This is a genomic window from Cellulosilyticum sp. I15G10I2 (assembly GCF_900095725.1).
GTDB lineage: Bacteria > Bacillota > Clostridia > Lachnospirales > Cellulosilyticaceae > FMMP01.
Genome location: NZ_FMMP01000019.1, coordinates 57,672 through 115,342, shown reverse-complemented (window position 1 = coordinate 115,342; position 57,671 = coordinate 57,672). Strand labels below are relative to the sequence as shown.

Below are 57,671 nucleotides of genomic sequence, written 5' to 3'. Positions count from 1 at the left end.
CAATTTGAATATAAATAGGTTCTTCATCATTTAATATATATTTCACTGTCTTCACCTCACTTTATCTGCCTCTAGACTTATCCCTATTATTAAACGCCGCACACCTATTCGGTTAGTTAGTTAACCAATTAACCACTTAAGTAAGTTATATACTTTTTTTTTAATATTGTCAATATATTCTAGATAATATACTAACAAAATTTGTAGCTCATTTATGCTAATGGCTTACGCTATCACATTCAACTATCTCCCCAATTAAAACTTCCGGCATAGCCTAGAGTCTTCCGAATACGTAGGAATTTCCTGTGTGGAAAGTAGAAGATGAATAAATGATTGTACAAATCATAGAACGGAAAATCCGTCAGGAACAGATATAATTAACCGATATTATAGCATGTCATGTTATAATAGAATCTGTAATGGTATTTACAAGTATACAGAAAGCACAGGTATTAATTATGAACTTTATCCTTGGAAGCACTACTCCCAGAAGTCAAAATAAACTATTTTATATTTTTCTCTTTCAACAAAATAATATCCTTGTAAAAAAACGCGATAAAGAATTTACTATTCCCACATCTGCAGATATTTTAAATTGGGAAATTAATATAAGTAATAAATTCTACATAGGCAGCCTAGATGATCTTCCCTGCTATGTGGCAAGATTTCCCGAAGATCATGTCATTCCTAATGACATGGAATTTATAGGACTTAGAGTATTAAATAGCCAAATAGATAACACCATGCTCCAAGCAGCTTTCCGCGCAGTCCAAATCATTTCATGGGATGAAACCCATAGATTCTGTGGTGTTTGTGGTAAAGCTACTCTTACAAAGGCTGATGAGCACGCTAAAGTATGTCCAGCATGTGGTCATACCTCCTACCCACGCTTGTCTCCAGCAGTTATAGTAGCCGTTACTAAAGGCGACAAACTTCTTCTTGCCAGCAACACAAACTTCACCACAACTATGTACAGCGTACTAGCAGGTTTCGTGGAAGCTGGTGAAACCCTAGAGGAATGTATAAAAAGGGAAGTACGCGAAGAAGTGGGTATAGAAATAAAAAACATAGAGTATTTTGGCAGTCAACCCTGGCCATTTCCCAATTCTCTTATGATTGCCTTTACAGCAGAACATGCAAGCGGAGAGATCAAAATAGACGAAAATGAGATCTCAGATGCCAGGTGGTTTGGTGCCCATGAGCTTCCTAATATCCCTGGTCCTCTCAGCATTTCACGAAGTCTTATTGAGTGGTTCATCGCGAAGTATAAGAATTAAAGATAATCAAGCACTTGGACCATCAGCCTTATGCGCTCTTTGAAATTAGTAAATATTTCATGTCTAATTTAGTAAGCTAAAATACAAAGAACCCACGAATTCTAACTAACTTGTTAGAAATTCGTGGGTTATAATCATGGTGGTGAGGCTGATTACTCTATAATCACACATTATGCCATCTCACTCTATTGCTTTACTATTTCATCCTTAATAAATTTAACAAATGACTCTGCAAACTTCATACCTTCTTTTACATCTTCCTCTTCTGCAATAAGAGGATCTTCTGCTGGATATCTTGTTTCTATATAATAGCCATTTAAGAACGCACAATCTTTAATAAACTTCCTAAATTCAGTATTATGTATACTTGCTTTTTTACAAAGCTTGATTAAGCTATGTCCTTCTTGCAGCATACCTGTTTTATAAATCAAATAACCTTTTAAATATTTCTCCTTTTACTCATATCTTCAAGCACTTCTCCTTAATGTTCGCGTTCTTGGCTATTTAGTAAGCATCTTATAGCATACAACAGACAGTGTCTGTCAAATTTGATTTTCCATTTTAATTAATATAATAATTTATTCTTCATTCTCAATCTGCTTAAAATCAGCCATTTCAGTTAACTCATGAAGTTTTTGTCTTAAAAGTTTCTTATCAATGAGTTTCAAAGTATACTCTGATATTAGTGTCGGCGACAAACTTCTTGATAAAGCAAATTCAACGACTTCATCTTCTTTACTTGCACAGAGGATAACGCCGACACTTGGATTCTCATTATTCTTTTTATGTTCTCGATCAAGTGCTTCAAGATAAAAATTCATTTTCCCAATGTGCTCTGGTTTAAATGCGCCAATTTTCAGTTCAAAGGCCACTAAACAAGCCAATCCGCGGTGATAGAACAACAAATCAATATAATAATCACTGTTTCCAACCATCACTCTATACTCTTCACCAACATAAGTAAAATCTTTGCCAATCTCAAGGATAAAATTCTTCAAGTTAGCTATGATTGCTTTTTTTAACTCGTTCTCAGAAAATTTTTCAGGCAAACTCAAAAATTCAAGGACATAAGTGTCTAAAAAGTTGCTTTTGATAGCATTTACAGCAGGCATGGGCTCTAATTTTTCAGTCGAGAGCATATATCTTTCAAAATATCCACTATCGAGCTGTCTTTGGAGCTCTCTTTTTGAATATTTTTCTTTCAGACATAATTTAATGTAAAACTCTTTTTCTTCATCTGTTTTCGTGCTAGACAAAATCAATAGATGGTTTGTCCAACTTATTTGTGTCACCAGTGGTGACACAAACTTATTATTTTTGTATGCTTCGTAAAACTGCTTCATTCTATAAAGGCCTCTTCGGTTGAATCCCTTTATTTCAGGATAATTCTAAGCAATATACGAAGCTAAATCATCTACATATGAGCTCCCCCACTTTTGACTTTCAAGTTGCTCTGAAATATATTTACCGATGTTCCAATAAAGTAGGATGAGTTCTTCATTCACCTTACGAATGGCATTTTCCCTTGCATTCTTTATTAGCTCAACAACACCTATAAAATCCTTTGTGATATCATTCATTTAGGACAGTACCTCTCTTTCAATTATTATCTTAATTCTACAATCACACAACCAGCTCAGCAGCTAATTCCTCATCCTAAATTCGGATCAATGAATTTTCATCATAGTCTCATAGATTAAAACTTCTTCTTTTCCCTGGAAGTTTCTGTGTAGTCTTCCTACATACTGAGTAATTGTGCCCTTCCATGCAATCGACATTGCCATAAATAATGTATCTAGTCTGTCTTCATCAAAAGCTTCACCACTCATCTTTCCTGTAGCAACGATTACAAATCACTCATCTTCTTTGAGTACTCTAATTTTTCTAATAGCTTCTTTTCTCTCACTTGTTTTTAGCTCCTCTAATAAAACAATAACCTCAAAATCTTTTTTAGACATTAAATTCACTAATTGATATACTTGGCATCTGTAGCGCTTAAAATCCTACTAAAATTCTCGACAGAAATATTTATATTTTTGCCATTCATTATGAACCATGATTGATTTCTTCTTTAACAATCTAATTTTATGTTTTTATTCTTGTATTATTGCTAGACTATCAAAATTTTAGCCCTATTTCCCCTTATTATAACAGGTTTTATTATTTTTATCATACTATTCAAACAAAAACTTAAATTGAGTACACTATTGTTTAGGGAATCTTCCTTTTCAAGACATATATCATATTAAGAAGATAAATATCCAGAAAGTTTAAAGGAGAGAACGATACTATGTCTATGAAACATCTCAAATATTGTCCAGAACTTAATCAAATAACAGGCAGCATCAATGCAACTATTCTTTTATTACAACTCGAATATTGGTTTGCAAAAATGACAGGAGGTAAGTTTTATAAATTTCTAGATAGTTGTGAGCATGAGCTCTACAAACAAGGGGATAGCTGGGTAGAAGAACTCGGCTTTAGCAAACAAGAATTCCGCACGGCTTTTTCAAAAATTGGTAAGGTTTATACATCTAAAAAAGCCTTTAAAGAAAGCAAAGATCTCTTTAACGGCAAGTACTACGCTTCCTACTACGACCGCATCAAAGGACTAACATACTATATTCGAAATGACGCTAAATTAAGTGAACTATTTGATGATGACTCAAACAAAATCTTATATTCTGAAGAGAAAAGCACCGAAAACACAGAAGATGTTCTACGCACACCACAAATCATAATCCCCGCAAATCCAAAAACTTCATCTCCATTATCAGTAGAATACAACAAATTATTAACATCAGTAAAAGACACACATCCTACAAAAGTGTGTGTGCCCTATGAAACAATTAAAGCGCTCTTTAATCAATACTGCCCTTCTTATCCACAGCTTACGCTGCTTACTGCCAAAAGAAAAACCCTGCTCAAAAAGCTATGGTACGATATGGGACAAACGCTTGAAAACTTTAAGCAAGCCTTTTTATCAGCTGAAAACAGTGACTTTCTAAGCGGTCGTCTAGGCTCATGGCGAGCTAGTTTTGATTGGCTTATTCAGGAGGACAAGTTCGTTGCCCTCTTAGAAGGCTGCTATACCAATAACCGCCGTCAAAGTCAGTTTTCACCATCAACCCCCTCTGCCCCTAAGCCTCATTCTAAGTTTACAACTATGTATTCTCACTATTGGGATTTTGAAGAGTTGGAAAAGCTTGAAGATCAGTATATCGACAGGCAGATTGCTAAATACTCAACCATGTCTGTTGCCTTAGATTAATGTCTATGAAAGAAATCTCGTGATAGGCCTTATCTTACACAAAAAAGCATTTCAAGCATCTTATAAATTCTAATAAAAACCGGGTAGTGCCCAGTACTATTGCGTTAAGTTTTTCTAAATACATATCTTATAGTTAAAAATGTTATACTAAACTTAATTTCAAAAAAATATTTTGAGGTGTTGCATGCAAAAAGCGAAAAGATTGAAATCATTAATACCAATTTTTATGTTAATTTTCATGTTTACTCATCTTTCACTAACTACTTTCACTTTACCCTTTGACCCAGTACTGCCTGTAGCTCCTGATACTGCCGAGCCAGTCTCTCCTATTGACCATCAACGCATTATGCAAGAATATATAAATCAAATAAGAACTATGCATAACAGGTCTTTTCAATTAGTTCAGCTTACACTTGATTCACCTATAAGAGATATTCCTTCCCTAAGGCATAGTATTAACTTAATTAATATAGAAATAGATTCTGTACGTCGACAACTACGTGACTATTTATCACATGTGCAAACTACCCGCATACAAAATAGAGATGTATTGCTTCTCTTTAACGCTCTAAATCATACTAGTAACCAACTGCTTTATTTAGAGCAATTATCGTATGCAATCAGCAATGTTGAAAAAGCTTTACTCTTAGGAGATTTTTATCGTTCTAGACAAGCAACTATTGATACACTTGATGCAGCTGAAGCATTTGTTTCATGACCTTAGGTCTTTAAATAAGGATTTAGTTGGGCTCCGTAGCGTAAACGTTCAACAGTATATTTTTATTCATATGATAAAGTTACCATTTTTAGAAATTTTCCCTTAATACTCCAAAATCCTAGAAATACTCCTTTTATTAGAGTATTTCTAGGATTTTGTTAACGGAGATGAATCATTATAATTCTATTCACCACTATTTATATATTTATTTTAAAAACTTTATTTGTAATGCCCTCTGCATTTTACAATGTATAGATTCGTATCATCAATACTATAAATAAGCCTATGTTCATCTGTAATACGCCTGCTCCAATAGCCTGTAAGCTCATATTTAAGAGGTTCCGGTTTACCTTTCCCTTCATTACCATTTCTTTCAATATCTTTGATTAGCTCATTAATTCTTTTAATAATCTTTTTATCTTCTCTCTGCCAATAAAGGTATTCATCCCATGCAATATCTGTAAAAACCTTATTCATCTAAAAGCTCCCTTTTTGTAAACCCCCCAGCTTTAAGTTGGTTAATAGACTCCATCAGTTTATCATAATACTCTGGATTACTTCTGACAAAAAGGTTTTCTAACATATTATTATATTCATTTTCTGAAATGAGTACTACATTGCCCCCATTTTTCCGAGTTACAATAATGGTTTCAAAATCATCATTCGCTTTATCACAATAAGTTTTTAAATCCTGACGTAAATTTGTATAATTAACCGCTAGCATATCACAACACCTCCTGTACATTATATTGTACATTATATGCTATTAAAATACAATGGATACAACATATTTTTCTCTACTCTAAAAACGTCATACTTAGCTATATAGTTCATCTCTCCTTCTTGGTGTACGTTTAAATAGGACTTTGCTCTTTTCATGGAGGGTATAGTTTGATATAATAATCATAGTTTTTTGTGGAAATGTCTTTAAAAGTGGTCTGTCGGCAAAACTTACACTTTCAAAGGCATTTTTCTTTTCTATCGGTATAGTCATGGTCATTATACCTAGCAATCTTGGGACAGGCAATGTCATCAACTTCCAGTCACTATAGGGTAGCGTATACACTATATGCATAGGTTTGAGAAAATGACGATAGATAAGATAATCACTATTAATAAGCAAACTGTTTACAGATTACTACAACAACAAATTTTATACAGTATCCGCCGTCAGTTTGTAAGAAATTCTTACAGCTTTTAAAAGGTGGGAGGAGGAGTGGTTTAATGAAATATCATGTGTCAATACAAGGGAATGATCAGGCAAAAGGAACATCTGATCAACCCTTTCGTACAATATCACGCGCTGCGGCTCTTGCCATGGCTGGTGATACGGTTACTGTTCATGCTGGAGTATATAGAGAATGGGTTAATCCGGCTAATGGAGGAACTAAAGAGCATAGAATAATATATAGATCTGCAGGAGACGGGGAAGTAGTCATTACAGGGGCTGAACGTATTTCCGACTGGAAGGCTGAAGGAGACAATGTTTGGAGCACAGAAATACCTCATTCCTTATTTTCTGTTCGTAATCCCTTCGAAGTGGAGCTCCGTGGAGATTGGCTATTTGACGGGGCTTTCCCAGTTCATCTGGGTGATGTCTATTTGGACTCTAAATCCTTGTATGAATGTGATAGTGTTGATAAGGTACGCAAGCCCGAAATTTGGTCCGAAGCCAAATATCCCAAGGACTCACTACTAAAATGGTATGCCGAAGTTGGTTCTACAACGACAAAAATTTGGGCCAATTTTGGTGGAAAAGATCCCCGCATCGAAAATGTAGAGATTAATGTCCGTCCTTATTGCTTCTGGCCTGAGAAACCAGGACTTAACTATATAACTGTAAGTGGATTCACACTTCGTCAAGCATCTCCTCAATGGGCACCGCCAACTGACTACCAGGAAGGTTTGATCGGACCTCACTGGAGTAAGGGTTGGATTATTGAAAACAATATTATCAGTGAATCCAAAAGCGTTGGTATCAGCCTAGGTACTAAAATCGGCACAGGTCACGCTAAGTGTTTGGATAAACACATTAAAGGCGGCACACAACGTGAGTATGAGGTTATCTTGCGCGCATTACGCTCTGGATGGCATAAGGATAGCGTAGGCAGCCACATCCTTCGAGGTAATGTGATCCATGATTGTGAACAGGCAGGCATTGTGGGACATATGGGTGGAGCCTTCAGCCACATTTATCAAAACCGTATTTACAATATTCACCACAAGCGTCTCAGACATGGTGCCGAAGTAGCAGGAATCAAGCTGCATGCTTCCCTGGATACTCAAATTAGTGAAAATATAATCTATAGCTGTTACCGTGGCGTTTGGCTTGACTGGCAGGCACAGGGCACCCGCATCAGCCGTAATGTATTTTTTGACAATATTTCTGAGGACTTCTTCGTTGAGGTTTGCCATGGTCCGTATATGGCTGATCATAATCTGTTCCTCTCTCCGATGAATTTCAGAAATATGTCGCAGGGTGGAGCATTTGTCCATAATTTGTTTGCAGGTAGATTTGTGGTTCGTTCCGAGATTACCCGCACTACGCCCTATCACTTCCCTCACGAAACAGCAATGGCAGGTTACTCCAATATTACTGGAGGCGATGACAGGTACTATAACAATATCTTTTTGGGGGATAATGATGCTCATAAAGAACCTGTCCCAATAACCTTTTTTGAACATCTTCCGCTTAAACATAGGGATGAAATTGGAGATGACGGGAAGACTGTCATGGATGGTGTTCCGGACAATTCTATTTGCTATCTGCACGCTGTGGGGCTGGGAGGCTACGACAAGCATCCTGATGTAAAAGATAAGAATTGGTGGGAATACACCAAAGAGGAGCTTGCTGAGCTTGGAGATGCCGCAAAGGATTTCTTTATAGGAAATGCAGTTCTTCCGGTGGCTATGAGTGGAAATTTATACCTTAACAATGCGGTTCCAGGTAGTCATGAGCCTAATGCGAAGATCTATGAGCACAAGGGCATTAAAGTGGAAATTAATCCCGCGCAAGGCAGGGTGCAAATTCAGGTCAATGAGCCCAAATTGATTCGCGGAGCCTCTGCATTGTTGATTACCACCGACCTGCTCGGCAAGACTTATCACGCCGATATGCAGTATGAGCAACCTGACAGCTCTCCGTATCGTTTTGACTCCGACTTTTTCGGAATAAAGAGACCTGATGCAGATGTCACACCCGGTCCGTTTGAGTTAACCGAAAATGGTATCATTAGTTTTGAATTTTAGTTTATTATTGAAGATCCAATCGTTTTAAGTGATTGGATCTTTATTGTCTTCTCAGGCTGGTGCGTCTGAGGAAACATAATTTCAAAAAGTCTCCTCTACTTTTGGTAAGGTTTGTTATACTTATTCTGAATTTATTCTCTTATAAATACCAATAACCCACGAACTCCAACTAAATTGTCAGAAATTCGAGGGTTATAATCATGGAGGTGAATCACGGAGATGCTATCCACCATTTATTAATTATAAATCTTTATAGATATCTCCTCTATTGCCTATATTAAAAATCATTATAGTTATAACCTCATAATAAATACTATATATTACTCTAAATTCTCCTACACGCAACCTATATAGGTCCTCTTGTTCAGCTAACCTTTTAATATCACCTTCTGGAATCTTATAAATTGCATAATATCTCTTCTCCATAAAATTTCTAAATGGAATAAAAAAGCTTATTCGCGAAGTTTAAAATAAAATAGGCATAAATATAACCTGCATAAAGACATGAGTTGCTACATGAGCATACATTGAATAAGCCAATCCCTTCTTCCAATATAAATAACCAAATCCAATTCCCCCAATACCATTTAAAACAAAACACCTTATCAATATAGGTATAGATAACCCCATCGACTGCACTGTAAACGGAATGTGTGCTGCTGCGAATAAAGCTGCTGCAAGAATAATAGCAGTTATATAAATCCAGTTAGGTATATTAAAATTATCTCTTGATTTCGCAAATAGTTTCCAAAGTATCAGAATAAAAAGAGACATTACAAACAACCTGAGTAATATTTCTTCTATTACTCCGCCGTATAATATACCTGTCATAAGGTATATTGGAGAAAATACATAGGTTGTTATTTCAGATGGAAGATACCCGGCAAAAATAAAACTATCAGATCCTGTAATTATTAAAGCCGTTGACAACCCAATTAATGTTGCTAGTACTAAAGCTTTTTTATCAAATTTAAAGTTTAGTTTTAGGTTGACCTTTTTCGCTAACTTCAATCCGCTAAAGGTTGATAAGAAAGTGATTAATGCGCCTTGCACGGCTGCAATAGGTATAAGCACTTCCCATGAGCCAAGCTGAGATACTATTTGTTGCTTTATATCCTCACTAAACATAGAAATTTGATATACTCCCGCACATATGCTTGCAATAAGCCCTATGAGCGTAAATATCAGGCTAATCATTAAATCTTTGTTTTTTAGAATTTTTTGCATATTAGTTGCCTCCTAAATTTGATTTCAAAGTTTTAATGATAATTTTATATTGCGGATGATTCATTAAATTTGCAAAAGCTGGATTATGAATAATGCCTTGAATCATGCTTTCTTTAATGACTTCTTCACTCCGCGGAGCTTCAGCTCCTAAATCAAATTCTTTAAACCAGCTATCGAGTTCATTAAAAAATGAATCGCCATGCAAGGAATAAGGGAAAAAGCTCATCATACAGAGTTCTGTATATTTCTGCAGCATATCAAGCGCCTTTTCAGCATCTCCTTGTATGCTATAGCCTTGAGCAGCATTAAGGTATGTCAATGCCATGCTGTTTGGATGAAGTCTTTCTAAATCGAATACTGCAGCAACTGAAAGAATACGATTCAGTATTTCTTCAAATTGCTCGTTCCCAAGCTGAAGTAATAAAATGGATGCTCCAACTAATGAAAGAAGGTGTTGATAAATGCTGATTTGCAAAACTTTATTGGCCTGTGTCAAATTCCCTGCCATAAGATATGCCTGGGCGATACCCTTGTCATCATTGGCAATCGGTCTAATAGTTTCACCCAATAATTCCAGTACATTTTGTGGCTGCCTCAGCATAAGATAACAGGTAGCTTCTAAGGAAACAGCATCTTTAGTAAGCCATACATCCTCACTTTCGTTTTTTATCCTAATACACAATCTAGCCGCTTCTTCAAGAATACCTTTTTGTTCCGGAGCACCTTCGGCAAGCATATGGTGGTTGCACATAAGCACAGCCATTTGCATAAGAAGTGGAAAACACGAGTAATATTTTTTTATGATTTCCCGGCATTCAGCCAAAACGTCGTTGAAGGGCTTTCTTGAAAAATCAGCTGACAACTGATGGTAAAGCTCTTTTATATTCTCTTTTGTCATTTGGGCAGTATATCCCATTAAATCATCAATACTGATATTGAAATATGCAGCAAGTTGAGGTAGAAAAGTAATATCAGGATAGCTTTGCCCAGTTTCCCATTTCGATACAGAGGCCTTGGAAACTCCTATATACACTGCTAGCTGCTCCTGTGTAACCCCTTTTTCTCGTCGTTTGTCTGCAATTACTTTTGAAATATTAATATCTTTCATATAATTATATCGTGTAATGGGCTTCTCGTTAAATTCATTTCACATCCTCCTTCTGCTTTAATTATACGTCTTTTTCTTCTATGAGCAATGGATTTAAAGTTAACTTTAAGCAACAAAATCAACTATAAAGATACCTCTATAGTAACTATCGGGTTGATTTCTTGTATAAATTTTCCTATAAACTAAAATAACCCACGAATTCTGACTAAATTGGGCCTATAATAAATGTTGGGGTGTAAATAAAATATGTATACATAAAAGAAGAGCATATTCAACAATCCTAAGTATAACGACATACTAGAAAGGACTTGATGACTATGCTCTCTTCTTATTATTCCCAAAAGCTTCTTAAATTATCAAGTGTTTTAATAAAAGAGACACCTTGTATTTCAAGGTATCTCTCTATTCTCTCCAATGGAGATGAGCCTTTGTGATTATATCCACCGTTTTGATTATATTAAGAACTCTTAATATAATCAATTATAGCTGCAAAAAACAAATTAACTGCTAGTGGCATAATTAACAAAAACCCTAGCCCTTGTAATTTATCTACTGTAATATATGATGAAACTGTATAAAACATTGTTAATATTGCAATCACCATAGTTACAGCACATTTTTTATCATCGCATATTAAATCTTTTAGGTTACTCATCCTTCCAGTTACTTTTTTATTTATTACATATACGCTTACCTCAAAAATAATATACTGCATTCCTATAACACCTAATATTATTAATATTAAAAGCATAGATACTTCAAAATTTATAGCTATAATAAGCTCTAAAAATATTGGAGTACATAACAAATGTGAAATAAACATGATTATCTTAAGTATTTTATTATTTTGATTATGTGCATTCCAATAAGTATATACTAACCCAAAAGCCAGAAAAGCATCTAGCATTTTACAAATTCTAACAAAAATCGGGTGGTACCAGATACCCTAGCGAAGGAGCACAGTGACTGAGCTTACTACTTGAGCCATCTAAAACCACTAATACTTCGCTCCTATCACTTGGTATGATATTAAATATTTCTTGAGCCCATAATATTCACTTATCAACTTATCTCTCGTTTCTCTACTTTTCCTCTTTTCTTTATCTCCTTAAACCTACTATGGAACGTATCATATAAAGTCTCTTTCATTTTATCATCCTCTTCAACGTCTTCTTCTCTTATATGCCTATAAATAGGTGTTGCATATTCTAAAACAATACTATTAAATTGTTCTTTGTTTAATGACAATACTACATCTTCTACTAATGCTTTATATTGCTCATCCCTTATAAAACATGCAAAAACCGAACTTAAGTTTGCTACTTTATATCTTAACTGCTTTTTATTAATATCGGTTGCATTCTTGCTATAGATATTTGTAAATATATATACATATGCTGCTATACATTCTTTTTTATAATAAGTCATAAAGTTATTACCTATTAGTTTTGCATTTTTACTCTTCTTAAGTATGCTATATATAATTTCAGATATCCTTGTTTCTCTTCCTATACCAGAAAGTATTTCATTATCATTAAATATTAACTTGTAATATTCTTCTATATAATATGGTTCGTCAGAAATTTGAACCATTAATGTTAATAGTATAAAATACTCTTCGTCTTTTTTAACTAAGTCAAATATATAATGAATAATCTCTATATATTTTTCATAATAGTCTTTTTTAAGTAATGCACTAACAATATCATATATTTCAGAATCATATCCAAATTTTTTCAATTCATCAATAATATCACTTATTCTATTATTAGATTTTATTAAATGTTTACCATAGTAATATTCAAAAAATGACCTATGATAAAATTTAAAATATTCCTCTTCATTTGTAGGTACAATTAGTTCAGTTCTATCACCACAAAATCTTATAAACTCATTGACAGCTCCTATAGTTTCATTATTGGAATGGTACGACCTTTCAAAAATAGTGCTTAATTTATGTACTATACTTTTTTTATCAACTTGTTTATTGTTGTATTTTGCTAATTCTGCAATTTTTTCAAAAGTAGTATCACTATCCAAAATTTTTCCTATCAACCCAAAATTATATGGCAATCGCTTAACCTGTATTTCTCTTTTCTTACCAATATAATTAATACATTTATCATATAATTCTATTTTGTTCTCAGGTAGTTCTAATTCTGCATTAAAAATATTCACCAAAAGCGATAATATTAAGAAACTACTTAAAAAGTTTTGTTTAATTAATTCTGTTGATTGCTCTGCAAAATTTTCAATATCATCTTCATCGAATTGTCCTAATTTACTCATATTATGTAAATATTCTTTAACTTGTTCAAGATCTACTGGTTGAACATTATATATTATATCTGTAACTGGAATAAATCCTCTATCTCTTGCTGTAATGCAAACCTTATTATTTAAATTCATTTGTTGTATAAACATTACAATCTTTTCATGTAGCTTCTCCCTTAAATCCTCTGCTACTTCATCTAAAGCGTCAAATAATATAAGTGTCCTTCCTGCCTCTAAAAAATATTGAATAAATTTTTCATTAACCTTATCTTTTCCAATACCTATAGCATCTATTAAGCTATCTCTCAAAAATTCACATATTGAATAAGCTTTTGTTCCTGCAAACTTCTCATAGTCTTTTAAGTTACAATATATAGGAAGGATTTGATCAGGAGCTATAATATTTAACTCTTCAAATCTATTTATTATATTTTGCATAAACAATGACTTTCCAAATCCTGGTCCCCCAATTATTGAAATCATATTAGCACTAATAAAAACATCTTTCCATCCTATAACTACTTTCGTCCCTTTAATATTCTGTGTAAACTTAGGAAAAACATAAAATTGATAAAAATCAAATTTTCCTTTCCCATAAATTTGACTTTTATTATTTACTTTTTTTAACATATTTATACATTCTAAACGTGTTTTCTCATACTCCTCTTTCTTATCTTGTAAGTCTATAGTAATTAAATCCATTATTTTTTCTTCTAAATTCTCAATCATTAAAGAGTTTGTATAGGCTAACCCCATTAACTCCTTTGGTATATCTTTAATCAACTTAGATTCTATTAAATTTAATATACATCGAATGTACTTTTTTAACTCCGTTCCATCTATTTGTTTATTATAAAATCTCTGAATATATTCTTGAGCTTTACTTGCAGTAGCTTCAATAAATCCTTGTTTACTATATTCTTTCTTTTTTGATGCCTCTCTATAAGATTTATAATAGAAATAATTCAAAAAGGCTACACGTGTACTATACTCATTAAAAAAACTAGTAATGGCACTTGATTCTATTTCAAGGTGTACAAAATCCTCAATTAATCCTTTTACTTCATCCTCAAGTCTAAGTTTATCAATTTTTCTTCCTAAACCTTTTAAAATATCATATCCAAATGCACACGTAATATTAATGAGTGCTGGAACAATTATATTTTCTACAACCATACTTTTTCTCCTTAGTTTTATTTATATTTATTCGTAACTACTTTATTTACTTTCCATTAATGATAAAAAGAAATTAAAATCCTTATGTAATACCTTTGCTCTGCTATATAAGGATTAGTAAATTCATCTCAAATATTCCATTTTAAGTAATTTATACAAAAACTCCAAAATCCTCGAACCTAGATTTCTCTAAGTTCGAGGATTTAACTCATGGAGGTGAATCACAGCACCACTATCCACGATTTTTTAATTTTTTAATACACTCTAAAAATTAAATATCCTATTCTCAATTATTTGATATTATATACGGCTTCCATTCTGTATTATATTGGCTAATTAGATTATTATATATCCCCTTACACTTATTTAAATCTTTTCTATAAATATCTGTTGACCCACTTTCTAATTCCTTAATCACATTTTTCAAAGTATTATCTAACTCACTTAGATGAATTTCATTAAATCCAGATGCATTCTCTATATAGTTATATAAACATCCTAGATATTCTTTAATATAATTTTTGTTGCTAAGTAATAAGGTAAAAGATTCTGATGCTAAACGTAGAATAGGTAATAACTTTTCTGCCTCTCTATTATTATAAATTTCTTTATAATAATAAGTCAGCATCCATAAATCTATCCCTTTAAATATATATTTCCATTCATTAAATAAATAATTAGCTGGTAATTCTATCTGAACATCTGAGAATTTCTCTATAGGGGTATCTTCATTCATCGTTCCTAATGAATTTTTCTTGCAATCAATTAAAATTCTATTTTGAAATATAGTTTGTTCTCCAATTTTGAAACTATTATTAAAGGAAGATATTGTTTTAGCTTTAATATATAGGGGAAAAACCTCGTTTTTAAGTAAAACTGGATCATCTAATTTATCTAAAACTTCAGTAGCTTTACCATAATTTTTAAATTTACATTCTAAAAAAGAATATGCAGCTTTTTCATTATCAGTTAAATATTCACTATTTTGATAAAGTATTTTCCTTGCTAAGAGTATTTTATTATCTTCGTTACTATAAATTAAAGACATTACATAATAATATTTAACATCTAATAAGCCTTTATTAATCTTATATGCTTTCTCAAATTGATTTAATGCATCTACATAGTATTTATCTCTATAGTATTTCTCTCCTATACGGTAATACTCTAACGCTGCGGAGTCACCTTCTCGTGAACTAATATAAGCTCCACCAATTGTAACAATAGCAGACAGAAATGAAACTATAAATATTATATCTTTAAGTATTAATAACTTATTGCTACTTTCAAAAAAGTTATGTATTTTTAAGTATTTATCAAAAATATTATTTAGTTTAGCTTTACTATTTTTATTATAACAGCTTCTGTGCAATTTATTTTTAATTTCTTTCATGTCTCCTACCTATTTAATTATAATCTGTTAAATGTAAAATACTTCACTAGATAAAATTCCTTTAATTATTAAACACTTGCTTATTCTATCTTTATCCTATTCAATCATTTCTTTAATATTAGAAATGAATAAATCAATATCTGAATGATATTTATTAGTCTTTATCATTTTACTTATTATTTTTTTTACAAAGTCTTCTCTTGTAGGTGTAGATTTTATTATTAATTGTACTCGTATTGAATCAATTGTCTCTTTCCCACAGACTATGTCGCCCACTTCTTGTGATTTTAAATAACTATTTACTTTTCTTCGTATATCAATCTGATCAGGTTTACTTAATTCTATATCAGCAATTTTATCTCCAGTTGAATTTTTAATCTCCTTCTTTCTTTCTATTTCCATGCATTTCTCATATTCAAAAACAATAGATTCTTTTGTCTCTTCATATGTCATATTTATTACATCTATAATATCCTGACTTTCTATTACATGGGTTTGGGGATATTCTTCATTAATTACCTTCGCAATAATATCAGGTATAAGCAAATAATTTTCAAATTCTTTTTTACTCCATTCTACAACCCCAAACCCTTTTTTTCTCAACTTATTTGCATCTTCTTTTTGTTTTTCTATTGGCCTAAAATCTCTATCAAACACAGCTAATTTCTTAAACTCATTATCTTCAATTGTTATAAACTTATCCCATTGATTAGTTAATACATTTTTTCTTCCACCTAACGGTAATATCTTTATCATATTATAGTTCTTACACTTATTTACACCAGCTTCTTTGCATAAAAAATCTAAATTTTCTTTATCATCTATCCCTTCTACAATAACTACTCTTTTTCCTAAATTTAATCCAACAAGCTCCTCTGTTGTGGCTCCTAGATTTCTAATTAATCCAATAAATCCTGCATCGTATTCTTCTACTCCAATTAATTCACTTTTTGAATTAAACATAACAACATTATGAGGATTTACAGAATTAATGATATCTTTTGAATGCGTTGCAATCAAAAATTTAGTTTTATACTTATTGGAAAACTGCTCAAATAATTTTATTATTTCTACTTGTAATTTTGCATGTAAATGAGCATCTGGTTCATCTAAAAGAATCATAGATGGTTTTCCAAGTAATATTTGGGCAATTACTTGTATAAATTGTAATGTCCCCATCCCTAAAGTTGAAATATCTATTCTATCAATTTTGTTCCTGTTATTAATGTTATCTGTAACTTCATATGTTGCAATAATATATTCATCCTCTTCTGGATTAAAAGAAACATCTAAGTTTTGAATACCAAATATATCTCTTACTAGTTTTTGTAACTCAAAAAATTTATTTTCTTGAATTACCTCTACTCCAGCATCATCTTCATTTATATTTTTCAAATCTAACAAGATATTTCTAAAAAGTTGATTATAGTTTCCGCTTTTCAGCATACTATTATATCTTGCAGGAGTTTTTCTTTCTTCATCTGTAACTACATTAAAGAAGCTTGGAATTAATGTAATAGGTCTATCAATAAAATTTACAATTGCTTGATGTGATATTCCTTGAGAACACCTACTAATAAAGACAGAATATGTTTCAGCAACTAATCTAGCTCCTATTTCAATGTACATTTCATTTTCAAAATAAAATGTACAAAAAACTACTCCTTTTGCCATATTAGCTCTTGCATTACAATTAAATAAGTCTATTAACTCACTTAGCAGAAATGGTATTTTATCATATCTAACCCCTGTTTGACTTCCTACAATTAATTGTCCATATTCATCATATTCTAACCTATCTGACTTATCCAACAAAGATAGTGCATGGTACCCTATCAAAACTCCTTGAATAAAAGAAGTTTTTCCTGCATTATTAGTTCCTACTAAAACTTTCAAATTATCATTTTCATTGTCAAAGGTTACACTTGCTTTAATAATCTTTTTAAAATTACTTATCCGAATATTTTTAAGCATTAATTCCTTATCTACTATTTTATTAATATTATTATTGTATATGTCTATGGCATGCTTGAGTTTACTAACTAAAAGTTTAAAATTGGTGTAATTGGATTGAGCATGCTGAGTTTGTGTATAATAATGACTTATATTAAATAAATCCATTGACCCCTTTTTAAGTTCTTTTGATATATCCTGTACTCTTTTTAGATTATTTTCAGCCTTTCTTACTTTCTCAACCTTGATTTCTACATTTTGCTTTCCAAATGCATTTACTAACAAAATCACTTTAAATAGTGCCACTTTTCCATAATACAAATTGGCTCGTGCTTCAAATCCTGAATTATCAGTTAAGTAATAATAAGAAGTCCCTGTTCCAACTCCCACATTGTTATCTAAAAAAAACTTTAATATCTCTCTAAGTGATTCACTTTTGTCCATACCATTAAATTCTTTATATAGATTGCTTTGAATACTAATTTCCGCCAACCATTCGTCAATGTTTTTCATATATTATTTATCTCCCCTCTAAATTTATAAATATTTATTTGCCTATGCTCTCAATTTATATTTACTTTATATCTTAATTTTACTTGCCATTGAATATAAATTTATCAACAAAAAATCTTTTAGAAACACCGTCTACATTAATTCCTAAATATTTTATAATGATCTATGGTACATAATTCAATACATCACTTATACTTTTTAATTATGAGGTAAATAATAATTAATTCACCACTTTTCTATAAATAAAATAGCATCATGTTTCTTAAGATAAGAATCTCTCAATCTAGTTACAGATAACTACAAATTATCTGTGGTGCGTTTAATTATTCAACTTTTATTTAAAATAATTAACTTATATACCATTTTACCACAATATTTTATTTTTTGAATTATTTTTATTTACTTTTCATCATTTTTTAAGTGCTTATTTAAAAAAAGAAGCGACAGACTTCTTTTAGCTAATCTCTTTATATTTTTATAAGCTACTTCTTTCTATGCTCCCATTATAAACATATTTAAAGGCTAAGCAGATTATAAGAAACAAAAAAGAGTAATAGGGATTAAATCTTAAGCGAAAGACTTATCCTTATTACTCTTTTTCTGTATTTGAAATAGGCTTGAAAACATTGCTTTTTTACCTATCTTATATATAATATATCTTTATGAAGAACACTCGTTCGTTTTTATAAACTCTTTTAATAAAGTTAAAACGTATTATCGTATTAAAAATCACTTCAACTGAGAATACTTATTCTTTATACTCTTTTAAGTTCATCTATTAACCATTCTAGTTGTGTTCGTGCTTCCGCAATAAGTTCATCAAATGACATGAGCTTTAAATTCTGAGTGTCATCGAGAATATTAGAGTTTACAGTACCTCCTAAAACTATAATATCTATAACAGCATTACGAATAAATTCTTTTAAATCATCTCTGTATTCAAGTGCTTGCATCTCGTGCACTCTTTCAATCTTAATAGATGGTCTCTTAAATTCGATTAAAAGATAAGCATTCTTGTATCCTTTGTTTAAAAGTAGGTCAGGTCTTTTATTAGCTCTATTTCCTGTAAAGTGCTTATTATAAAACTTATCAATAATTGATGCAGTAGTAACATTGGAACCCATCATATTATAATCATATCCAAATATCCACATGTTTTGTTCAATTGCCTTGTGAATATCCTTTTCTAAAGTATCTTTTTTATTTACAAGCTTTTGTAAATAGTCGAGAAATTTTAGTCTAGTCTTTGCTTGTTGAGCTATTATTCCAACATCTGCTAAACCAAATTCATTTAGAGCTTCTGCAAAAGTATGTACATCCTGTTCACTTGCTATATTTATGTTGTCTATAATGTCAAAGTAGATATCCTTCTCTAAGGCCTCTATCATTACATTAATTATAATGTCTATTTTCGCTTCACTCTCTCCATAAAAATTTTTTAGGATATTTTTTATTCTTTTTGAAGCATATTTTCTACGATTTTCTGGTAATCTGCTTAATTGTAATTCTAATTTTTTTTCTATATTTTTTGTTTGAATCTTTATTTCCTCTTTAAATTTTTTATGAAGTTCCGTAGTTACCTTTTCACATATAAATGCCTTTAGTTCTTGATAATCTCGTGTGTTTTCAAGTATTCCCCATGAGTTAGTAGTAAACTCCAAGAGAAAATTAGCTTCTACTTCACCATACACTTTATGTAATAATTTCATAGGTATACTTTCATCTTCTTCAATGCCCCAGAACTGAGGTTGTCCAATAATTTTATTTGAAACTCTTAAAACAATACCAGAATCATTTTTCTTAAGCCTTTTTTCTGTAATATTAAAATTTAATATAATATCCTTATTTTTTCCCAAGGAATGATTAAACTGAAAATGTTCTCCCCCAATATTTTCAACACACAAAATTTTATCGTTTATATAAATATTAAAATTCGGCTCTCTCCCATATTCAAGCAAAAGTATTTTCTTTAGCTTTTCCAGTCCAGGCATTATAAATGAAGGATTAAATTCACTGAGGTATATAGTAGTTCCATGCTCGAAAGGTTCAACCTTACAATTCTCTATATTAATATCTAATTCATTTAAGTTAATATCAACATCTATAAGTTTACTTTTATCTATTATAAGTTCTGCACATCTACCATTAGATTTGGTATTTAAGTTCATTTTTCCTGCCAAAGTTAATCCTGCAAATTTTCCAATTCCTTTTTTACCTTTAACCTTTCTTTTTTTCTCTATAGTATAGAGCCCCTTACTTTTCACCCTATCTCTAGCTATATGTAAATATTCTTTCTTAATACTATCTTCTGTCATACCTAAACCATCATCTTGTATTATAATAGTACAATTTTCACTTAATCCATCTTCAGGCAATGTTATCCATACATTGTTAGCATCTGCATCCCACGCATTATCTATCAACTCCTTTAAAGCTAATTCGCAGGTAGAATAACTTTCACCTAATAAATTGGCTAACCTACCCTCAATAAAAAAGTGTGCTCTAGACATGACATTTCCTCCTTATTTATTCATCAAATATTTAATTTTACATTTTCTCATAGTTTTAAAATTTCCTTGTGCCGCCTTTTATTTTTTACAATCTTATTTTGATAAGTCCCTCAGCTTATATATTATATAGACATTTTGCTATCTCCAATAATTATATTTGTATGTCTTCCCTAAAATATCAAAGCTGCAACTGATAATATGTATTGAACTAAACTTAAGATCTTAGCTTTTATACTTATTAAGTATTTATCAATATACTCATCATGCACATTGAAGGTTTTAACTGATTTATTATGCTGCATAAATTTAAACTCTAGAAAACTTGATTTGTCTTTTTCATCTGTTGATAGAATAAATTAAGAATCTGGAAATACTTCAGCTACTTTTTTACCTTTTTCTACGACTGGTTTTACTATATAGACTTTAAATTTTCATCAAAATTTTTTGTCGCTTAAAGATATATCGTTCTATTAGTTATTTTTTTTATAACTATACTCAGTTTTCTGTGTCTATTTTTTATTCTAGCATTAGTATCTGTTTTAAGACTGATTTGGACTTTTATGCTTTCTAAAGAACTCTTTTAATACCTTTTTATGCTCTGTATATATTTGTTTGTTGCTGAAAAAATCCATTAGCATTCCTCTATTCAAATAAATACTCTTGGGAAAATTTTTCTCCTGCAATAGCCTTATGATTTTTTTTCTTTTACTAATTTCACTCATATAATTTAAAGCATCTTCTGTGAAATCTCCCGAAGTAATGAATAATGGTAAGACTTTCTTACCAGTCTCTGATTCAACAATTGTGCAGGTCTTCTCAAAAAACTTTTTTACAGTATCAGCCTCTTTGTCAGTATCACCTAATTCAATCAATGTTCCTTCGTTATATCCTTTTGTTTCACATACAATAAGATAATCATCATCAACTGATATTACAATATCACACTCACATCTATCCCCATTGCTATCATATTTAACACCAATTTTCACACTACTGTATCCTTGATTACTAAAAATTGAAGCTATAAGAAAGTTGAATACATAACCTTTCAGCGAGCCGAATTTGCCATCATGTCCACTTTGATCTGCTGCAGCTAGTATCCCAGCTAACGCTTCTGCATCGACATTTCTAGGATCAAGGATTCTAACCATTTTTAAAGCTTCTGCTATTTTAGTTCCAAACACCTCAGTAACTGAAACAATCATAATGCCGCGTTTTCGAACAGCTTTCAAAGCATCCTCATCAATGGATTGAACAAAACAAATGGGAATTATTCTGAAATTATTTTTTGTTTTCAATTTCCCATACAACACACTTATGCGCGCAATAAACCCTGATACATCATACATTCTCATTTCACGATATAATACAGACTCAATTACAATTAGTGAGCCAGTTTTTTCCTCTGTTGGACTAAATATAGAGTCATTCTTAGATTCATATAATCCCCATAAATATGAAAATCCATATGCATCCCAATAATATCCATTGATTCCTTTTTCATCATCGTCTTCTTTTGCTACATGTGTGGAATTCCACCCCGCTATATTCATTCTCTCTATCCACCGAAGTAGTTCTCCTGTAAATTGTTTTCCAAATGCCAAATCTCTTAGTCTTTCCTCAAGCTTTATCTCATTTGTATTTATTAAAGGGACCCAACCTTCATGGGCAATAACAAAACTATCATGATTAAATTTTCTAATTGGTTTTACAAGCTTAAGTCTGAGCATATCATTAAAAATTTTTTCTACAGTTTTATGTTTATTATCCTTAACTTGTTCACTATTAAATACGCCCGCTGAAATTTTTACAAATTCAGACCAATGAAGAAATCCATCTTGCTCAATTAGTGCTTGGTATACTCTATGAATTGTTTGAGCATGGTCAGGAATTACCTCCCTAAGTTTATTTCGAATATTTTGTTTGGGAAGGAAATAAATCACTTGATTTCTAGTGAATTTTACTGGTTCTGTAGTAAGTAAGCTGTTGTTATTCTTCAATCGATATATTACTTGCCGAGCATTGTTTTCTGTTACTCCTGTCTTTGAAATTAAGTATTCTTGCAACTCACTGCCAAGCAAAGGCCCATTATCTTGTAATATTTTTGTACAAATCATCTCATAATTAATCATTTATAAATCCTCTTTTTCATATGTGTAACACTGCCCTTAATATATTTAAAATATCTATTGGCATTGTCCATTTTCATTTATAACTCAGGTACTACAAGGTTTTTGCCTACTCCTAAATCTAAAATTTATGTAACAGTGGTATTCTGCTTAATTAAATTTATTAAAACAAGAAATTTTTCGAGGAATACTTAGCACATAGAACAAGCTTGTACTAATGCCAATTAATATTTTTCTGATAGTCATGATAATTAATGAGTTCCATAAACATTAACATTTATACTACTTCTAAATGAGATGTACTCCATATAGCATTAGATTCTTACTAAAATTATTTTTAATTGACTTAAAACATGCTCTTTGCTTATTCTTTATAACTTACACAGATAATCAAAGCACTTGTCTTATAATCATATTTACTTGTGGTACGGCTCTATACTATTAAGTCTAAACTTTTTTCCTCTAAAATGCAAACAACCCACGAATTCCAACTAAGTTGTCAGAAATTCGTGGGTTATAACCATGGAGGTGAGGGGAATCGAACCCCTGTCCGAAAGCCCGGATATTGTGGTCTCTACCATCATAGCCTTTTCTTTAACATTCCCTCTGCTAAGCGTCTAAAGGCGGACTCTTAGTTTCAGTAGCTTCATGGTTACTCTCGTTGCTGCAAAGCTTAGGCAGGAGAGTGGCCCGCTAGTCGAAGCCTCGGTCTAAGCTGCGGGGGGCTTAGGGAGACTGCTGCCCTTAGGCTGCGATTGCTAAATTATCTTCAGCGTTTACTATTTTGCCAGCTTTTTACGTAGACTCCAGCAAACTACGGATGGCTGCCCCGATAGACGTGACCCCCGTCGAAACCATTGCACCCCCTTATTATAATGCGGGGCTTACGGTATACTTGACGCGGCCAATGCGACTATATGGCGACTATAAGTTTTTGATCTTAAATTCTCTTTCGTTCTGACGACGTTCATCCTTCTTGGCAATATCATCGCGTTTGTCATGAAGTTTCTTACCACGGGCAAGCCCGATCTCCATCTTGACTAAACTGCCTTTGATATAAACCTTAAGGGGTACTATCGTCATCCCTTTTTGAGTTGTTTCACCAATTAACTTAGTGATTTCTCTTTTGTGAAGTAAAAGTTTACGGGTACGAAGAGGATCTTTATTAAATATGTTTCCCTTATCATACGGATTAATATGCATGTTAAAGATATAAGCTTCTCCATCTTTGATCTTGATGAAGCTTTCTTTAACAGAACCAGCACCTTGACGAATAGATTTAACTTCTGTTCCGACAAGTACAATACCTGCTTCATAAGTTTCTTCTATAAAATAGTCATGATAAGCTTTTTTGTTCTGTGCTATTAATTTGTATGCATTTTTATCCTTTGGCATACTCGCTCTTCCTTCCCTTATTTGATGGTGCATAGACTATTATATCACATATACGTTTATTTGCAAGAGTTAAAGAGTCCCATTATTGGAACTCTTTATAGCATTTCTATCATTTCTAAAACCTAGCAGGGTGGGCGGGGGCACTTTACGGCTCGACTCGGGTTTGGCAGTGGGTAGGCGGGAGAGACGTAAAGTGCCCCCGCCGCCCCTGCGAACCTTACCAAAGAACAATCACTCAATCCGTTATTCCGTCATACTCTCAATCAGCTCCCTAATCTTCGGCGTACACCTATTCCCCTTGCATCCACCACTTCCTGCACCAGTCACCTTTTGCACCGCTTCTACGGTATGCGCACCATCCTTAATAGCTTCCTTAATTACCTTACGGCTAATCCCCTTACAAATACATACCTTAGTCAATTTATCCTTTAACGCTTGATCTAAATCGTCACTCATATACACCGCTCCTTTTTTTAGAGTGCCTTAAGCGCTGCTGCATTTAGCAGACTCCAAGGCTTATTAAAGTGGGGTTGAAAAAAGAAATCTGTCATAGCCAGTTCTTCGATCGTCATATTATTTTGTACAACTACAGATAAAGTATTCATAAATTGGGTCAAATCCTGCTTAGAAATAATCTGCCCCCCAAGGATCCTTCTTGTAGACTTATCATAAACTAATTTAACAGTAGCCATTTCAAAAGTCGGCATAAACTCCGGTCGATAGTTATCTGTAAGGACTACAGCGTCGATCTCCCTATCTGTAGTTGCTCTTGCCACCTCTTCAGTCATACCCGTAGAAGCAATACAATATTCATAAATCTTAATACCTGATGTAGCTTGTGTCCCCATATACTTAAGCTTAGGTTCCATAAGGTTTTTAGCTACCAAAGTCCCCATTCTTACCGCATTTGTTGCAAGAGGAATATAACGATAATCTCCCGCTGGGTTAAACCGTACCACACAGCAGTCCCCTGCAGCAAAAACATCCTTTTCACTCGTTCTCATATAGTCATCAATAAGAATGGCCCCATTAGGCAACGTATCAATCTTTCCTTTGACTAAAGCGCTATTAGGTGCAAACCCAATGCACATCACAACCAGATCTGCATCATAACTCGCCCTATCTGTAATAACTTTTGTCACTTTTCCTTGTTCGCCTTCAAACTTAACAACCGATTCTTTAAGTGCAAGCTTTATGCCATGATTAATAAACGCATTTTCTGCAAGGTCTGTAAATTCATCATCTAAATATTTACTCATAATACGTTCTTCTGCATCAATAAGTGTAACCTGCTTGCCTTTTACCTCAAAAGCCTCTGCAAGCTCTACACCAATGTAGCCTGCGCCTATTACCACCACATTTTGAACTTCCTCTGTCTTTTGAATGATAGTCTGCGCATGATTATAATTTTTACAAAGTACAATGTTCTCTTGATCTATCCCTTCTATCGGCGGGATTACCGGCCATGAGCCCAGTGTAAGGATTAACTTATCATAGTGATCTTCAAACACTTCACCATTAGTTAAATTTTTAACTTTCAAAGTCCTGCTTTTAAAATCTATGTCTAGTACATCATGCTCCATTCGGGTTTTTACACCAAGCTTAACAAGCCCTTCAGGCGAATTATAAAATAATTTTTGAGAATCTTCTACAACACCTCCTACATTAAGGGCAATACCACAAGATAAAAATGAGATATTATTATTTCTTTCATACACTGTCACATCACAGTCTTTATAGAGTGCTTTAATATTAACAACAGCAGCTGTGCCTGCATGGGTACATCCTACAACAACGACTTTCATTTTAATTCCTCCCATTTCAAAATATTCATCATTACATCTATTAATTACATTTATTATTATGCTTATTTCATATTTTAAACATATCATATATAATAACAAATATCAATGGAAATCTATTATTATTAACAAAATTATATGTAAATTTAAAAAGAACCAAAAGAAGGATACCTTGAATAGATATCCTTCTTTTGGATTCCTTTAGCTTCTTCTATATCTGTGCAACATCTTCTACGTTAAGCACACCGTCTAAACTTCGCAGTAGTGCCATAATATCGGCATGGTTCTCATTATGGGAAGTTTGAATCGTCAACAGAGCCCCTACCCCTTGAGCGTTGTATTTACTTGGCTCTGTGAGCTGAATACCGAGTATCTTCAACTCATAAGTTTTTGTCAGATCAATAAATACCCTTACATTTTCAATATTTGAAAACTCCATATAAATTTCTAAAATTGGCGATTTTGCTACAATCATATTATCTACTTTTTGTACCACAGTCATAACGATAAAGATAAAAATACATCCGATGATTGCTGCAGAATAGAAGCCAATACCTATTGCAAGTCCCATCGTCGCTGAGGCCCAAAGCCCTGCTGCTGTGGTAAGTCCTCTAATCTGCTGCCTGCCCGTTACAATAATTGTTCCTGCACCTAAGAAACCTATTCCGCTTATTACTTGGGCTCCAAGCCTTGCTGGATCTACAATCTCACCGTAGACATTGAAAATATATTGATTGGTAATCATCGCAAGAGTTGCCCCTATACATACGAGAATATGTGTCTTTAAGCCTGCTGGTCTTCTTTTTTTGATACGGTCAAAACCAATAATCCCCCCACACAGGCACGCCAATACAAGCCTTACGATAATAGAAAGAATGTTCACTTCATTTAAATAAGCGCCTATATTTTGCAAGTTACTTCACCCTCTCTATTTTTCTATATTTGATGTTGTGCCTAGCCCTATTTTTTTAAACCTAATTAAATATAACCATTCTAAGCACTTCATCCCATTTTGTTTCAACGCCCAGTGCCCTTGTAATTTCTGCTACGGGCACAAAAGTTCTGTCATGATATATCTCTGGCGGTGCCGACATTTGCTTTGCTACGCCATCTATATGCATAATACTGCTTCCTATTTTAAGCGCTATCACCTGATCCCCCACCACCGTTACTGTCCGTGTAGTACCATTCCACATAACATTACCTGGGTCAATCCCCAGCGCATAAGCTACATATTTGATCGGCAGCATAGTGCGCCCATTTTTAATATAGGGAGGTGCATCCATTGCTTTTTTCTGTCCTCCGACTGTATAAGCAGCTTCACCTATTTTAAAGGTTACCTGCTCTTTTACAACCGGTGCGCCGTCTTTACTGATAATCATAAAAGCCCCCTGCATCACTGGATCTATATCTGAGCTTGATGTAAAATCAGATAAAGCTGGTCCCCCAACTTCTGCCGTATAGGTCCCTTCTGCTACCATTTGATTGACAGTTACTAAGAAATCTTTGATTTCTATGATAGATGCACTATTTGATCTTCTGGTAACGGGTATTTCTATACCTCCAGGGACTATTTTTGCACTGCCTAGCCTAATATCTCCAGCTATTACCTGAACTAGTGGAGGATGTGTAAAGATAACCTGACTGTCTTCTATTTTAATAAACAGGTGGGTATCTTGCCTGATTTCGCCTTTTGCCGTCTCAGTTATAGTAATTTTACCCCCTCTTTGATCTTTAAGTCCCAGTCTTAGATGCATAGGTGACATTGTAACCCGTGCAGCAGGCTTAACTTCAAGAATACTTGCCGAGAGCGTATTGATTAAAGACCTGCCATCTGCTATCACTTCTATTTCGCCTTCTGTAGATGACGGTAAATCAAGGGGGAGTTCAAATTGATACTTCATTGTAGTTCCTGATAACTGTGGTACTTCAAAACCTACTGCCTTGCCATTTTGCATAATAGGATAATACAGCATCTTGGTGCCATTTAAGGTAACCTCAACTCTATTATCTTGCCCTAATCTAACCCGTGCACCCTTCGTAAAAGTAAAAGTAGTAAGTCTTTCTCGGATTAAAGACTGATGCACTTTTTCTTCAAGGGTAAAAGTGACATTTTTAGATTTACCCGCTACCGTCTCCTCCATCTTTGCTGCTATAAGGTCAATACCATAATCCACAACTTTAAGTACATTTACAGTTGTATTAAAGATCAGATCCCCTTGTAAGTTAACAGTAACCATTCCCTGTGCTGGTGTTTGGTTGGTCGTCTTAAGCCCTACCCCGCTTAAAACAAATCCCCCTGTAGATTGCACACTACTAAGGTCCGGTAATGTAAGTTCTAAAGTCTGTGCATCAATCTTTCTTAAATTTTGACTGCCTCCGGTTATTGTATCAAAACCTTTAATACCCTGTAATTTAGGCACTCCAAGCGATGGCATATCAAGGACAAACTCATAGTCATTAGAATTTAAAACCATTTGAATAGTATTTCTTTTATGATTTAACATCGCCTTATGAAAAGCTTGTGAATAAGGCTCTTCAATCACTAAATCAGCCATCACACTATCTCTTGTTGCAGTGCTTACTTTATCTGATGTAACTTTTCCCCTATAGTCCATTGACTTTGCAAAACTATGGGTATTTGCGCTTACAGCTGTATTATTATTATTAATCCTAACCGTAGCCACAGCTTCTTTGATCTGTGTATGCAGCGGGATCCTCAAACTCACACCCGCAAAAATCATTGCGTCCTTAACTCTTATCTGAAGCTCTTTATGATTTATTTTTAAAGTCTCTAATCGTGGCATACTCTCAGAAAAGGGCATCCCTTGTATTTCACCTATAATTTCATTGATGCCAGTTCCTACTGCCCATTCAGCACCTTCTAGTATCAAATAGAAAGTATCTTCGGGTTCTAGTTCATCTTTTAAATCTATCACTAAACGGGGAGCCCCTTGGGCTTCAATTACTTCATCTACGCCCACTGTTACTACCTTTGTAATTCTATTATCTGATGCGCTATAGCTGATCGTCGGAAACATTGTAAATATAATCGCTGAAACTAATAGATAAATGATACTTTTTTGCATTGTCATATCGAAAGTCCTCCTAGTCGTCCTATAATTGACGTCGATTTTTTAGATTCCTCTCCTCCATTATAAAGGATTAAAAAACATAATGACAATACAAGTACCCCTCTTCCCTTCAATTCCCTTGTTAATAATTAGTAGCCTCTAAACTCTTTTTCAACCTTATCTATAAATGCATCCCAGTTTTCAAGAATAAGTCTAGGACAGGCTTTACCACTAAAATGTTGATGTGTTGTAACCCTTGAAAGCGGTATTTTATAGTATTTCATAAGATAAGCAATAAGCTTAATTGCATTTTCTTCTGACTGTTCGTAATTGCCTGATTCACAAATCTCTATCCCGATTCCATATTCATTTCCGACTGATGAACCCGCGTGGTGAGCAACTTCATTAAGGGGGATAGCTTCTATAATCTCACGCTCATCTACTACAATATGCCATGAAGTATCTGAAGTGTTCGTTATATTGGTTAAGTAATTTCTTTCACTTCTTGCGTCACTTGTTTCATTGGCTGTGTTATGTACTACAATATATTTAATTTTTCTATGTCTGCCAGGCCTTTTTCCAGACTCTGGTATCGTATCAATTGTATACGGTATCCCTATTACTTTTTCTATATCTTTTTGCACAATAGGCTTTGGCTTTGGCTTTACCAGCATCGCTACGCCTATAAGCGCTATAAGTGTCATAATAAATACTGCATCTTTATAATATTGCCGCCTATGGCTTTTGTCTTTATATTGCTTCATGTTGTCTCCTTAACTTATCTATTTGATTCTTACTATGTCATTTTTCTATACCAGTCCCTCTTGGCATTATACTATAGATTGCTTAGAAAATCTATTTTAAAGATAGCTGGTAACTAAAGCCAGTCTTACCAAAAGCCAGCTGACTTTAGTGGTGGCTAAAGTCAGCTGGCTTTTTAAAAGTTTTATTGCTCTTGTTTATCAAGTTCTTGCTTATTAAATTCTTCTTCACTTACTAATCTAAAATCTATTGATCTTGTGATAGTATCTGTTTTTAGCACCTGTACATAGACCTTATCTCCCAAACGGTAGATTTGTTTTGTACGATCCCCGATCCATCTATGGCCTGCCTCATCATAAATATAATAATCATCTGCCATCTCATTCACATGAACAAGTCCTTCTACTGTATTAGGAAGTTCTACATAAACACCCCAAGAAGTTGTACCTGTAATAACTCCTCTAAATAACTGTCCAACAAATTGTTCCATATATTCAACTTTTTTAAGTTTAATGGTTTCTCTTTCAGCTTCTTCTGCACGTCTTTCACGCATTGAGGATTGCTTAGCCACCTCTGGCATTCTCTCAAACAGTACAGCTTCCTTTTTACCAGTAAGCTGATGATGTAGATTGTATTTAATAATACGATGAATCTGAAGATCCGGATATCTTCTGATAGGTGATGTAAAATGGCAGTAATAACGTGCGGCAAGTCCAAAATGCCCATTACATTCTGCAGTATATCTGGCCTGCTTCATCGAGCGAAGAAGCAGATGACTGATGATGCTTTCTTCTGGCTTATCTGCTATATCATCCAGTATTTTCTGCATATCTTTTGGATGTACCTTTTGAGCAGCACCCTTGATATTATAACCAAAGTTATTAATGAATTCTGTAAGTGCCAATATTTTCACTGGATCTGGATCTTCATGGCTACGGTAAACAAAAGGTTTTTCTTGCCAGAAGTAATCCTCTGCAATTGTCTCATTACATATAAGCATAAACTCCTCGATAATACGGGTTGCCACGTTTCTGTCATAAGGTTTGATTTCTATAGGTGTACCGTCTTTATCAAGAATAATTTTTGTTTCTTCAAAGTCAAAGTCTATCGAACCACGTTTCATACGTCTTTTACGCAGTAGATCCGCAAGGTCTCTCATGCTTTCAAACATAGGAATAAAATCTTTGTAACGCTCTTTAAGCGCCTCGTCTTCATCAATTAATATCTTTTTAACATTTGTATAAGTCATACGTTCATCAATCTTGATAACTGTTTCCATAATTTGATGGCTTTGTACATTTCCATGGGAGTCAATATCCATCATACATGTTAAGGCAAGTCTATCCACCCCTGCATTCAAAGAACAAATGCCATTACTTAGTTTATGTGGCAGCATAGGGATAACTCTGTCAACCAGATAGATACTTGTGCCCCGCTCAAGCGCTTCATCATCTAACGGATGTTTCTCTTTCACATAGTGCGTTACATCAGCAATATGTACGCCTAAACGATACATCCCGTTATCTAATCTTTCTATAGAAATAGCATCATCTAAATCCTTAGCATCTTCTCCATCAATTGTTACCATCTGAAGGGCTCTTAAATCTGTTCTCCCCTTTTTATCTTGCTCTGGTACCTCGGTTGGAATGTTTTCTACTTCGTCCATCACTTCTTTTGAGAATTCTCTTGGTAGATCATATTGATAAATAATAGAAAGAATATCTACCCCCGGATCATTAACATGTCCAAGAACTGATAATATTTGTCCCTCTGGATTTCTGCGTTCTTCTGCCCAATTCGTAATTTGAACAAGTACTTTATGTCCTGAAACTGCACCCTTAGAAAGTTTTTTTGGAATAAAAACATCTCTTGAATATTTTTGATCATCAGGCACAACAAAACCAAAATTTTCGCTCTCTTGATAAGTGCCGACTAAACTTTCTGGACCTCTTTGAAGAATTTCAATAATTTCTGCTTCTGCCCGTTTCTCGGATGTCGGTTGTTTTGTAATTCTGCACATAACTCTATCTTTATGCATAGCACCATTTACCCCTGATGCAGGAATAAAGATATCTTTCTCATCTTCATCAAGTATTAAAAAACCAAATCCTTTAGGATGTCCTTGAAAAGTTCCCGATACGAGATTAAAAGTTTGCGGCACAGCAAACTTGCCTCTTTTAGTCCTTATCACTTTACCTTCTTTAATAAGCTCTCCCAGCATTTCTTCGAGCTCTGGTCTATCAGCCGGCGGAACTTGGAGTATTGTCATAATCTCTTTAATTTTAAGTGGTACATAACTTGGGTGTTTCATCATATCAATTAAGATTTGTTTTCTTGTGGGTGTCTTAGATTGGTTTTCTTCATTTCTCATAAGATCAACTCTTTTCTTTTATAAAGTCATACTCATAGTGTTATTTTTCATCATATTCATAAATTTATTTATAGCTATTATACCCGATTATAGTTTGAATTACTCTTTAAACTAATAATAATCATTATACCATAGTGTACTATTTTTTTTAAGATAAAATATATTTTGATAAAAAAATACACCTTACATTGACAATGTAAAGTGCACTTTTTATTAGTTCAGAATCATAAGTACTAATGCAAGAATTACAAAAAGAGCTGCTGTAGCCTTAGTCCATCTTTCAAACTTACCTTCTAAACTATGTTTTTTGTTTTTATCCCAATAACTATTATTGCTGCTGCTTGTCCCTCCGCCTAGAGAACCAAGTCCTGCTGATTTACCTTCTTGAAGTAAAACAACTGTAATAATTGCAAGTGCTGCAATTACATAGATCACAGTTAAAACTATTTTTACTATGTCCATAGTTTAAAGCCTCCTTCAAACTGTAATGTTTACACATCTTTCCTTATCATATCATAGAGTCATAAAAAAAGCAATAAACTTACATACCATTAAAACTATTTTGCATCATCATCTGTCCGACATAAGCCAGCCCAATCCCTACTAAGGTAAAAAAGGTTTGCACACATACAACAACCCCTATACCTTTTTTAATACTGGTTCTTGTTACGACAGAGTAGCCAATAACTAATATAACAAGTGCCCAGATCGCTGGAAGGCTTAAGAGTTGAGCAATTACATTTAATGCAATATTCCCAGCTAACATATCTTCATCTAATAAAATAGGCAGGCCTAAAACAGTATGTGCTGTAGGAATAAAGAACGCAATTAATTTATCTACACACATCACCGCACTTCCAACCATTTGTGAAAAAAGCGCAACTACAAATAAAGAGCCAAATTTTCCTTTATCTTTTACAATAGCTTTTACTATTTGAATAAGCAAGGCTGTTAAAAAAGCACTTACAAATATCATAACAACTGCTGCTATGATCCCTGATATTTGTGTCATGGCATATCTTTGACCTATCATCTCTTCTGATATGCCGCTCATCCTAAACTGATCATATAGCGTTTGTTTCATAACAGGATTTATAAAAGTAAGTAATGTCGCTATAACTGTAAATAAAATAGAACCTATAATGCCTATAGCCATACCTTGTGGTGGTTCATGATAAAAATTTTCTTCCATCATCTTTTTAGGTGATGAAAATATATTAACAAAATGCATATACCAAGGTGTAATCTCTCTTGTTTCTTCTTCTATAATTTTTTCTCTATCAACTACGGCAAATCCTCCATCTAGAAGGTCTCTTTCTTGTTCACCTGACTGAAATTTTTCTTCATTCATTTTAGCTTCCCCCATCTTTATTTATTTAATCGTATTTATTATATAATAAGCTACTTGATAAAACAATTAACAATATTTTATATATTTTTAAGTTTATTCCTTGACGAATACCAACACATTGACTAATTAGTCATTATCCATTATATGTATAACCTGTATAGCTCAACCTATAAATGTGTTTTTGTATAACCCGTTTAAAAAGAATAAAAATTGGGCTTAGGAAGTCCTAAACCCATATATTTTAATAAATAATTATTGATTAAGATTAAAGAAAGATTTTTTGCCTTTAAACTGCGCAACATCTCCCAATTGCTCTTCGATACGAAGAAGCTGGTTGTATTTAGCTGTTCTGTCTGATCGTGCAGGTGCACCTGTTTTAATCTGTCCAGCATTAACAGCAACTACAATATCTGCTATTGTATCATCTTCCGATTCTCCTGAACGATGAGATACAACGGCTGTATATCCTGCTCGGTTAGCCATTTCAATGGCATTAAAAGTTTCTGTAAGGGTACCAATTTGATTAACTTTGATAAGAATCGAATTACCAATTTGTTTTTGGATACCTTTTTCTAAAATCTCAGTATTTGTTACAAATAAGTCATCTCCAACTAACTGAACTTTCTTGCCAAGTCTTTTTGTAAGAAGCTCCCAGCCTATCCAGTCGTTTTCTCCTACACCATCTTCTATAGAAATAATAGGGAATTTCTCTGTAAGGTTTTCATAGTAGTCTACCATTTCTTCTGATGTTCTTACAATTTGCTGGCCTGCCATTTTGCTTTCGCCTTCAAAATAATATTTGCCATCCTCTGCATTATATAACTCTGATGCAGCAGAATCTAATGCAATGGCTATTTGTTCACCTGGGGTATAGCCTGCTTTTTGAATAGCTTCTACAATAAGCGTTAATACCTCTTCTGCAGTTGAAAGGTCTGGGGCAAATCCACCTTCATCGCCAACACCGGTTGCAAGTCCTCTGCCATTAAGCACCTTTTTAAGGGTATGATAAACCTCTACACACATTTTAAGGGCTTCACTAAAAGATACTGCACCTACTGGCATAATCATAAATTCTTGAAGGTCAACTGTATTATCTGCATGCTGTCCGCCATTTAATATATTCATCATAGGCACTGGAAGTACTTTTGCATTAATCCCGCCTAGATACTGATATAATGGCAGTTTAAGTGCTTTTGCAGCAGCTTTGGCTACCGCCATAGATACTCCTAAAATAGCATTTGCACCAAGTTTTGATTTGGTAGGTGTGCCATCTAGATCGATCATCATTTGGTCTATTGTACTTTGATCAATAGCATTCATCCCAATAATACTTTCGGCAATGATTTTATTCACATTATCTACTGCTTTTTTAACACCTTTACCACCATATCTTGAAGCATCTTCATCTCTAAGTTCAATGGCTTCTCTTTCTCCAGTTGATGCGCCAGATGGTACAATTGCACGTCCAACATAGTCACCTTCTACAACAACTTCAACTTCTATAGTGGGGTTCGCTCTAGAGTCTAATACTTCTCTTGCAAATACATCTAGAATTTCAATATATCCCTTCATAATCAAAGCCTCCCATTTCTGTTTAATATTCTAAACTATTTTTACCGCATTAAAGCCAATTTATGCATCATAAGTGTTTACTTATTCCTGCTTTTAACTGACTTCTTAAGAAAATCATCGCTACACTTGTATGAGCTATTTCTTATATCTATATGTTGACATATTTACAAACTTATATCAAGGTATAATTTCAATAAATTGTTTAAGTATTTCTCTGTTTTTACATCTGTTTTTGATAATGCTAAAAAAGAATAACTGTGGATGCAGTTCCTTGACAACGTCCGCAAGAGGGGGAGTATAGCTATCCTCCCCCCCCCTCGCGGCCCGTTTGCCAGTAACATTTAATACTCCATTACCCCTTTAATTTAATAAAAAATAGCGCATCAGCCTTTATATAAGACATGACGCACTATTTTTAATCTTTTAGATTGTAATTCATATTGCTATATTGCTACTTTTGAAGTAAAGACTCCCCAGTCATTTCTGCTGGTTTATCCATTCCCATCATCTCAAGAAGTGTTGGCGCTATATCTGCAAGCTTGCCGCCTTCTTTAAGCGTTACACCCTCTTTGTAATTCACAAGGACAAAGGGTACAGGATTAATTGTATGTGCTGTAAATGGTTCATTATTTGTATAATCAATCATTTGCTCTGCATTGCCGTGGTCTGCACAGATAAAGGCATAGCCATTTGTTTCTTCAATAGCTGTAATTACCTGCCCTACCGCCTTATCCACTGCTTCTATAGCTGCTTTAGCAGCTGACATGATACCTGTATGTCCTACCATGTCTGGATTTGCAAAGTTTGCTACAATCACATCATATTGACCTGATCTAATAGATTCTTCAAGTGCATCAGCTACCTCGAAAACACTCATCTCTGGTTTAAGATCATAGGTTGCAACTTTAGGCGATGGAATGAGTTTTCTTTCTTCTCCATGATTAGGCTCTTCTACGCCACCATTAAAGAAGAATGTAACATGTGCATATTTTTCTGTTTCAGCAATACGCAGCTGTGTTTTGCCGCACTGCGCTAAATACTCTCCAAAAGTGTTTGATAAAGTTTGAGGTGCAAAAGCAACTTCTTTATTTGGAATAGTAATATCATACTGCGTAAAAGTTACAAAATGTACAGGGATTCTGTCTCTTTTAAAACCACTAAACTCTGGATCACAGAATACTCTTGTAAGCTCACGGGCTCTGTCTGGTCTAAAGTTAAAGAAGATCGCTGTGTCATTTTCTGAAAGTTTAGCTACTGGCGCACCATCTTTAGTAATAACTGTTGGCAGTACAAACTCATCATTTACGTCTTTAGCATAAGAGTCTGCAATAGCAGCTACTGCGTCAGATGCCTCTTCACCTTGGCCATATGCTATAGCATTATAAGCTTTTTCTACACGGTCCCATCTGTTGTCACGGTCCATTGCATAGTATCTGCCTGATACTGTTGCCACTTCACCTACGCCAATCTCCTGCATCTTAGCCACTAAGCTTTCGGCATAGCTTTTGCCAGATGTAGGCGGTGTGTCACGTCCATCTAAGAATAGATGTAAATAAACTTTTGTTAAGCCGATTTTTTTAGCCATTTCTAAAAGTCCATAAACATGTGTAATATGGCTGTGTACCCCGCCATCAGAAAGAAGTCCGAATAAGTGCAGTGCAGTGCCCTTATCTTTACACTTTTGCATGCCTTCACTTAGGGCTTTATTTGTAAAAAAGTCCCCATCCTGAATAGCTTTTGTAATACGTGTAAGTTCTTGATAAACAGTGCGGCCTGCGCCCATATTAAGGTGTCCCACTTCTGAGTTACCCATTTGTCCATCTGGAAGACCTACTGCCATCCCACTTGCATAACCTTTTACAGTAGGATACTGTTTCATAATACGATCTATGTGAGGCTTGTTGGCTTCGCATATTGCATTGGCTTCACATTTATCGTTAATACCGAATCCATCGAGTATTAACAGCAACGTTGTTTGTTTGCTCATTATTTTTCTCCTTTAAATCTTAGTAGTTTACAATAGAGACAAATTCTTCTTTAAGACTTGCGCCACCTACTAAACCACCATCGATATTTCCCATGTTAAATAACTCGTTAGCATTAGCTCCATTTACAGAACCGCCGTATTGTACTCTTACTGCATCTGCTACTTCCTGGCTGTATATTTCAGCTACAACTTCTCTTATAGCTTTACATACTTCTTCTGCCTGAGCTGATGTAGCTGTTCTGCCTGTACCTATTGCCCAAATAGGTTCATACGCTATAACTACGCCTTTTGCATCTTCAGCCGCTACATCTTTAAGTGCTACTTTTGTCTGAAGACGTACAAGATCAATTGTAATACCTTGTTCTCTTTCTTCTAAGCTCTCACCCACACAAAGGATAGGTACTAACTTATGTTCAATAGCTTTTTTAACTTTTTTATTAACTGTTACATCTGTTTCAGCGAAGTATTGTCTTCTTTCTGAGTGACCAATGATAACATATTTAACACCAAGCTCTACGAGCATATCAGGTGCAATTTCTCCTGTATAAGCGCCGCTTTCTTCAAAATACATATTTTGTGCACCAACTTGAATGTTAGTTCCTTTAACAGCTTCTAATACCGCTGGAAGTGCCACGTAAGGAGGGCATACAACTACATCTACATCTGTCACATTAATTTTATCTTTTAAAGTCCCAATAAGTGCTACAGCTTTTGCTGGAGACATGTTCATTTTCCAATTACCTGCTACGATTTTTTTACGCATGATCTTTCTCCTTTTAATTGTATTTTATATAGAGAAACAATCTATAAATTTAAGTTATTCATTTACTAAAAATTGTTTCTCAGAATGATTTCACATTAAATAACCTCGTGAAGAAATTAAACCTAAAATGTGAAATCTATAAGTAGAATAATCTCATAATACTCCCACTTGAAAAAGTGGGAGATTTAAGCTGCACTAATAGATAAATAGATAGAATTATTTGTTATCAGCTGCTGCTACTCCTGGAAGTTCTTTACCTTCTAAGAACTCAAGACTTGCACCGCCTCCTGTTGAAATATGGCTCATTTTATCTGCAAAACCTAAACGTTTAACAGCATTTACAGAGTCTCCGCCACCGATTACAGTCGTTGCGCCTTCTAAGTTTGCAAGAGCTTCTGCTACTTTTAGCGTACCTTCTGCAAAGTTTGAGAATTCAAATACACCCATCGGTCCGTTCCAAACTACTGTTTTAGCACCATTTAAAGCCTCCATGTAAAGAGCGATTGTTTTTGGACCAATATCAAATCCTGACCAACCCGCTTCAATCGTTTCTACTGTTTTGAACTCTGTATCATTAGAAAATTCTTTTCCGATAACATGGTCAACTGGCAGTAAAAGTTTTACGCCTTTAGCTTCTGCTTTTTTGATCATCTCTAGTGCGTAGTCCATTTTATCTTCTTCAAGAAGTGAACCACCAATTTCTTGTCCTTGTGCTTTAAGGAATGTGTAAGCCATTCCTCCACCAATAATAAGTATATCTACTTTTTCAAGCAGGTTGTTAATAACATTGATTTTATCTGAAACTTTGGCACCACCAAGAATGGCTACGAAAGGACGCACTGGATTTTCTACAGCTTCTCCAAGGAATTTGATTTCTTTTTCCATTAAGTAACCTACTGCATTTTCTTTAGTGAATTTTGTTACACCAACGTTTGAGCAGTGTGCACGATGAGCTGTACCAAAAGCGTCATTTACAAATACTTCATTATCACAAAGCGCTGCAAGTTCTTTTGCATAGCCCTCAGCTGCTTCATCTTTACCATATTTTGTTTCTTCTGCTCTATAACGCGTGTTTTGAAGAAGCATCACTTCACCATTCTGTAGTTCAGCTGCCATAGCTTTTGTAGCAGCACCTACAACTTCGTTATCATCAGCAAATTTAACCGCTGTGCCTAAATGTTTAGAAAGACTTTCTGCAACTGGTGCCAGTGAAAGCTCTGGTTTAGCTTCTCCTTTTGGTTTACCAAGGTGAGAGCAAAGGATTACTTTTGCCCCTTGTTCCATTAATTTTTTAATCGTTGGAAGTGCCCCTACGATACGGTTTTCATTTTGGATTACGCCTTCTTTAAGAGGTACGTTAAAGTCGCAGCGTACGAGTACTTTTTTACCAGCAAGGCCTTGTAAGTTTTCTACTGTTTTTTTATTTAACATTTTAATAATCTCCTTCCGAAAATAAATAATATTTTATAATCAAAAAGGGCCCAGCCCTATAGTCTAACCTACAAGACCGGACCCATTATGGATCTTTTTTAGTTGAGTAATTTACACCTTATTTGCTTAGTAAATCTTATTTACTCAGTAAATCTTATTTACTGTTTTCAGCGAAATATTTAATAGTTCTAACCATTTGGCTAGTGTATGAATTTTCATTGTCATACCAAGAAACAACTTTAACTAAAGTTTTATCTCCAAGATCTGTCACTTTTGTTTGTGTTGCATCAAATAAAGAACCGTATGTGATACCAATGATATCTGAAGATACTAATTCCTCTTCTGTGTAACCAAATGAATCATTTGCAGCAGCTTTCATAGCAGCATTAACATCATCTTTAGTTATTTTTCCATTAACAACTGCAACAAGTTCTGTAATAGAACCAGTGATAACTGGTACACGTTGAGCAGCTCCGTCTAATTTACCAGCAAGTGTTGGAATAACAAGACCGATAGCTTTTGCAGCACCTGTTGTGTTAGGAACGATGTTAGCAGCCGCAGCTCTAGCACGTCTTAAATCACCTTTGCCGTGAGGACCATCTAATGTATTTTGATCGTTTGTGTAAGCATGGATAGTTGTCATGAAACCTTTTTCTACTGCAGCTAAATCGTTAAGAGCTTTAGCCATAGGTGCTAAACAGTTTGTAGTACAAGAAGCAGCTGAAATAACTGTTTCTGAACCATCTAAGATATCATGATTTACATTGAATACTACAGTTTTAAGATCTCCTGTAGCTGGTGCAGAAATAACAACTTTTTTAGCACCTGCTGTAATATGAGCTTCTGCTTTAGTTTTATCTGCAAAGAATCCTGTACACTCAAGTACAACATCTACTGCAAGATCTCCCCAAGGTAAGTTTTTAGGGTCTCTTTCTGCGTAAATTTTAATTTCTTTACCGTCTACTACGATTGAATCTTCAGTTGCTTCTACTGCTTTGCCATATCTGCCTTGAGCTGAGTCATATTTTAATAAGTGTGCGAGTGTCTTAGCATTTGTTAAATCATTGATTGCTACTACTTCATATCCTTGTGCACCAAACATTTGTCTAAATGCAAGACGTCCGATACGTCCAAATCCATTAATTGCTACTTTTACAGCCATTATTGGTTCCTCCTTGAGATTTCTTTTAAATTTATATTCAAATCGCCATTAAATAGTATGTACTGCCTATAGCGATATGATACCAAATACATTTGATTATCACTTTACTTTTTTAAATATCATGCGTCATTTTTTTAACAATTTCTCTTGCAGCTGCCTCATCAAGTATAAGGTAACTATTCTTTAGTAATGCTCTTGTGGCTAAAATAGCGTTTGCCTTAGATACACCACCTGCCACTGCTATTTTTATAGGAATAGTTCTGGCAATATCTGGTGCAACACCTATAGACTGTGTCGCATAAACGACTTGTCCTTTGGCATCAAAATAATGTCTAAAAGCTTCAGCTGTCGCCTGCTTTTGTGTCAGTATATTTAATACCTCTTCAGACTCTTTTCTGCGTGTAGCCATTTTCATTGCATTGCCTATTCCAAATATTATAATATCTGTTTTTGCTATTTTTTGCAATATTTTTTGTATTTGTGGCTCACTTTTAATTAAATTAATAGACTGCGTACTGAGATTGTCAGGAATTGTCAAAAGTTCATAGTCAGCGCCTAACCGCTTAGCCAGCTCAACTGCTACAGTATTAGCCTGAAACTCAGCTTTATTGCCTACACTGCCTCTAGCAGGTATAACCATAAGGTTTTTATAGTGATAATGCTGTTTAGGCATGGATTCAACCATCTTAAAAATCGTTGTTCCACCCGTTATAGCCATGGTGGTATCGTCCTTTAAAACGGAACTAAGTACGCTTGCACAAGCCCTACCAAGCTTATTTTTGACCTCTTCATTTGTATCTACATTACCTTTAACAATAATAGCTTGCTTTAAATCTAATAATGCACTTACATCCTTCTCTAACGCTGAAAACTCTTCTAACATTTGAAGCGGAAGGTAGAGTGTATCTAGTAGTTTTTCGCCTTCTTCCGCAATTACTATGCCAAGATGTGAAATGTGTATAAGTCCCTGTTCTGTAAGTACATCCACTTCTTTTCTAATGGTTCTTTCTGAAAGATCCAGTATTGAAGCAAGACCCCTTCTGCCTATTGGCCCACATTCTAATATTGTTTGCAGAAGAAGATATCTCTCCTTAAACAACCTAATTGCCTCCGGAAGTAGTTTTTCTAATGCGTATACAGTATTTTGCATTGTCATACTCCTTGGGAACACTTTTATCCCACATACTTACTTTATGTCCCATGGTTCTATTTTATACAATTTTTCCATATAAATCAATGGTATTTTTACAAATTTATAATATAAATTTTTATCATCAACATACTCACGCTAAAAGCATGGACTTTTAAATAGTATAAATCCTTACAAGTAAGTTTATACAACTTTTTAATAAATATAAAACACCCTACATAGGTATTTCCCAGTAGAGTGTTTGTTAAAATTTTTATTCGAGTATCGCCGATAGATCCATATCCTCTGTTGTAAGTGATTTATTTTCATCTAGTATAGTCATTGCAATATTGGATGCATGGTCTGATATACGTTCTAAGTTGCTGATTACATCTAGAAATATAACGCCAGCTGTAGAGCTGCATTTGTTTTCTGCAAGACGCTTAATATGTCTTGAACGTAATACTTCTTCTAGTTTATCTACAGTCTGCTCTAGTGGCAGCGCTTTTTTTGCAATAGTCTTGTCATCAAACTCATAAGCTTGCAGTGCTAGTTCAAAACATTTAATAGATATATCTGTAATCTCTTTAAGTTCCTGAACTGCTACCTCTGAAAACTCCTGTGATTCTTTCACAAGAAGCTGTGCAAGCTCTGCTATATTTTCTGCATGGTCACCTACACGTTCAATATCACTTACAGTATGAAAAAGCCCTGTAATAGTGCTATGTTCCTGCTCAGAAAGGTTAGCGTTTGAAAGCTTAACTAAATAATGATTAATACCGTGCTGCAATTGATTAATAATCTTTTCTCTGTCAAATACTTCTTGTACTTTAGCAGAATCTTTTTTATATAAAGCCTCCATGGCCGCTTTTGCATTTTGAACAGACATATTTCCCATACGAACCACTTCTTTGATCGCATTGCCTACCGCAAAAGATGGTGTTTCTAAAATACGTTCATCAAGGTGCTGAAGCTCGCCTTCAGATATATCTTCTTTACCAGATATAAGCTTTTCAGCAAAGTATACGAGCAGTCCTGCAAATGGGAATAATAATACGGTACAGGCTACATTAAAAACAGTATGGACAATACCAATTTGTGTAACTTCAATATTAACGGCGCCAAGCTCTGGAACTATAAACTCAAAACTAATAAGTGCAATAATAACAAATATTACAGTCCCAATAGCATTAAACATTAAGTGAATAGCTGCTGCTCTTTTAGCATTTTTATTGGCACCAATACTTGATAAAATAGCTGTAATACAAGTCCCTATATTTTGTCCTAAAATAATATAAATTGCAGCATTCCAAGGTACGAGCGCTGCAGTAGCCAGTGCTTGAAGAATCCCTACAGAAGCTGAAGAGCTTTGAATAACAGCGGTTACAATAGTTCCTGTTAAAATACCTAAAAACGGATGGCTGCCTAGTGCTATAAATAAATTTTTAACTTCTTCTAAATTTCTAAGAGGCTTGGCCGCACCACTCATCATTTCAAGTCCTAGAAAGAGTGCCCCAAATCCAAATAAAATTTCTCCAATAGTTCTTAATTTTTGTTTCTTAGAAAACATTGTAAATATAACCCCTACAATAATGGCTACAGGTGCTATTACAGATGGTTTTAAATAAGTTGTCCATTCACCTAATGATACAATCCAAGCCGTAGTGGTGGTTCCTATATTTGCTCCCATAATTACGCCAACTGCTTGTTTTAGTGACATAAGTCCTGCATTTACAAAGCCTACAACCATAACTGTTGAAGCAGATGAACTCTGAACAAGAGCTGTAACACCTGCACCTACTAAAACACCTAAAAACCTATTATTCGTCAAAACGCCTAACAAATTCTTCATGCGACTTCCAGATGCTTTTTGTAAACCTTGCCCTAAGTATTCCATCCCAAAAAGAAATAGTCCAAACCCTCCTAAAAATGCAAGAGTTATGCTTACCCAATCGATCTCATTCATGATTATCCTCCCATGCTAGTTTTACATCCAGACTCATTTTATCATCGTTTTTTTTGAGAAACAAGTTATATTTTAATTTTTATTAATAAATAATATCAGCGTGGTTGTCCGTTTTTGTTATATTTACGTAAACACGGCGTTTTTATACACAAAAAAAGAGGATATATTTCCTCTATCTTTGTAAAATAGTGCCACCACCAATAACAATATCTTTATCATAAAAAACAAGTGCCTGTCCTGGGGTAATCGCTCTTTGTTTTTCTTCAAATTCACACAGAAGAGTCTCTTCATCTACCATCTTAATCATACAGGGTGCAGCCTTATGACTGTATCTGATCTTGGCTGAGCATACTAATTCTTTTTCAAGTTTTTCAAAGGGCATAAAATTAAGTTGGTTAGCATAAACAGTGGTTGTAAATAAGTCCTCATTATCACCTATACTAATCGTATTATTTTCTGTGTTGATCCGGGTTACAAAAGCAGGTTTACCAAGTGATAATCCAAGGCCTTTTCTTTGCCCGATCGTATAGTGAATAATGCCCTTATGCTGGCCTATCACTTTGCCTTTTTTATTAACAAAGTGTCCTTTTTGTGATTTTTTTCCGGTTTCTTGTTCAATAAAACCTGCATAATCATTATCTGGAACAAAACAGATCTCTTGACTATCTGGTTTTGTTGCTACCGCAAGACCTATTTGTTTTGCGATTTCCCGCACTTCGTCTTTTGTATATTCTCCAAGTGGCATGAGTGTATGTGCGAGTTGATATTGAGAAAGATTATAAAGTGCATACGTCTGATCCTTCGCTAAGGTTTTAGATGCTCTTAACATATACCTTCCTGTATTTTCATCTTTTAAGACTCTTGCATAATGGCCGGTAGCGATATAATCCGCCCCTATTTGAAGTGCCTTCTTTAACATGGACTCCCACTTCACATAACGATTACATGCAATACATGGGTTTGGCGTTCTGGCATTTTGATATTCCTCTAAGAAATAATCTATCACGTGCTTTTTAAAATCATCCCTAAAATTAATCACATAGTGAGGCATATCAAGCTTCTGACAGACTCTTCTTGCATCATCAACAGCTGATAGTCCGCAGCAGCCACCATCTTTATCTTCTTCAGTATCTTTTTGCCAAATTTGCATGGTCATGCCAATCACTTCATAACCTTGTTCTTTTAAAAGATAGGCTGCTACTGAACTGTCAACGCCTCCTGACATACCTATAACAACTTTAGGTTTAACTTGATTAGCCATTACAGCAACCCGCTCCTTCTATATGTTCATGATCATGAACATCTTCCTTAGGTTCTTCCAGTCCTTCTATTGTAATATTATTCTTTTTAGCGTAGTCCCATAGGGCTGCATGAACTGCTTCTTCTGCAAGTAATGAACAGTGCATTTTAACAGGTGGCAGGCCATCCAATGCTTCTGCAACTGATTTATTAGTCATCTTAAGTGCTTCTTCTATGGTTTTACCAATTACAAGTTCAGTTGCCATAGAGCTTGTTGCAACAGCTGCCCCACATCCAAAGGTTTTAAACTTCGCATCTTTTATAACATCATCTTCTATTTTAAGATAAACTTTCATGATGTCTCCACACTTCGCATTGCCTACTGTGCCTACACCACTTGCTTCTTCAATTTCTCCAACATTTCTGGGATTCATAAAATGATCCATTACTTTTTCGCTATACATAAAGCTCACCTCTTGTTTGTCTTTTTTAGTATTTCTTTTTTACTTATTTAGTCTTTAAAAACTCTTCATATAATGGAGACATATCTCTCATTCTTTGTACAATTTGAGGCATTTTCTCAAGTACATAGTCTATCTCTTCTTTTGTATTATATTCTCCAAGTGTAAACCTTACAGAACCATGGGCTTTTTCATGTGGCATGCCTAAAGCCAGGAGCACATGAGACGGATCAAGGGACCCCGATGTACAGGCTGACCCACTAGAAGCTGCGATGCCATTCATATCGAGTAGGAGAAGCAAAGACTCTCCTTCAACAAATTCAACAGCAATATTAATATTATTAGGAAGCCTCTTTGTTTTATGTCCATTAAGCTTACAATATGGAATATGTGCTATTAAGCCTTCTATCATTTCATCTCTTAAGGCTGTAAGTTTTGTGATCTTAGCATCAAAATCGCTATAAGCAAGTTCCATAGCCTTTCCAAGTCCAACTATCCCAGGTACATTCTCCGTACCTGCACGTCTTCCTCTTTCTTGGGCTCCTCCATGTATAAATGGACCTATCTTAATACCTCTTTTAATATATAAAACCCCTATACCTTTAGGGCCGCAGATCTTGTGTCCTGACAAAGATAGCAGATCAATGTTTTGATCTTTTACATCTATTTTGACCTGCCCTACTGCCTGTACTGCATCCGTATGAAAAATAATTTGATGTGCCTTAGCGATTTGGCCAATTTCTTCTATGGGCATAATCGATCCAATTTCATTATTAGCATACATGATTGTAATAAGAATCGTCGTATCTTTAATGGCTTTTTTAACATCTTCCGGGTTAACCATGCCCTCACTGTCTACATCTAAGTAAGTGATTTCATAGCCTTGTTTTTCTAAATATTCACAGGTATGGAGCACTGCATGATGTTCAATCTTAGATGTAATAATATGATTGCCTTTATTTTTATAAGCTTCTGCTATGCCTTTAATCGCCCAGTTATCAGCTTCTGTTCCGCTGCCTGTAAAAAAGATTTCATTTGTATTTGCCCCTAAATGTTGAGCAATAGTTTCTCTGGCCTCATCAATAGCTTTTTTATTGATTTGAGCTAATTGATAGACGCTTGATGGATTACCAAAATTCTCAGTAAAGTAAGGGAGCATTGCGTCTAATACTTCTTTTTTAACAGGGGTGGTAGCTGCATTGTCTAAATATATTTTGTTCATGATTTTCTACGCTCCTTCAATCTATTTGCAGTAACATAAATAGATTTAAATATAATATATATGTGATGCATTTTCATTGAGTTTTTCATAATCATCCATAAGTTGTTTCAAACTAATATTATCTACTACTTTATTAATACTATCCCTTATTTTTTCCCATACTGACCTTGTTACACATTTGCCATCTAAGCTGCAATGATACGTATTATCTTCGCATGTACAATCTGTCGGTGCAAGAGACCCCTCTAGTGCTCTTAGAATATCTCCTATTGTAATATCATTTGCATCTTTTGCCAAAAAATAGCCACCTTGAGCCCCTCTTACACTAGATACTAAACCATTTTTTTTTAAAAGAGCCATAAGCTGTTCTAAGTAGTTCTCCGACATACATAGTCTCTCTGCAATACTTTTTAAAGAAATATGTTTATCTTTAGAATAAACTGCGAGATCTACCATAGCTTGCAAACCATATCTTCCTTTTGTAGATAACTTCATTTTCCTCATCCTCCAATCCCTAGTTATTTTGTAGGAATTATATATTCAGAATATCACTGGCTGTTTTTTTTGTCAATATCCGTCTTTTATAATTATTAATAGTTTTAAAGTCTTTTTGTAGTAAAATTGCTGAACATAAAAATAAGATGCATATCGACTTAGGATACACATCTTATTTATATACACTAGTTTTTTGTTGCACATTAAAACAATATCATAGCTACTATGATATTGTTTTAATCATATTTAAAATGGTATTCACATATAATTTAATATACTAGGGATCTATATAATTAAATGAGCTTCAGCCTGAATAAATAATATATCATAAAAAATATACTACCTACTAGTGACTTCTGCCCCTAATACCGGTGTTTTTAGGGGCAGGGCTATCTTTGGCTAATAAAAGTTTTTATTAGGTCGAAGCCCATTATTTTACGTGATAACTCAGAGTTTTTAAAAAGGGGATACTCTACCATTTTACAACTCTATGCTATATATTATGCCGAGGCGCCTAAAAGGTTCCTGTTATTTACTAATATTTTATTCTATTCCAACTATATTTCGTTCCACTTTTTTTGACAAAATTTTTTTTACCGATTGATCTAGACGTTCTTCTGTTATACGCCCGTTTTCATAAGCGTTTCGAATCGTATCTACTGCGCGTTTTATATCTCTAGGCATAAGTAAGATGTCATTGCCTGCTAAAAAACTCATTTCTACCGCCTCTTCTGGCCCGTAATTTTTTTCAATAGCACCCATATTCATCGCATCAGTTACAAATAATACTTCTGATGTATTAAATAGGGTATCCATATACGCAAACCACTTTTTTGATAAGGTTGCAGGATACTTTGCATCTATAGCTTCAACAATAAGATGCCCCAGCATTACGCTATCAACTGATTGTTTGATGGCTTCTATAAAGGGAACTAATTCCTCTTCTTCTAATGCTTCTTTTGTTTTATGAACATATGCAAGTCCATCATGAGAATCTTCTTGCGTATTGCCATGTCCCGGGAAATGTTTGAGTACAGGTTGTATGTTTTTGGCAAGCAAACCTTCAGCAAAGCTTATGACCATAGGGGTGACTTGCTCTTTGGTTTTTCCAAAACTTCTTGTGCCTATTACAGTATTCGCATCGTTATTATAAATATCTGCTACTGGCGCAAAATTAAGATTAAAGCCTAATTCTTTAAGGACTGCTCCCATTCTCATTGCTTCATTATAAGCAGCCTCTACATCTTCTGTCTTTCCTATATCAAATGCAGCTTTAAATGGCTCTTCAACAAATGCCGGGTTGCTGCCTATACGGCTTACCATCCCCCCTTCTTCATCCACGCCTATAAACAGAGGTATCTCTGATAGTGCCTGCATATCATCTATTAACGTTAGAACTTGTTCTTTGGTGCTGATATTTCCCTTAAATAGAATAACTCCGCCAATCTTATATTTGATAATTTTATCTTTGACTTCTTCATTAACTGATAAAATAGCATTACCTGTCTGATCATTTTGTATATCAATTATAAAAAGCTGTCCTATTTTTTCTTCTAAAGTCATTTTTCTTATCATGTCATCAATCGGATCCATTGGTTCAGTATCCACTATTGTTTCATGCGGTGAATCAGCCGCTACCTCTAAAATAGATGCCTCTTCTTGTATTGGATTTAGTCCTTGATGATCCTCAGATATTTGTGCAGTTTGACATCCTGTTAGAAAGATGCCGCCTAATATAACCATAAAGCAAATCATTATTTTAGCCATCAATCTACCTCTTTTAATTTTATTTAAGAAAGTTTATAAATACCATTGAAATTAGCTGTCCTCTTTATATATAATAAGAAGATGGCTGTTTATTTATGTAATACTCTAGATTTCACATCTTTTAATTTTAGTTATTCCCAACACTATATGATGTGAAATCATTCTAAGCAACAACTTTATAGTGATAAATGATTTATAAAATGATTTATAAGGATGGAAATAAAAATGAACATTGAAGATACTCAAGAAGCTTTTAAAAATGCTTTATATGATAAATCTTACACTTGCACCGTATGTAATCGGCCTTTTACAGCCAAGACTGTAAAAGTAGGAAAAAACCAAGTCATTTCAGTAGATAGCGATTTATATACCAGATATTCTGTTGTAAATCCCATTCTTTATGATGCGCTAGTATGCCCTAACTGTGGCTATGCTGCAGTGACCAAATCTTTTGATACCTTGCTGCCAAAACAAAAAGAATGGATCAAAACACAAATATGTGATAATTATAAAAAGATCAATTATTCTGAATACACTACCATTCAAGAATCTATCCATAAACATAAAATGGCTCTTCTAACCTGTATCACCAAAAAGGGCAAAACGGGTGAGCAAGCCTACATAGCACTCCATATTGCATGGTTATACCGTGATCTTGGTGATGAACCAAACGAAATTTCTTTTCTCCAAAGAGCCTATGAAGGATTTGACGAAGCGCTATCTACAGAAAGATTTCCCATATTTGGCCTAGATGATACAACAGTCATGTATATACTAGCTGATATTGGCTATAGACTAGGCAATTTTGACTCTGCAAAAAAATATCTGTCTACTGTCATTACCTCTCCAGGTATCTCTTCTAGAATCAAAGACAGGGCTCTTGAACTTAAGGAAAAAGTTATGCAGCATCATTAAGATAACATAAAAGACCCTATTAGGGTCTTTTTTTTACCACGCTGGATATTTACACATCCATCTTTCACTTTCTTCAAAAAGAACAAATAAATCATGGGATAATTCTTTTATTTCTTTAGAAAGTTCTATGCTGTTAAGTAATTCTTCATCAATATGGTGAGCGCCAAGGTAAGCCCCCAAAATATTCCCCGCAACAGCACCTGTACTGTCGCTATCACCATCGTGATTTACAGCGAGTAAAAGTGCTTGCTTGAGATCATTCGGATAACTTAATACAGCATAAATAGCTATAGCAAGCGTTTCTTCTGCTACAAACCCCTGTCCAAGCATTTTTAACTTTTCATAACAAGGATTACCTTCTTTTGCGAGCGCTATAGCTTTTTTGGTGAGTGCTATACATTCTTCGGCGTTTTCGTTTTGTTTAGCCATTATAAGCGCTTTATGTATAGCTTCTAATAGCTCCTCACCCTCTATAATATAATGAATAATAGCTGCTAATATGCCTGCTGCCACATATCCTGTTGGATGTCCATGGGTTATTGCAGCTGCATGCATGCCTAGTTCAAATACAGTTTTTTCATCTTCTACAAGTCCTATAGGTGCAACGCGCATCATACCGCCGCATCCTTTACTGTCATTAATAGGCTTTTTGATTGTTCCCATAATGCCTTTTCCTAAAGTCGTAATACAGGTTACGCCTGGATCTCTATACGCATGAAGCGTTTTGATTCTAATAAGCCATCCATCATAAGCACTTGGCATCCAATAGGGTGTTTTAAGTCCTTGTGTATAAAGCCATCTAAGATAAGCTCTGAATATAGCGGCAGTAGTTTCTGTTGTTGTTCTTTGTGCTTGGTTTTTCTTAGCTTTTGTAGCACTTCTAATGATCCCTTCTGCCGTAAATAAGGTCATCTGTGTATCATCAGTAATCTTAGCATAGTTAGTATCTGGTGCAAAAAGAAGGTTTGATAATCCATTTTCTCCATACTTTTCTAATATCTTATCGTAACTCATAAACTCTATTGGTGCACCTAATGCATCCCCAATAGCCCCACCTGCCAAACATCCATAAAAGTGTTCTGCCCTTCTTTTCATCTGCTAGCTACCTCCAGCTTATCTACTGATTCCTATAATACTTCAATTCTACCAACTTCTGTCTTATTTTTCAATCATTATACAATAAATTTATATGTTTTTATATTCCAGTTAAAGCTTTATGCAAATATATAAAAAAAAAGAGCATAAGTATTTAATACCTATGTTCTTTTTTTTTTATGGATATAGTATTATTCTAAAATCAGATTGTTAATAGCCGCCCCTGGTGCTACCATAGGAAGTACTTTCTCATCCATACCTATATGACAATTAAGGAGTGCTGGCTTTTTGCTTTGCAGCGCTTCTTTAAAGGCTTCTATAAACTCTTCTTGGGTCTTAATATCATAACCTTTTACACCATATGCCTTCGCTAAAAGTGTAAAGTCTGGGCCTCGATCAAGGGTAGTCTGCGAATATCTCGCTTCATAGAAAGTAGTCTGCCACTGTCTTACCATACCAAGCGTTGTATTATTCATAAGTACAATAATAACAGGAACATTATAATGCGCAATCGTTGAGAGTTCATTACTATTCATACGGAATGAACCATCTCCAGCTATATGAACAACTTGCTTTTGCGGCATACCAATTTGTGCTCCTATACTCGCACCAGTTCCATACCCCATCGTTCCAAGACCACCAGAACTTAAAAATGTATTAGGTCGTGAATACTTATAAAACTGTGCTGCCCACATCTGATGCTGTCCTACCTCTGTTGTGATAATAGCCTCCCCATCAGTTTGATCGTAGATATTTTCCATGATAAACTGTGGTCTAAGCGTCTCGTCCTTTTGATAGTCAAAATGAAACTCTTCTTTCCAACATTTTACCGCATCAACCCATTCAGGATGTTCAGCTTTAGGAATATTATGGGTAAGTGTTGTAAGTATTGTTTTAACATCTCCTACAACAGCACTATAAGCACTTACATTTTTACCTACTTCTGCAGGATCTATATCTATATGCAGTATATTAGCATGCGGTGCAAATTTTGTAACATCACTGATAACTCTATCACTAAATCTAGCACCTAATGCAATCATCAGATCACACTCTGTGGCTGCATAATTAGATGCCTTACTGCCATGCATGCCAATAAGCCCTGTTGAAAGAGGATGGGTTTCTGGAAATCCCCCAATCCCCATAAGTGAAGTGGCGACAGGTGCATCGATCTTTTCTGCAAATTGCAGCAAAATCTCATGAGCGCCACTTCTTATAACCCCTCCACCGCTATAAATCAGTGGTTTTTGGCTTGCTCTTATAAGTGTAACAGCTCTATCTATGTCTTCTTGTATAATGGTATCAACCTGCGTTTGGATCTCTTTTGCAGTCTTACTCCTAAACTCACATAAAGTGGCTGTAATATCTTTAGGAATATCAATGAGTACAGGACCTGGTCTTCCTGATCTTGCAATATAAAAAGCTTCTCGTATTGTATCTGCAAGCTGATTAATATCCTTTACGATATAATTATGTTTTGTAATAGGCATTGTAATACCTGATATATCCACTTCCTGAAAACTGTCTTTTCCTAAAAGAGGTGTTGCTACATTTCCTGTTATGGCAACCATAGGCACTGAATCCATATAAGCAGTTGCAATACCTGTTACCAGATTGGTTGCCCCTGGTCCTGAGGTTGCAATACATACCCCCACTTTTCCTGTTGCTCTTGCATAGCCATCTGCTGCATGAGATGCGCCTTGTTCGTGCGCAGTTAAAATATGCTTAATGCGATCGCTGTTTTTATAAAGGGCATCGTATATGTTAAGTACCGCCCCTCCCGGATATCCAAAAACAGTATCTACACCTTGTTCTATCAAACACTCAATGAGTATCTGGGATCCATTTATTTTCATGATTTACCCCCTGTCTAGAATTTAAAAATAGCCCCTGTATTAGCAGATGAAACAAGCTTTGCATAACGGGCAAGATATCCTGTTTTAACCTTTGGTTCAGGCTGAACCCAAGCTTCACGTCTTCTTGCTATCGTTTCATCATCAACTTCTAATTGAATTGTACATTCATGCATATTAATACTAATTATATCGCCTTCTTCAACTAAAGCAATAAGTCCGCCTTCTGCAGCTTCTGGTGATACGTGCCCTATAGATGCCCCACGGGTAGCGCCTGAAAATCTTCCATCTGTGATAAGTGCTACCTCTTTATCAAGTCCCATCCCTGCAAGGCATGCTGTTGGTGAAAGCATTTCTCTCATACCTGGTCCACCCTTTGGCCCTTCATAGCGGATCACAAGCACATCACCTTTTCTAATCTTTCCAGTACTAATAGCTTCTGCTGCTTCCTCTTCACTATTATAAACCCTTGCTGGTCCTTGATGGATAAGCATTTCTTTTGCAACTGCTGAACGTTTTACAACACAAGCGTCTACAGCCAAGTTGCCTCTTAAAACAGCAATGCCGCCAGTTTGGCTATATGGATTTTCAATAGGTCTTATGACATCTGGATTTTTATTAACAGCATGTTGTAAGTTTTCTTCTAAAGACTTCCCTGTAACAGTGATTAAATCAGTATTTAATAAATTCTTTTTACTAAGTTCTTTCATTGCAGCCATAACCCCCCCTGCAAAATAGAGATCCTCCATATGATGAGGTCCTGCAGGAGCAAGCTTGCAAAGATTTGGGGTTCTGTTACTGATTTCATTTGCCATATCTAAATCAATACTTACCCCTGCTTCATGCGCTACTGCTGGCAAATGAAGCATTGTATTGGTACTGCATCCAAGGGCCATATCTACAGTTAATGCATTTTCAAAAGCTTTATCATTAAGAATATCTCTCATCTTAATATCTTTTTTTAGCATATCCATAACAGCTATACCCGTTTTTTTAGCAAGCCTTATACGTTCCGAGAAGACAGCAGGTACAGAGCCATTACCAGGAAGTGCTATCCCTAGTACTTCACACATACAGTTCATACTATTGGCCGTAAACATCCCTGAGCATGAACCACAGCTAGGACAAGCATGTTCTTCAAATTCATAAAGTTCTTCTTCTGTCATTTTACCTGCACTATGGCTTCCTACTGCTTCAAAAACCAGTGATAAACTTACTTTATTGCCGCCTACATTACCTGCAAGCATCGGTCCTCCGCTCACTACAGCCGTAGGCAGATTAAGCCTCGCTGCACCCATAAGCATACCCGGAACAATTTTATCACAGTTAGGTACAAGAACAAGTGCATCAAAAGCATGTGCCATTCCCATACATTCAATAGAATCCGCTATAAGTTCTCTTGTTACAAGAGAATATCTCATCCCTTCGTGTCCCATAGCAATCCCATCACATACACCAATTGCAGGTATTTCCATCGGTGTTCCTCCAGCTATACGAATACCTGTTTTTACAGCTTCAGTTATCTTATCAAGATGCATATGCCCAGGTACAATCTCACTTTTAGCCGTAACTACACCAATAAGCGGTGCATTAATCTCTTCATCTATATAACCCATTCCCTTAAAAAGAGAACGGTGTGGTGCCCTCGCTGGACCTACTTTTACTCTATCACTTCTCATGTCTATCGCTCCTTTACTTGGGTATTTTATATCCTATTATAATTCACATTTCATTTAATACAACCTCTAAATTCTGGGCTTTTAGTTATTTAACCGTATTATTTCAAATGATTTGTTCTTTATATTCTTCACGCTTCAGATTTTAAGTTTTAATAAGCTACTCCGTCTTTAGAAATCTAGCATGGTATACTGCCTTAAAACTAATTAAAGTCTAAATAATTCAAAGCCTAGCAGAGGGAGATTTTAGGGTTCGGAAGTTGCCACTGGAGTATTTCGTTTAAAAAATCTTAGCAGTTTATTCAAATGGTTTTTAGGGAGACTGTTTGAGCGGTCATTATCAATTTTGATAATGCGCGAGTTTCGACCGTTCATTTGAAGAAAGTGGTTAGATTTTTAGAAATACGTAAGCGAGCAACTGGAGAACCCTAAAATTCCCCTGCGGCCCTCTCGAATATTAAAACTTAAGGGCATTATCTAAAATGCCCTTACCAGTTCTTAATAAATATCTGTTCCATTACTGTTTGCATATTCTTTAAACGCATGAAGAATAGCTGTTGTAACAGGTCCGGCTTGACCGTCCCCAATTACTCTTTCATCTACGTTGGTTACTGCGATCGCTTCTGCTGCTGTTCCTGTTAAGAAACACTCATCTGCATTATAGACATTAAACAAAGTAAATTCTTTTTCAACTACTTTATACCCTAGTTTTTCGCCAAGCTCCATAGCTGTACGTCTTGTAATCCCATCTAATATACCAATATGAATAGGTGGTGTATAAATTACATTATCTTTCACAATAAAAATATTATCCCCTGTACATTCTGCTACGATACCATCATGGTCCAGCATAAGGGCTTCCGGTACACCAGCTCTGTTTGCTTCCATTTTTGCCAAAATATTATTGAGATAGTTTAAAGACTTAATTTGAGGATCTACAATTGTTGCCTTATTACGTCTCTGAGCTGCTGTAACAATTGGCATCCCTTTGATATACATTTCCTCTGGATATAATTGTATTGTAGCTGCAATACAAAAAATAGAAGGTGATGGGCAATTTTTAGGATTAAGTCCAAGGTCTCCTTTTCCTCTTGTAACAACAAGGCGGATATAACCATCCTTAATATTATTTTTTCTGCAAGTTTCCAGAAGAACTTCTGTCATTTCTTGTTTGGAAATAGGTATGTTAAGCATGATGGCCTTAGCTGCTGCATAAAGTCTATCTATATGCTCCTCACATCTAAAAATACGACTATTATATGCTCTTATGCCCTCAAATACACCGTCTCCATATAAAACGCCGTGGTCAAATACTGATATTTTGGCCTCATCTTCACTTACAAACTTCCCATCTAAATAAATAACCATTCCACTCAAAGTTCTTCCTCCTCTAATGATTTATTGAACAGCATCTGCTATTAATTGTCCCATTTCTTTTGTGCCTATGCACTTCATGCCTTCACTCATAATATCTCCAGTTCTATAGCCTGCGTCTAATACTGACATTACTGCATTTTCTACAGCAACAGCTTCTTTTTCAAGACCTAAAGAATATCTAAGCATCATCGCTACTGAAAGAATTGTTGCAATAGGGTTAGCTTTATTTTGTCCTGCAATATCTGGTGCACTGCCATGACTTGGTTCATAAAGACCGAGTTTCCCATCACCTAAAGATGCTGATGCAAGCATACCGATTGAACCTGTAATAATACTTGCTTCATCAGATAGTATGTCCCCAAACATATTAGATGTTACAAGTACATCAAATTGTTTTGGATTAACTACAAGCTGCATTGCTGCATTATCTACATACATATGGCTGTATACTACTTCTGGATAGTCTTTCGCAACTCTCGCTGTAACAACTCTCCAAAGTCTAGAGGATTCAAGAACATTTGCTTTATCTACAACACATACATTTTTGCTGCGTTTCATTGCGGCTTCAAAAGCCACTCTTAAGATACGTTCAATTTCTTCAACTGTATATTTTTCAAGGTCAGATGCAAAAGTTTTAGAATCATCCTCTTCACATACTACCTTTTGTTTTTCACCAAAATAAATACCGCTTGTAAGTTCTCTTACAATAAGAATATCAAGACTATCCCCAATGATCTCCTCTTTAAGCGGACTTGCATGTTTAAGTTGTGGATAAAGCACTGCAGGTCTTAAGTTTGCAAATAATTTAAGTGCACCTCTTATGCCTAAAAGTCCTTTTTCTGGTCTATCACCATTTGGAAGGTTATCCCACTTAGGTCCCCCAACAGCACCAAGAAGCACTGCATCAGCGGCCTTACAAGCATCAATCGTATCCTGAGGAAGAGAATTGCCTGCTAAATCAATCGCAATACCACCCATCAATTTTTCTTCAAAATTAAAAGTATGTCCATACACACTTGCTACTTTATCCAATACTTTAACTGCTTCTTTAGTAATATCAGGACCAATCCCATCACCAGGAAGCGTAACAATTTTAAAATCCATCTTCTGTATCCTCCTATTATATCTATCTGCAAATGCTCATAAAGCTTACATCAAAACTCTCTTTATCTTAGCATCCACTCCAAAAATTTCTATTATAATCTCTTATCTCTTCCTATCCTAAAAAGCTATTGTAAGCGGGTGGTGAGCAAAGGGGAAGTACATCTGTAGGCTTCTCCGCAGGATTTTCAGAAAAATCTTAGAGAAGATGTTTCATCTGCCTTTAGCCCCACTGTTTGAGTAAATAAGTGATTTTCTTATTTACGAGTTTGGGGCGTTAGATGAAATATCTGAACTTAGATTTTTCGAAAATCCGAGGACCAAAGCCGGAAGATGTACTTCCCCTTTGCGGCCCCCATCTTACATATAAGCTTTAAACCTTTTTTCAATATCTTTAATCAGTTTATATTCAATAGAGTCAACAAGTGCAATCCAGCTGGCTTCTATAATGTCAGTAGATACGCCCACCGTACTCCAATAATCTTCTCCATCTGTCGATTCTAAAAGCACTCTAACTTTTGCTGCTGTAGCCGATTTAGTATCTAGGACTCTTACCTTATAGTCTGTTAAATGTACTTCTTTAAGATCTGGATAAAATACTTCTAAGGCTTTTCTAAGGGCTGTATCTAGTGCATTAACAGGCCCTTCGCCTTCTGCTGCTGTCATTTCCACTTCAGAGCCTACTCTTACTTTAATAATCGCGGAAGAACTTACGCCTTTTGAACGTCTTGGTTCTTCGCCAATAATTTTAAATTCTTCTAAATCAAAAAACGGCTTATATTTACCTAAGGCTTTTCTTACTAGGAGTTCAAATGTACCATCTGCGCCTTCAAACTGATATCCCTGATGTTCTAAATCTTTGATACGATTAATAATCTGCTGAGTTACCTCATCATCTTTGGTAATC

46 protein-coding genes, 1 other RNA gene and 2 pseudogenes (2 of these 49 cut by a window edge) are annotated in these 57,671 nt (G+C 34.7%); 5 read left to right on the top strand and 44 right to left on the bottom strand.

Annotated features, from left to right (window positions below):
* Nucleotides 1-46, bottom strand: the 5' end (the start) of a protein-coding gene (locus BN3326_RS17405; protein WP_070000532.1) for a GntR family transcriptional regulator. The gene continues 329 nt to the left of window position 1, outside the view; only the first 46 of its 375 coding nucleotides appear in the window; the start codon lies at nucleotides 44-46; the stop codon falls past the left edge of the window.
* A gap of 373 nt (nucleotides 47-419) precedes the next feature.
* Between BN3326_RS17405 and nudC the strand changes: the two genes are divergently transcribed.
* Nucleotides 420-1,277 carry an NAD(+) diphosphatase gene (nudC, locus tag BN3326_RS17400; RefSeq protein ID WP_242876027.1) on the top strand — a complete coding sequence of 286 codons (858 nt, stop codon included), beginning with the start codon at nucleotides 420-422 and terminating at the stop codon, nucleotides 1,275-1,277.
* Nucleotides 1,278-1,462: 185 nt separating this feature from the next.
* On the opposite strand, the pseudogene BN3326_RS17395 reads toward nudC, so the two are convergent.
* The 4 genes and pseudogenes from BN3326_RS17395 to BN3326_RS22075 all read right to left on the bottom strand — a co-directional run.
* Nucleotides 1,463-1,717, bottom strand: a pseudogene (locus BN3326_RS17395) (HEPN domain-containing protein); the annotation flags it as partial.
* A gap of 138 nt (nucleotides 1,718-1,855) precedes the next feature.
* Nucleotides 1,856-2,389 (bottom strand): PDDEXK nuclease domain-containing protein, encoded by a 534-nt coding sequence (locus BN3326_RS22915; RefSeq protein WP_330389764.1) that lies wholly within the window; start codon nucleotides 2,387-2,389, stop codon nucleotides 1,856-1,858.
* A 42-nt stretch (nucleotides 2,390-2,431) separates the two neighbouring features.
* Nucleotides 2,432-2,857, bottom strand: a pseudogene (locus tag BN3326_RS22910) (DUF1016 N-terminal domain-containing protein); the annotation flags it as partial.
* Nucleotides 2,858-2,944: 87 nt separating this feature from the next.
* Nucleotides 2,945-3,106: a hypothetical protein gene (locus BN3326_RS22075; protein WP_171903857.1), complete on the bottom strand. Its 162-nt coding sequence runs from the start codon at nucleotides 3,104-3,106 to the stop codon at nucleotides 2,945-2,947.
* A gap of 461 nt (nucleotides 3,107-3,567) precedes the next feature.
* On the opposite strand from BN3326_RS22075, the gene BN3326_RS17385 reads away from it, so the two are divergent.
* Together BN3326_RS17385 and BN3326_RS17380 are read left to right on the top strand one after the other, a co-directional pair.
* Nucleotides 3,568-4,548, top strand: a complete 981-nt coding sequence (locus BN3326_RS17385; RefSeq protein ID WP_070000530.1) for a hypothetical protein — start codon at nucleotides 3,568-3,570, stop codon at nucleotides 4,546-4,548.
* A gap of 226 nt (nucleotides 4,549-4,774) precedes the next feature.
* Entirely contained in the window at nucleotides 4,775-5,266 is a 492-nt protein-coding gene (locus tag BN3326_RS17380; protein WP_141722953.1) for a hypothetical protein, read from the top strand.
* Nucleotides 5,267-5,485: 219 nt separating this feature from the next.
* Here BN3326_RS17380 and BN3326_RS17375 read toward each other — a convergent pair whose 3' ends face one another.
* The 3 genes from BN3326_RS17375 to BN3326_RS22255 all read right to left on the bottom strand — a co-directional run bounded on the left by BN3326_RS17375 (nucleotide 5,486) and on the right by BN3326_RS22255 (nucleotide 6,341).
* The gene (locus BN3326_RS17375) at nucleotides 5,486-5,743 is read right to left on the bottom strand and encodes a Txe/YoeB family addiction module toxin (protein WP_070000528.1); all 258 of its coding nucleotides are present in this window, start codon (nucleotides 5,741-5,743) and stop codon (nucleotides 5,486-5,488) included.
* On the bottom strand, nucleotides 5,736-5,990 hold the full coding sequence (locus tag BN3326_RS17370) for a type II toxin-antitoxin system Phd/YefM family antitoxin (protein ID WP_070000527.1): 255 nt from the start codon (nucleotides 5,988-5,990) through the stop codon (nucleotides 5,736-5,738). Before BN3326_RS17370 ends, BN3326_RS17375 begins: the two co-directional genes overlap by 8 nt.
* A gap of 93 nt (nucleotides 5,991-6,083) precedes the next feature.
* Nucleotides 6,084-6,341: a hypothetical protein gene (locus BN3326_RS22255; protein WP_141722952.1), complete on the bottom strand. Its 258-nt coding sequence runs from the start codon at nucleotides 6,339-6,341 to the stop codon at nucleotides 6,084-6,086.
* Nucleotides 6,342-6,490: 149 nt separating this feature from the next.
* On the opposite strand from BN3326_RS22255, the gene BN3326_RS17360 reads away from it, so the two are divergent.
* Nucleotides 6,491-8,515 carry a right-handed parallel beta-helix repeat-containing protein gene (locus tag BN3326_RS17360; protein WP_070000525.1) on the top strand — a complete coding sequence of 675 codons (2,025 nt, stop codon included), beginning with the start codon at nucleotides 6,491-6,493 and terminating at the stop codon, nucleotides 8,513-8,515.
* Nucleotides 8,516-8,980: 465 nt separating this feature from the next.
* On the opposite strand, the gene BN3326_RS22250 is transcribed toward BN3326_RS17360, so the two are convergent.
* The 30 genes from BN3326_RS22250 to BN3326_RS17205 form a co-directional block, all read right to left on the bottom strand.
* The gene (locus tag BN3326_RS22250) at nucleotides 8,981-9,742 is read right to left on the bottom strand and encodes a CPBP family glutamic-type intramembrane protease (protein WP_207646366.1); all 762 of its coding nucleotides are present in this window, start codon (nucleotides 9,740-9,742) and stop codon (nucleotides 8,981-8,983) included.
* 1 nt (nucleotide 9,743) lies between these two features.
* Complete coding sequence (locus BN3326_RS17345) at nucleotides 9,744-10,850, bottom strand: helix-turn-helix domain-containing protein (RefSeq protein WP_070000523.1); 1,107 nt, start codon at nucleotides 10,848-10,850, stop codon at nucleotides 9,744-9,746.
* A gap of 457 nt (nucleotides 10,851-11,307) precedes the next feature.
* Nucleotides 11,308-11,757, bottom strand: coding sequence for a hypothetical protein (locus tag BN3326_RS17340; protein ID WP_070000522.1), 450 nt, complete (start codon nucleotides 11,755-11,757; stop codon nucleotides 11,308-11,310).
* A gap of 155 nt (nucleotides 11,758-11,912) precedes the next feature.
* Nucleotides 11,913-14,300, bottom strand: a complete 2,388-nt coding sequence (locus BN3326_RS17335; RefSeq protein WP_070000521.1) for an NACHT domain-containing protein — start codon at nucleotides 14,298-14,300, stop codon at nucleotides 11,913-11,915.
* A gap of 286 nt (nucleotides 14,301-14,586) precedes the next feature.
* Nucleotides 14,587-15,693 carry a tetratricopeptide repeat protein gene (locus BN3326_RS17330; protein WP_070000520.1) on the bottom strand — a complete coding sequence of 369 codons (1,107 nt, stop codon included), beginning with the start codon at nucleotides 15,691-15,693 and terminating at the stop codon, nucleotides 14,587-14,589.
* A 96-nt stretch (nucleotides 15,694-15,789) separates the two neighbouring features.
* On the bottom strand, nucleotides 15,790-18,159 hold the full coding sequence (locus tag BN3326_RS17325) for an ATP-dependent nuclease (protein ID WP_070000519.1): 2,370 nt from the start codon (nucleotides 18,157-18,159) through the stop codon (nucleotides 15,790-15,792).
* A gap of 755 nt (nucleotides 18,160-18,914) precedes the next feature.
* Nucleotides 18,915-20,669 (bottom strand): ATP-binding protein, encoded by a 1,755-nt coding sequence (locus tag BN3326_RS17320; RefSeq protein WP_070000518.1) that lies wholly within the window; start codon nucleotides 20,667-20,669, stop codon nucleotides 18,915-18,917.
* Nucleotides 20,670-21,208: 539 nt separating this feature from the next.
* Complete coding sequence (locus BN3326_RS17315) at nucleotides 21,209-22,801, bottom strand: hypothetical protein (RefSeq protein WP_070000517.1); 1,593 nt, start codon at nucleotides 22,799-22,801, stop codon at nucleotides 21,209-21,211.
* A 517-nt stretch (nucleotides 22,802-23,318) separates the two neighbouring features.
* Nucleotides 23,319-23,665: a transfer-messenger RNA gene (gene ssrA, locus BN3326_RS17310) on the bottom strand.
* Nucleotides 23,666-23,722: 57 nt separating this feature from the next.
* Nucleotides 23,723-24,193 (bottom strand): SsrA-binding protein SmpB, encoded by a 471-nt coding sequence (smpB, locus tag BN3326_RS17305; protein ID WP_070000516.1) that lies wholly within the window; start codon nucleotides 24,191-24,193, stop codon nucleotides 23,723-23,725.
* Between the two features lie 243 nt (nucleotides 24,194-24,436).
* Nucleotides 24,437-24,649 (bottom strand): (2Fe-2S)-binding protein, encoded by a 213-nt coding sequence (locus BN3326_RS17300; protein ID WP_070000515.1) that lies wholly within the window; start codon nucleotides 24,647-24,649, stop codon nucleotides 24,437-24,439.
* Between the two features lie 17 nt (nucleotides 24,650-24,666).
* Nucleotides 24,667-25,998 carry an FAD-dependent oxidoreductase gene (locus tag BN3326_RS17295; protein ID WP_070000514.1) on the bottom strand — a complete coding sequence of 444 codons (1,332 nt, stop codon included), beginning with the start codon at nucleotides 25,996-25,998 and terminating at the stop codon, nucleotides 24,667-24,669.
* Nucleotides 25,999-26,206: 208 nt separating this feature from the next.
* Nucleotides 26,207-26,908, bottom strand: a complete 702-nt coding sequence (locus tag BN3326_RS17290; RefSeq protein ID WP_070000513.1) for an MgtC/SapB family protein — start codon at nucleotides 26,906-26,908, stop codon at nucleotides 26,207-26,209.
* Nucleotides 26,909-26,969: 61 nt separating this feature from the next.
* Nucleotides 26,970-29,090, bottom strand: coding sequence for a copper amine oxidase N-terminal domain-containing protein (locus BN3326_RS17285; protein ID WP_070000512.1), 2,121 nt, complete (start codon nucleotides 29,088-29,090; stop codon nucleotides 26,970-26,972).
* A gap of 128 nt (nucleotides 29,091-29,218) precedes the next feature.
* Nucleotides 29,219-29,833: a peptidoglycan recognition protein family protein gene (locus BN3326_RS17280; RefSeq protein ID WP_070000511.1), complete on the bottom strand. Its 615-nt coding sequence runs from the start codon at nucleotides 29,831-29,833 to the stop codon at nucleotides 29,219-29,221.
* A 182-nt stretch (nucleotides 29,834-30,015) separates the two neighbouring features.
* On the bottom strand, nucleotides 30,016-32,202 hold the full coding sequence (rnr, locus tag BN3326_RS17275) for a ribonuclease R (RefSeq protein WP_070000510.1): 2,187 nt from the start codon (nucleotides 32,200-32,202) through the stop codon (nucleotides 30,016-30,018).
* A 213-nt stretch (nucleotides 32,203-32,415) separates the two neighbouring features.
* A complete protein-coding gene (gene secG / locus BN3326_RS17270) occupies nucleotides 32,416-32,664 on the bottom strand; it encodes a preprotein translocase subunit SecG (RefSeq protein ID WP_070000509.1) in 249 nt (82 codons plus the stop codon).
* Between the two features lie 79 nt (nucleotides 32,665-32,743).
* A complete protein-coding gene (locus BN3326_RS17265) occupies nucleotides 32,744-33,553 on the bottom strand; it encodes a YIP1 family protein (RefSeq protein ID WP_070000508.1) in 810 nt (269 codons plus the stop codon).
* A gap of 252 nt (nucleotides 33,554-33,805) precedes the next feature.
* Complete coding sequence (gene eno / locus BN3326_RS17260; RefSeq protein WP_070000507.1) at nucleotides 33,806-35,125, bottom strand: phosphopyruvate hydratase; 1,320 nt, start codon at nucleotides 35,123-35,125, stop codon at nucleotides 33,806-33,808.
* A 451-nt stretch (nucleotides 35,126-35,576) separates the two neighbouring features.
* Entirely contained in the window at nucleotides 35,577-37,112 is a 1,536-nt protein-coding gene (gpmI, locus tag BN3326_RS17255) for a 2,3-bisphosphoglycerate-independent phosphoglycerate mutase (protein ID WP_070000506.1), read from the bottom strand.
* 19 nt (nucleotides 37,113-37,131) lie between these two features.
* Nucleotides 37,132-37,878: a triose-phosphate isomerase gene (tpiA, locus tag BN3326_RS17250; protein WP_070000505.1), complete on the bottom strand. Its 747-nt coding sequence runs from the start codon at nucleotides 37,876-37,878 to the stop codon at nucleotides 37,132-37,134.
* A gap of 213 nt (nucleotides 37,879-38,091) precedes the next feature.
* On the bottom strand, nucleotides 38,092-39,306 hold the full coding sequence (locus BN3326_RS17245) for a phosphoglycerate kinase (RefSeq protein WP_070000504.1): 1,215 nt from the start codon (nucleotides 39,304-39,306) through the stop codon (nucleotides 38,092-38,094).
* Between the two features lie 154 nt (nucleotides 39,307-39,460).
* Nucleotides 39,461-40,468, bottom strand: a complete 1,008-nt coding sequence (gap, locus tag BN3326_RS17240) for a type I glyceraldehyde-3-phosphate dehydrogenase (RefSeq protein WP_070000503.1) — start codon at nucleotides 40,466-40,468, stop codon at nucleotides 39,461-39,463.
* Nucleotides 40,469-40,580: 112 nt separating this feature from the next.
* Complete coding sequence (locus BN3326_RS17235) at nucleotides 40,581-41,618, bottom strand: sugar-binding transcriptional regulator (protein ID WP_070000502.1); 1,038 nt, start codon at nucleotides 41,616-41,618, stop codon at nucleotides 40,581-40,583.
* Nucleotides 41,619-41,871: 253 nt separating this feature from the next.
* Nucleotides 41,872-43,563: a Na/Pi cotransporter family protein gene (locus tag BN3326_RS17230; RefSeq protein WP_083258881.1), complete on the bottom strand. Its 1,692-nt coding sequence runs from the start codon at nucleotides 43,561-43,563 to the stop codon at nucleotides 41,872-41,874.
* A 172-nt stretch (nucleotides 43,564-43,735) separates the two neighbouring features.
* Entirely contained in the window at nucleotides 43,736-44,824 is a 1,089-nt protein-coding gene (gene mnmA / locus BN3326_RS17225) for a tRNA 2-thiouridine(34) synthase MnmA (protein ID WP_070000501.1), read from the bottom strand.
* Nucleotides 44,817-45,266, bottom strand: a complete 450-nt coding sequence (gene nifU, locus BN3326_RS17220; protein WP_070000500.1) for a Fe-S cluster assembly scaffold protein NifU — start codon at nucleotides 45,264-45,266, stop codon at nucleotides 44,817-44,819. The genes mnmA and nifU overlap by 8 nt, the downstream gene beginning before the upstream one ends.
* A 43-nt stretch (nucleotides 45,267-45,309) precedes the next feature.
* A complete protein-coding gene (gene nifS, locus BN3326_RS17215) occupies nucleotides 45,310-46,485 on the bottom strand; it encodes a cysteine desulfurase NifS (RefSeq protein ID WP_070000499.1) in 1,176 nt (391 codons plus the stop codon).
* A 45-nt stretch (nucleotides 46,486-46,530) separates the two neighbouring features.
* Nucleotides 46,531-46,980 (bottom strand): RrF2 family transcriptional regulator, encoded by a 450-nt coding sequence (locus tag BN3326_RS17210; protein WP_070000498.1) that lies wholly within the window; start codon nucleotides 46,978-46,980, stop codon nucleotides 46,531-46,533.
* Between the two features lie 543 nt (nucleotides 46,981-47,523).
* Entirely contained in the window at nucleotides 47,524-48,747 is a 1,224-nt protein-coding gene (locus BN3326_RS17205) for a glycoside hydrolase family 3 protein (protein ID WP_070000497.1), read from the bottom strand.
* Between the two features lie 225 nt (nucleotides 48,748-48,972).
* Here BN3326_RS17205 and BN3326_RS17200 point away from each other — a divergent pair, with 225 nt between their 5' ends.
* Nucleotides 48,973-49,662: a DUF2225 domain-containing protein gene (locus BN3326_RS17200; protein WP_070000496.1), complete on the top strand. Its 690-nt coding sequence runs from the start codon at nucleotides 48,973-48,975 to the stop codon at nucleotides 49,660-49,662.
* Between the two features lie 33 nt (nucleotides 49,663-49,695).
* On the opposite strand, the gene BN3326_RS17195 is transcribed toward BN3326_RS17200, so the two are convergent.
* From BN3326_RS17195 to cimA, 6 genes are all read right to left on the bottom strand, one after another.
* Nucleotides 49,696-50,757: an ADP-ribosylglycohydrolase family protein gene (locus tag BN3326_RS17195; RefSeq protein ID WP_070000495.1), complete on the bottom strand. Its 1,062-nt coding sequence runs from the start codon at nucleotides 50,755-50,757 to the stop codon at nucleotides 49,696-49,698.
* A gap of 191 nt (nucleotides 50,758-50,948) precedes the next feature.
* A complete protein-coding gene (gene ilvB / locus BN3326_RS17190) occupies nucleotides 50,949-52,613 on the bottom strand; it encodes a biosynthetic-type acetolactate synthase large subunit (RefSeq protein ID WP_070000494.1) in 1,665 nt (554 codons plus the stop codon).
* Between the two features lie 14 nt (nucleotides 52,614-52,627).
* On the bottom strand, nucleotides 52,628-54,289 hold the full coding sequence (ilvD, locus tag BN3326_RS17185) for a dihydroxy-acid dehydratase (protein ID WP_070000493.1): 1,662 nt from the start codon (nucleotides 54,287-54,289) through the stop codon (nucleotides 52,628-52,630).
* Nucleotides 54,290-54,784: 495 nt separating this feature from the next.
* The gene (gene ilvE, locus BN3326_RS17180; protein WP_070000559.1) at nucleotides 54,785-55,654 is read right to left on the bottom strand and encodes a branched-chain-amino-acid transaminase; all 870 of its coding nucleotides are present in this window, start codon (nucleotides 55,652-55,654) and stop codon (nucleotides 54,785-54,787) included.
* A gap of 30 nt (nucleotides 55,655-55,684) precedes the next feature.
* Entirely contained in the window at nucleotides 55,685-56,767 is a 1,083-nt protein-coding gene (gene leuB / locus BN3326_RS17175) for a 3-isopropylmalate dehydrogenase (protein WP_070000492.1), read from the bottom strand.
* 357 nt (nucleotides 56,768-57,124) lie between these two features.
* Nucleotides 57,125-57,671, bottom strand: the 3' portion of a protein-coding gene (cimA, locus tag BN3326_RS17170) for a citramalate synthase (protein ID WP_070000558.1). 1,043 nt of this gene lie beyond the right edge of the window; the window shows 547 of its 1,590 coding nt (coding positions 1,044-1,590); its start codon lies off the right edge, out of view; its stop codon occupies nucleotides 57,125-57,127.

Excerpts from the sequence above, each read along its gene's own strand:
- BN3326_RS17300 (WP_070000515.1), bottom strand. The coding sequence starts at position 24,649 with ATGAGTGACGATTTAGATCAAGCGTTAAAGGATAAATTGACTAAGGTA.
- BN3326_RS17375 (WP_070000528.1), bottom strand. The coding sequence starts at position 5,743 with ATGAATAAGGTTTTTACAGATATTGCATGGGATGAATACCTTTATTGG.
- mnmA (WP_070000501.1), bottom strand. The coding sequence starts at position 44,824 with ATGGCTAATCAAGTTAAACCTAAAGTTGTTATAGGTATGTCAGGAGGC.
- BN3326_RS17265 (WP_070000508.1), bottom strand. The coding sequence starts at position 33,553 with ATGAATGAAGAAAAATTTCAGTCAGGTGAACAAGAAAGAGACCTTCTA.
- BN3326_RS17320 (WP_070000518.1), bottom strand. The coding sequence starts at position 20,669 with ATGTCTAGAGCACACTTTTTTATTGAGGGTAGGTTAGCCAATTTATTA.
- gap (WP_070000503.1), bottom strand. The coding sequence starts at position 40,468 with ATGGCTGTAAAAGTAGCAATTAATGGATTTGGACGTATCGGACGTCTT.
- BN3326_RS17325 (WP_070000519.1), bottom strand. The coding sequence starts at position 18,159 with ATGAAAAACATTGACGAATGGTTGGCGGAAATTAGTATTCAAAGCAAT.
- BN3326_RS17360 (WP_070000525.1), top strand. The coding sequence starts at position 6,491 with ATGAAATATCATGTGTCAATACAAGGGAATGATCAGGCAAAAGGAACA.
- BN3326_RS17235 (WP_070000502.1), bottom strand. The coding sequence starts at position 41,618 with ATGCAAAATACTGTATACGCATTAGAAAAACTACTTCCGGAGGCAATT.
- BN3326_RS22915 (WP_330389764.1), bottom strand. The coding sequence starts at position 2,389 with ATGCCTGCTGTAAATGCTATCAAAAGCAACTTTTTAGACACTTATGTC.
- BN3326_RS17330 (WP_070000520.1), bottom strand. The coding sequence starts at position 15,693 with ATGAAAGAAATTAAAAATAAATTGCACAGAAGCTGTTATAATAAAAAT.
- BN3326_RS17370 (WP_070000527.1), bottom strand. The coding sequence starts at position 5,990 with ATGCTAGCGGTTAATTATACAAATTTACGTCAGGATTTAAAAACTTAT.
- BN3326_RS17385 (WP_070000530.1), top strand. The coding sequence starts at position 3,568 with ATGTCTATGAAACATCTCAAATATTGTCCAGAACTTAATCAAATAACA.
- BN3326_RS17280 (WP_070000511.1), bottom strand. The coding sequence starts at position 29,833 with ATGAAGCAATATAAAGACAAAAGCCATAGGCGGCAATATTATAAAGAT.
- BN3326_RS17285 (WP_070000512.1), bottom strand. The coding sequence starts at position 29,090 with ATGACAATGCAAAAAAGTATCATTTATCTATTAGTTTCAGCGATTATA.
- BN3326_RS17340 (WP_070000522.1), bottom strand. The coding sequence starts at position 11,757 with ATGCTAGATGCTTTTCTGGCTTTTGGGTTAGTATATACTTATTGGAAT.
- BN3326_RS17210 (WP_070000498.1), bottom strand. The coding sequence starts at position 46,980 with ATGAAGTTATCTACAAAAGGAAGATATGGTTTGCAAGCTATGGTAGAT.
- rnr (WP_070000510.1), bottom strand. The coding sequence starts at position 32,202 with ATGAGAAATGAAGAAAACCAATCTAAGACACCCACAAGAAAACAAATC.
- secG (WP_070000509.1), bottom strand. The coding sequence starts at position 32,664 with ATGGACATAGTAAAAATAGTTTTAACTGTGATCTATGTAATTGCAGCA.
- BN3326_RS17230 (WP_083258881.1), bottom strand. The coding sequence starts at position 43,563 with ATGAATGAGATCGATTGGGTAAGCATAACTCTTGCATTTTTAGGAGGG.
- nifU (WP_070000500.1), bottom strand. The coding sequence starts at position 45,266 with ATGTATAGCGAAAAAGTAATGGATCATTTTATGAATCCCAGAAATGTT.
- BN3326_RS17245 (WP_070000504.1), bottom strand. The coding sequence starts at position 39,306 with ATGTTAAATAAAAAAACAGTAGAAAACTTACAAGGCCTTGCTGGTAAA.
- gpmI (WP_070000506.1), bottom strand. The coding sequence starts at position 37,112 with ATGAGCAAACAAACAACGTTGCTGTTAATACTCGATGGATTCGGTATT.
- BN3326_RS17205 (WP_070000497.1), bottom strand. The coding sequence starts at position 48,747 with ATGGCTAAAATAATGATTTGCTTTATGGTTATATTAGGCGGCATCTTT.
- BN3326_RS17335 (WP_070000521.1), bottom strand. The coding sequence starts at position 14,300 with ATGGTTGTAGAAAATATAATTGTTCCAGCACTCATTAATATTACGTGT.
- BN3326_RS17380 (WP_141722953.1), top strand. The coding sequence starts at position 4,775 with ATGTTAATTTTCATGTTTACTCATCTTTCACTAACTACTTTCACTTTA.
- BN3326_RS22250 (WP_207646366.1), bottom strand. The coding sequence starts at position 9,742 with ATGCAAAAAATTCTAAAAAACAAAGATTTAATGATTAGCCTGATATTT.
- leuB (WP_070000492.1), bottom strand. The coding sequence starts at position 56,767 with ATGGATTTTAAAATTGTTACGCTTCCTGGTGATGGGATTGGTCCTGAT.
- smpB (WP_070000516.1), bottom strand. The coding sequence starts at position 24,193 with ATGCCAAAGGATAAAAATGCATACAAATTAATAGCACAGAACAAAAAA.
- BN3326_RS17195 (WP_070000495.1), bottom strand. The coding sequence starts at position 50,757 with ATGAAAAGAAGGGCAGAACACTTTTATGGATGTTTGGCAGGTGGGGCT.
- eno (WP_070000507.1), bottom strand. The coding sequence starts at position 35,125 with ATGAAGGGATATATTGAAATTCTAGATGTATTTGCAAGAGAAGTATTA.
- BN3326_RS22075 (WP_171903857.1), bottom strand. The coding sequence starts at position 3,106 with ATGAGTGGTGAAGCTTTTGATGAAGACAGACTAGATACATTATTTATG.
- BN3326_RS17345 (WP_070000523.1), bottom strand. The coding sequence starts at position 10,850 with ATGAAAGATATTAATATTTCAAAAGTAATTGCAGACAAACGACGAGAA.
- ilvE (WP_070000559.1), bottom strand. The coding sequence starts at position 55,654 with ATGGTTATTTATTTAGATGGGAAGTTTGTAAGTGAAGATGAGGCCAAA.
- BN3326_RS17295 (WP_070000514.1), bottom strand. The coding sequence starts at position 25,998 with ATGAAAGTCGTTGTTGTAGGATGTACCCATGCAGGCACAGCTGCTGTT.
- ilvD (WP_070000493.1), bottom strand. The coding sequence starts at position 54,289 with ATGAGAAGTGATAGAGTAAAAGTAGGTCCAGCGAGGGCACCACACCGT.
- nifS (WP_070000499.1), bottom strand. The coding sequence starts at position 46,485 with ATGAACAAAATATATTTAGACAATGCAGCTACCACCCCTGTTAAAAAA.
- ilvB (WP_070000494.1), bottom strand. The coding sequence starts at position 52,613 with ATGAAAATAAATGGATCCCAGATACTCATTGAGTGTTTGATAGAACAA.
- BN3326_RS17315 (WP_070000517.1), bottom strand. The coding sequence starts at position 22,801 with ATGATTAATTATGAGATGATTTGTACAAAAATATTACAAGATAATGGG.
- BN3326_RS17200 (WP_070000496.1), top strand. The coding sequence starts at position 48,973 with ATGAACATTGAAGATACTCAAGAAGCTTTTAAAAATGCTTTATATGAT.
- nudC (WP_242876027.1), top strand. The coding sequence starts at position 420 with ATGGTATTTACAAGTATACAGAAAGCACAGGTATTAATTATGAACTTT.
- BN3326_RS22255 (WP_141722952.1), bottom strand. The coding sequence starts at position 6,341 with ATGCATATAGTGTATACGCTACCCTATAGTGACTGGAAGTTGATGACA.